General features: G+C 67.2%; 39 protein-coding genes and 1 pseudogene. 19 read left to right on the top strand and 21 right to left on the bottom strand.

Annotated features, from left to right (window positions below; all coding sequences use genetic code 11):
* The 3 genes and pseudogenes from HOV91_RS25070 to HOV91_RS25060 form a co-directional block, all read left to right on the top strand.
* Positions 1 to 323: arsenate reductase/protein-tyrosine-phosphatase family protein (locus tag HOV91_RS25070; protein ID WP_498072316.1), on the top strand; the 323-nt coding region annotated here is incomplete at its 5' end.
* Between the two features lie 32 nt (positions 324 to 355).
* Positions 356 to 766, top strand: coding sequence for an arsenate reductase ArsC (locus tag HOV91_RS25065; RefSeq protein WP_174187852.1), 411 nt, complete (start codon positions 356 to 358; stop codon positions 764 to 766).
* Positions 767 to 1,102: 336 nt separating this feature from the next.
* Positions 1,103 to 1,870, top strand: a pseudogene (locus HOV91_RS25060) (TetR/AcrR family transcriptional regulator C-terminal domain-containing protein); the annotation flags it as partial.
* A gap of 784 nt (positions 1,871 to 2,654) precedes the next feature.
* Here the strand turns inward: HOV91_RS25060 and HOV91_RS25055 are convergent.
* The 5 genes from HOV91_RS25055 to HOV91_RS25035 all read right to left on the bottom strand — a co-directional run bounded on the left by HOV91_RS25055 (position 2,655) and on the right by HOV91_RS25035 (position 7,159).
* Positions 2,655 to 3,092: a hypothetical protein gene (locus HOV91_RS25055; protein WP_174187851.1), complete on the bottom strand. Its 438-nt coding sequence runs from the start codon at positions 3,090 to 3,092 to the stop codon at positions 2,655 to 2,657.
* Positions 3,093 to 3,118: 26 nt separating this feature from the next.
* Complete coding sequence (locus tag HOV91_RS25050; RefSeq protein WP_174187850.1) at positions 3,119 to 3,871, bottom strand: hypothetical protein; 753 nt, start codon at positions 3,869 to 3,871, stop codon at positions 3,119 to 3,121.
* Positions 3,872 to 4,017: 146 nt separating this feature from the next.
* Positions 4,018 to 4,818, bottom strand: a complete 801-nt coding sequence (locus tag HOV91_RS25045) for an AAA family ATPase (protein WP_174187849.1) — start codon at positions 4,816 to 4,818, stop codon at positions 4,018 to 4,020.
* Positions 4,815 to 6,347 carry a nitric oxide reductase activation protein NorD gene (locus HOV91_RS25040; protein WP_174187858.1) on the bottom strand — a complete coding sequence of 511 codons (1,533 nt, stop codon included), beginning with the start codon at positions 6,345 to 6,347 and terminating at the stop codon, positions 4,815 to 4,817. The genes HOV91_RS25045 and HOV91_RS25040 overlap by 4 nt, the downstream gene beginning before the upstream one ends.
* 203 nt (positions 6,348 to 6,550) lie before the next feature.
* Positions 6,551 to 7,159 carry a TetR family transcriptional regulator gene (locus HOV91_RS25035; RefSeq protein ID WP_174187848.1) on the bottom strand — a complete coding sequence of 203 codons (609 nt, stop codon included), beginning with the start codon at positions 7,157 to 7,159 and terminating at the stop codon, positions 6,551 to 6,553.
* A 523-nt stretch (positions 7,160 to 7,682) separates the two neighbouring features.
* On the opposite strand from HOV91_RS25035, the gene HOV91_RS25030 reads away from it, so the two are divergent.
* Positions 7,683 to 9,848, top strand: coding sequence for an acyl-CoA dehydrogenase family protein (locus tag HOV91_RS25030; protein WP_174187847.1), 2,166 nt, complete (start codon positions 7,683 to 7,685; stop codon positions 9,846 to 9,848).
* A gap of 100 nt (positions 9,849 to 9,948) precedes the next feature.
* Here the strand turns inward: HOV91_RS25030 and HOV91_RS25025 are convergent, their stop codons facing one another.
* On the bottom strand, positions 9,949 to 11,226 hold the full coding sequence (locus tag HOV91_RS25025) for an amidohydrolase family protein (protein ID WP_438822692.1): 1,278 nt from the start codon (positions 11,224 to 11,226) through the stop codon (positions 9,949 to 9,951).
* Positions 11,227 to 11,520: 294 nt separating this feature from the next.
* On the opposite strand from HOV91_RS25025, the gene HOV91_RS25020 reads away from it, so the two are divergent.
* A complete protein-coding gene (locus HOV91_RS25020) occupies positions 11,521 to 12,429 on the top strand; it encodes a TIGR03619 family F420-dependent LLM class oxidoreductase (RefSeq protein WP_174187846.1) in 909 nt (302 codons plus the stop codon).
* A 564-nt stretch (positions 12,430 to 12,993) separates the two neighbouring features.
* Here HOV91_RS25020 and HOV91_RS25015 read toward each other — a convergent pair.
* Positions 12,994 to 13,632, bottom strand: coding sequence for a TetR/AcrR family transcriptional regulator (locus HOV91_RS25015; protein ID WP_174187845.1), 639 nt, complete (start codon positions 13,630 to 13,632; stop codon positions 12,994 to 12,996).
* A gap of 130 nt (positions 13,633 to 13,762) precedes the next feature.
* Here HOV91_RS25015 and HOV91_RS25010 point away from each other — a divergent pair, with 130 nt between their 5' ends.
* The 10 genes from HOV91_RS25010 to HOV91_RS24965 all read left to right on the top strand — a co-directional run bounded on the left by HOV91_RS25010 (position 13,763) and on the right by HOV91_RS24965 (position 25,013).
* The gene (locus HOV91_RS25010) at positions 13,763 to 14,560 is read left to right on the top strand and encodes an SDR family NAD(P)-dependent oxidoreductase (RefSeq protein WP_174187844.1); all 798 of its coding nucleotides are present in this window, start codon (positions 13,763 to 13,765) and stop codon (positions 14,558 to 14,560) included.
* A gap of 1,181 nt (positions 14,561 to 15,741) precedes the next feature.
* A complete protein-coding gene (locus HOV91_RS25005; protein ID WP_174187857.1) occupies positions 15,742 to 16,569 on the top strand; it encodes an MlaE family ABC transporter permease in 828 nt (275 codons plus the stop codon).
* On the top strand, positions 16,569 to 17,423 hold the full coding sequence (locus tag HOV91_RS25000) for an ABC transporter permease (RefSeq protein WP_174187843.1): 855 nt from the start codon (positions 16,569 to 16,571) through the stop codon (positions 17,421 to 17,423). The genes HOV91_RS25005 and HOV91_RS25000 overlap by 1 nt, the downstream gene beginning before the upstream one ends.
* 1 nt (position 17,424) lies before the next feature.
* On the top strand, positions 17,425 to 18,690 hold the full coding sequence (locus tag HOV91_RS24995) for an MlaD family protein (RefSeq protein WP_174187842.1): 1,266 nt from the start codon (positions 17,425 to 17,427) through the stop codon (positions 18,688 to 18,690).
* Positions 18,687 to 19,724 carry an MCE family protein gene (locus HOV91_RS24990; protein ID WP_174187841.1) on the top strand — a complete coding sequence of 346 codons (1,038 nt, stop codon included), beginning with the start codon at positions 18,687 to 18,689 and terminating at the stop codon, positions 19,722 to 19,724. Before HOV91_RS24995 ends, HOV91_RS24990 begins: the two co-directional genes overlap by 4 nt.
* A gap of 7 nt (positions 19,725 to 19,731) precedes the next feature.
* Entirely contained in the window at positions 19,732 to 20,787 is a 1,056-nt protein-coding gene (locus tag HOV91_RS24985; protein ID WP_174187840.1) for an MCE family protein, read from the top strand.
* Positions 20,784 to 21,890, top strand: coding sequence for an MCE family protein (locus HOV91_RS24980; protein WP_174187839.1), 1,107 nt, complete (start codon positions 20,784 to 20,786; stop codon positions 21,888 to 21,890). Before HOV91_RS24985 ends, HOV91_RS24980 begins: the two co-directional genes overlap by 4 nt.
* Positions 21,887 to 22,996, top strand: a complete 1,110-nt coding sequence (locus tag HOV91_RS24975) for an MlaD family protein (protein ID WP_174187838.1) — start codon at positions 21,887 to 21,889, stop codon at positions 22,994 to 22,996. Before HOV91_RS24980 ends, HOV91_RS24975 begins: the two co-directional genes overlap by 4 nt.
* Positions 22,993 to 24,303: an MlaD family protein gene (locus HOV91_RS24970; RefSeq protein WP_174187837.1), complete on the top strand. Its 1,311-nt coding sequence runs from the start codon at positions 22,993 to 22,995 to the stop codon at positions 24,301 to 24,303. Before HOV91_RS24975 ends, HOV91_RS24970 begins: the two co-directional genes overlap by 4 nt.
* A 38-nt stretch (positions 24,304 to 24,341) precedes the next feature.
* Complete coding sequence (locus HOV91_RS24965; RefSeq protein ID WP_174187836.1) at positions 24,342 to 25,013, top strand: Rv1363c family protein; 672 nt, start codon at positions 24,342 to 24,344, stop codon at positions 25,011 to 25,013.
* A 116-nt stretch (positions 25,014 to 25,129) separates the two neighbouring features.
* Here HOV91_RS24965 and HOV91_RS24960 read toward each other — a convergent pair whose 3' ends face one another.
* Genes HOV91_RS24960 through HOV91_RS24930 form a run of 7 tightly spaced genes read right to left on the bottom strand, consistent with a single transcriptional unit; the run spans position 25,130 to position 31,726 of the window.
* Positions 25,130 to 26,320 (bottom strand): acyl-CoA dehydrogenase family protein, encoded by a 1,191-nt coding sequence (locus HOV91_RS24960; RefSeq protein ID WP_174187835.1) that lies wholly within the window; start codon positions 26,318 to 26,320, stop codon positions 25,130 to 25,132.
* Entirely contained in the window at positions 26,317 to 27,573 is a 1,257-nt protein-coding gene (locus tag HOV91_RS24955) for a CoA transferase (RefSeq protein ID WP_174187834.1), read from the bottom strand. Before HOV91_RS24955 ends, HOV91_RS24960 begins: the two co-directional genes overlap by 4 nt.
* The gene (locus HOV91_RS24950; RefSeq protein ID WP_174187856.1) at positions 27,570 to 28,022 is read right to left on the bottom strand and encodes a MaoC family dehydratase; all 453 of its coding nucleotides are present in this window, start codon (positions 28,020 to 28,022) and stop codon (positions 27,570 to 27,572) included. Before HOV91_RS24950 ends, HOV91_RS24955 begins: the two co-directional genes overlap by 4 nt.
* Before the next feature lie 9 nt (positions 28,023 to 28,031).
* Entirely contained in the window at positions 28,032 to 29,243 is a 1,212-nt protein-coding gene (locus tag HOV91_RS24945) for an acetyl-CoA C-acetyltransferase (RefSeq protein WP_174187833.1), read from the bottom strand.
* A complete protein-coding gene (locus tag HOV91_RS24940; protein ID WP_174187832.1) occupies positions 29,236 to 30,129 on the bottom strand; it encodes an HTD2 family dehydratase in 894 nt (297 codons plus the stop codon). Before HOV91_RS24940 ends, HOV91_RS24945 begins: the two co-directional genes overlap by 8 nt.
* Positions 30,126 to 30,854: a 3-oxoacyl-ACP reductase FabG gene (gene fabG / locus HOV91_RS24935; RefSeq protein WP_174187831.1), complete on the bottom strand. Its 729-nt coding sequence runs from the start codon at positions 30,852 to 30,854 to the stop codon at positions 30,126 to 30,128. Before fabG ends, HOV91_RS24940 begins: the two co-directional genes overlap by 4 nt.
* A 29-nt stretch (positions 30,855 to 30,883) precedes the next feature.
* Entirely contained in the window at positions 30,884 to 31,726 is an 843-nt protein-coding gene (locus HOV91_RS24930; RefSeq protein ID WP_174187830.1) for a mycofactocin-coupled SDR family oxidoreductase, read from the bottom strand.
* A 321-nt stretch (positions 31,727 to 32,047) separates the two neighbouring features.
* Here HOV91_RS24930 and HOV91_RS24925 point away from each other — a divergent pair, with 321 nt between their 5' ends.
* The 3 genes from HOV91_RS24925 (at position 32,048) to HOV91_RS24915 (ending at position 36,179) form a co-directional block, all read left to right on the top strand.
* Positions 32,048 to 32,857, top strand: coding sequence for an NAD(P)-dependent oxidoreductase (locus tag HOV91_RS24925; RefSeq protein ID WP_174187829.1), 810 nt, complete (start codon positions 32,048 to 32,050; stop codon positions 32,855 to 32,857).
* Between the two features lie 114 nt (positions 32,858 to 32,971).
* Positions 32,972 to 34,420, top strand: coding sequence for a coniferyl aldehyde dehydrogenase (locus HOV91_RS24920; RefSeq protein WP_174187855.1), 1,449 nt, complete (start codon positions 32,972 to 32,974; stop codon positions 34,418 to 34,420).
* An 88-nt stretch (positions 34,421 to 34,508) separates the two neighbouring features.
* Entirely contained in the window at positions 34,509 to 36,179 is a 1,671-nt protein-coding gene (locus tag HOV91_RS24915; RefSeq protein ID WP_246350745.1) for an acyl-CoA synthetase, read from the top strand.
* A gap of 242 nt (positions 36,180 to 36,421) precedes the next feature.
* On the opposite strand, the gene HOV91_RS24910 is transcribed toward HOV91_RS24915, so the two are convergent.
* The gene (locus HOV91_RS24910; RefSeq protein ID WP_174187827.1) at positions 36,422 to 37,609 is read right to left on the bottom strand and encodes an acyl-CoA dehydrogenase family protein; all 1,188 of its coding nucleotides are present in this window, start codon (positions 37,607 to 37,609) and stop codon (positions 36,422 to 36,424) included.
* A 199-nt stretch (positions 37,610 to 37,808) separates the two neighbouring features.
* Between HOV91_RS24910 and HOV91_RS24905 the strand changes: the two genes are divergently transcribed.
* On the top strand, positions 37,809 to 38,318 hold the full coding sequence (locus HOV91_RS24905) for a DoxX family protein (protein ID WP_174187826.1): 510 nt from the start codon (positions 37,809 to 37,811) through the stop codon (positions 38,316 to 38,318).
* A gap of 175 nt (positions 38,319 to 38,493) precedes the next feature.
* Here the strand turns inward: HOV91_RS24905 and HOV91_RS24900 are convergent, their stop codons facing one another.
* The 6 genes from HOV91_RS24900 to HOV91_RS24875 all read right to left on the bottom strand — a co-directional run bounded on the left by HOV91_RS24900 (position 38,494) and on the right by HOV91_RS24875 (position 45,390).
* The gene (locus tag HOV91_RS24900; RefSeq protein ID WP_246350735.1) at positions 38,494 to 38,916 is read right to left on the bottom strand and encodes a PaaI family thioesterase; all 423 of its coding nucleotides are present in this window, start codon (positions 38,914 to 38,916) and stop codon (positions 38,494 to 38,496) included.
* A gap of 122 nt (positions 38,917 to 39,038) precedes the next feature.
* Positions 39,039 to 40,640: a class I adenylate-forming enzyme family protein gene (locus HOV91_RS24895; RefSeq protein ID WP_174187825.1), complete on the bottom strand. Its 1,602-nt coding sequence runs from the start codon at positions 40,638 to 40,640 to the stop codon at positions 39,039 to 39,041.
* Complete coding sequence (locus HOV91_RS24890; RefSeq protein WP_174187824.1) at positions 40,633 to 42,231, bottom strand: class I adenylate-forming enzyme family protein; 1,599 nt, start codon at positions 42,229 to 42,231, stop codon at positions 40,633 to 40,635. The genes HOV91_RS24895 and HOV91_RS24890 overlap by 8 nt, the downstream gene beginning before the upstream one ends.
* Positions 42,228 to 43,715: a class I adenylate-forming enzyme family protein gene (locus HOV91_RS24885; RefSeq protein WP_174187823.1), complete on the bottom strand. Its 1,488-nt coding sequence runs from the start codon at positions 43,713 to 43,715 to the stop codon at positions 42,228 to 42,230. Before HOV91_RS24885 ends, HOV91_RS24890 begins: the two co-directional genes overlap by 4 nt.
* Positions 43,715 to 44,590, bottom strand: a complete 876-nt coding sequence (locus HOV91_RS24880; protein WP_246350732.1) for an enoyl-CoA hydratase/isomerase family protein — start codon at positions 44,588 to 44,590, stop codon at positions 43,715 to 43,717. Before HOV91_RS24880 ends, HOV91_RS24885 begins: the two co-directional genes overlap by 1 nt.
* Positions 44,587 to 45,390, bottom strand: coding sequence for an enoyl-CoA hydratase/isomerase family protein (locus HOV91_RS24875; protein WP_174187822.1), 804 nt, complete (start codon positions 45,388 to 45,390; stop codon positions 44,587 to 44,589). Before HOV91_RS24875 ends, HOV91_RS24880 begins: the two co-directional genes overlap by 4 nt.
* Between the last annotated feature and the right edge of the window lie 16 nt (positions 45,391 to 45,406).

The following is a 45,406-nucleotide window of genomic DNA, read 5'->3' as shown; positions in this document are numbered from 1 at the left end:
GGGACAACGCCGTCGCGTGGTCCGGCGGCAGCGAACCCGGCAACGAAATCAACCCCGCCGCCGTGCAGGCCATGGCCGAGGTCGGTATCGACATCACCGGCGAGTTCCCCAAACCGTGGACCGAGGAGATCCTGCAGGCCGCCGACGTGATCATCACGATGGGCTGCGGGGATGCCTGCCCTCTCTACCCGGGCCGCCGGTATGAGGAATGGGACCTCGACGACCCCGCCGACCTCGACCTCGCCGCGATCCGGCCCATCCGCGAAGAGATCGAAACCCGGGTCCGCCACCTGCTGGCCGAACTCGACATCCCCACCAACTGAGCTCCCTCGCGACCGGAAAGGTTCACTCCCGTATGACAACCAAGCCCAGTGTCCTGTTCGTCTGCGTCCACAACGCCGGACGCTCTCAAATGGCCGCAGGCTTCCTCACCCAGCTGGCCGGTGACGCGATCGAGGTCCGCTCCGCCGGCAGCGCACCCGCCGAGTCGATCAACCCGGCCGCGGTCGAAGCCATGGCCGAGGTCGGTATCGATATCTCCGACCAGTCGCCCAAGATCCTCACCTTCGACGCAGTCGAAAACTCCGACGTGGTCATCACCATGGGCTGCGGCGACACCTGCCCGGTCTTCCCCGGCGTCAGCTACCGCGACTGGGTACTCGAAGACCCGGCAGGCAAAGGTGTCGAATCCGTGCGCCCGATCCGCGACGAGATCAAAACCCGCATCGAGAACCTCATCGCCGAACTGCTGCCCGCCCGCGCATAACCGCGCAAACAGCCAACCCCACCGGGACCGTCCCCGATTCGGCGCTGACGGCCTTTCTCCGTGGCGTTTGTCCATGTTGTTGATCTTGCGCCTGCCCTGCGCCGTCGGAACTTCGCGCTGACGGCCGATTCCTTTCTGCGGGTGCCGGAGGTCGGTTCCCATCCCAGCGAAGTAGGCCTCGCCGCCCAGAGCGACGCACTGTCCTGAATTCCTGTCGCGCACTGATAGTGTGCTCAGCGGTATGATTTACGGTTACCGATACGATCGCCCGTCCTGTCATCTTTGCTGAGACGGGAACGATTGCATCGCGGACACTCGACGGAGGTGGGCGCGGATATGGCACGACGGGCAGCCGCGGAGAAAAGGCCGCGGCGCGAGCGCGGTTCGCTCAATCCCGAGGACATCATCGACGGCGCGTTCGAGCTGGCGGAGCAGGTGTCGCTGGACAACCTCAGCATGCCGATGCTGGGCAAGCATCTGGACGTCGGCGTGACCAGTATCTACTGGTACTTCCGCAAGAAGGACGACCTGCTCAACGCCATGGCAGACCGGGCGCTGTACGAGCACGCGACGCTTTTCGTCCCTTTCATCAAGGCCGACGATTGGCAAGAATCGCTGCGCGCTCACGCGAGGGCGGCGCGGAAGACGTTCCTCAGCAACCCGGTGCTCTGCGATCTGGTACTGATCAGATCCGCCCTGAGCCCGGACGCCGCGCAGCTGGGAGCGCGGCAGATCGAGCACGTGATCGCCGAACTCGTCGCCGCTGGGCTGTCGCTGGAGGATGCCGTCGATCTGTACTCGGCGATCCAGCTGCATGTGCGCGGATGCATCGTGCTGCAACGGCTCTCCGACAAAAACCGGGAAACGGAGTCCGGGGCGGGCGCCTATTACGACACGCTGGCGATATCGCCGGATACCACGCCCTTGTTGGCCGAAGCGAACGCGAAAGGACTGCACAGCGGCGCACCCGACGACCGGAACTTCGAGTACGGTCTCGACCGCATCCTCGAACATGCCGCGAGCTTGGTGGGGTCTCGATCGCGCGCGGAGACGAAGAAGGCGCCCGCCAAGAAAGCGCCCGTCAAGAAAGCGCCGGCTGAGAAAGCAACGGCCAGGAAAACAGTGGCGAAGAAGGCAGTAGCGAGGAAGGCGGTAGCGAAGAAAGCAGTGGCAACGAAGCCGGCAGCCGAGAAAGCCGCGGCGACCAGGGCGGCGGCACCGAAGTCGTCGACATCGCGCCGCTCCGCCAAAGCCTCCGCGGCGAAGTAGCATCCTCGCCACCGAACCGTCAGGGACGGGGTGGTGTACTCGTCGCGTACGGCCAGCAGACTGTCCACGCCGTGGCGGGACTCGGCGGGTTCATCGGGTCAGCCATGTGGTCTCGCAGGGAAGCCGCGAGGCGACTGCGATGTGGTCGGCGAGCACGTGGAGTGAAACGTCCGGGTTGTGACTGTTGTCCCATTGTCCGAGCAGGTTCTCTGCGGCTGTCCGGCATGCGAGATAGTCGAAAACTATCGAGTTGTAGCTGAACCGTACGCATAGATCCGGCTCGCCGGGCCGGGGGGAGACGTCGTTGTGTCCGTCCACGATTCCTCACTCAGAGGGGTCTGCCTGTTCGCCTCGATAAACGCATGAGCGATCGCCTCCGCGACGGGTTGATGCCCGTGCTGACGGAACGGCTCGCCGGTCAATTCGCTGAAAAACCTACTGTAAGTCATACAGTAGTCGATGTCCACTGTCGTGCGTAAGGAACGTGCGGTCAGTCCGCAATACTGGAAGGTATTCAGTAAGCTGTTCGTCCTTTCCCTTCCCGGTCATGATCGAGCGCCTCATCGGTCCCGTCGATGTCTTCGATGGCCGCCGCCGGGGCGTTCGTTCACCGGCGGCTTCATGGGTTGCCCGTGTTCTGTGCCTGTTGGCGGGCGACGCGTTCCTCGTGGATGCGGATGAGTTCGCGGAATCCGATGCGGTCGTAGTTGGGTTTGGGCTGGACGCCCCATTCGTCCCGGGCGGTCTTCTGATGGGCCGCCTCCGGTTCGCCGCCGAACGGCGGCCCGCCGAGCGGGTAGGGGTGTTCGCATTCGACGGTGTCGTCGGAGTATCTGACCTTCATCAGCTCGCCGCAGATCTCGGTGAGTGACAGCGTCGGCCAGCCGTACCAGATGGCGAGGGCGGGTATGGTGAACGCGCCTTCGATGACCAGGGCGAACAGACAGACGAAGATGCCGCGTTTGAGCCATTTGTGCATGTTCGCGAAGGCGGGGGTGGTGCCGAGAGGCAGCGCGTCGGGGCCGGAGTTCTCGGTGGCGGACGGTTTCGTGCTCATGGTTTTCCTCAGGAAGCGGAATTTGGTCAGTCGGAGAAGATTTCGCGGTTGACCGTGTGGAGATAGGGAATGGCCAGGAAGGGCGTGATGTAGAAGATGTCGTACAGCCACCAGCCGACGACGGGCAGGACGGTGCCCTCGAAACGGATGTCGGCGTACATGGTCATGTTGACGACGTAGCCGACCCAGATGACCACGCCGAACCAGCAGGTGACCGTCAGCCACTGGTGGCCCCAACGCTTCATCTGCAGGAACGCGATCGCGGCGGCGACGCGCATCGGGAACACGGTGAAGATCAATGTGATCTCCCAGCCCTTTTCGCCGGGCGCGCTGGAGCCGCCGATCCACATTTCGTTGTAGTGCCAGAAGTAGCCGTTGTCGACGAAATTGCCCCATGCCGTGAAGAACACCCTCGTGATCAGGGTGTGGCTGGCACCGATGTCCAGGATCCAGCCGATGCTGTTGAGGAACGCGTCGAGGATGACGAGGTAGCCGATGAGCGTGACGATGATCGGCCGGACGGAAAGTCCGGCTTTCTGCGCCTGACGCTGGAGCCACAGACCGCGCAGGAAGATCGGCAATCCGATGAACCCGAGAACGAACGTGCCCATCAGGGCGGTCCCGATGGTGAGCCAGACATCGGCGTGGCGCTGGGCCGCGCGGCTCTGTTCGTCGTGTAGGTCGTAGGTGACCGGGGACTTGGGGCCGGTGGTCGGCGCCGCAACGGCACCGTTGCCGTTGGCGCCGGGGCGGCGCAGTTTGAAGGACGGCCTATTCATGCTCGGGCCTACCAATCCCGGGAGAACGACATATTCAGCTGGATCAGGAACATCGCCAGCAGGAATCCGTACATGAGTATCTGGAAGACGATCAGGGCGCGCTTGCGCTGCTTGTCTTGTTCATTCATCGCAGTTGCCTCCTACGGTCACTGCACGGGCGAGCTGTCACCGGCGAGCAGATTCGCCGCCGCGATCTCTCGCAGACCTTCATTGATGGCGCCGTCGCTGCTCAACGGCGCGAGAACACATGCGTGGGCGGCCTCGAGTTCACCGGCGCCGGCGGCGATGAGCCGCGCCGCGGCGACCAGCACCCGGGTCGAAGGGGGTTCGAAGTGGAACACCTCGTCGGCCTGGCGAATGGTGTTGGCGCACTGCACGAGTCGCCGCGCAACCGCTCGGTTGACGCCCGCTTCGGCGATCAGTACATCGATTTCGCGATCGGCTGGGAGGTAGTTCATGGCGAGCGTGACGAAGCGCTGCCGGAAGGAGGGTTTGAGCTGCTTGAGCGAACTGCGGTACGCAGGGTTGTACGAGCAGACGAGCATGAACTGCTCCGGCGCGGGCACCACCTCGTCGACGCGATCGAGGAACAGGGTGCGCCTGTGGTCGGTGAGCGAATGCAGGATGGCCAGCGAATCGTGGCGGGCCTCGACCACCTCGTCCAGGTAGCAGATCGCGCCCGATCTGACCGCCCTGGTCAGCGGGCCGTCGGTCCAGGTGACGTCGCCGCCCGTGACCATGAACCGGCCGACCAGATCAGAGCTGGTGAGGTCGTCGTGGCAGCTGATGGTGACCACGGGACTGGCCAGCAGTGTGCCCATGTGCTCGACGAAGCGTGTCTTGCCGCAGCCGGTCGGCCCGGTGAGCATCACCGGCATGCGCTGGTGGAACGCCCACTCGAACAGCTGCACCTCGTTACCGGTGGCGTAGTAGAGATCGTTCGTCATGCGGCAACCAACTCTCGGTGAATATGGGCGAGTACCCGGGGAAGCTCTTCCACCCGCCTGATTCGGCAAGAGCGACGAACTCCGAAAATTTCCGGCAGGGGATCGACGCGTGTCGGTCCGACCCCGATGTAGTAGATGGACACACCGGCCTCGTCGGCCTCTTCGAGTGCGTGGGCGACATCGGCCCATGCGTATCGGCCTTCGTATCCCTCGTCGGACATGAGGCCGTCCCCGATCACGATGAGCAGACGACGTTCGGAAGGCTGATCCAGCAGCCGTCGGGTCAGATGGCGCAGTGGTGCGCCGAGCCGGGTGTAGCCCGCGGTGAGCAGTCCCAGAGCGCTCGGATCGACGAAGCGGAAGTCGCCGAAATCCTCGAGGCAGTTCACCTCGACCCGGTGCCTGGTGTTGCCGGTGAACACGAAGATTCCATGCCGTTCGCGGGCCGCGGTCATGGCCCGGGAGAGAGCATCGGCGCATTCCAGCTCGAGCCGGAAGACGCGGCCGCCGTTGACGCCGAGCGAGGCACTGCCGTCCAACAGCAGCGCGGTGGTGACGTCGCGGGTCGCCGGGAGCGGATCACGGAAGATGCGGGGTTCGCCGGCCTCGCCCGTGCGCACGTCGATGTAGTGGCCGACGTAGCGGTCGATGTCGAGATCGGAGCCGTCCGCGAGACCGGTGCGCATCGCGCGATGGGTGCGTTGTTCGAACCATCGCCGCACATCGGGGGACACGGCGGCCGCGGGGCCGGACTTCGTCGGATGTCGGCGTTCGAGCACCGCCACGTGGTCCCGCAGGAAGGTCTTGGTCCACAGATTCCACTCCGGGTATGGGATCCCGGCCCGTTGATCGGCGCGGATCTCGATGTCCTCGTTCTCGGGTCTGCTCGGCGGCGGCAGATTGGTGGACCGGCTGCCCCCGTCACCGCCTACCGGCACCGACATCAGCCGGTAGGTGTCGCTGCGGGAGGAGGTCCACGGCATTCGGCCGTACACGCGCCGGACCGCCGCGGCCAGCGCACCGCGGGAGGGCGCGGCCAGCGGCAGGGTGCCCAGCAGCGGATGTCCGGCCAACGGCTGGCGCGACCGCGCCAGATCCATCGCGCGGTCCAACATCTCCGCGCCGCCGAGATCGGGATCGGATATCTCCAGATCGGGGATGAAGCGGCGTAGTTCCGGTAGCAGGCCGGGGAAACGCTCGGCCAACCACCCGGCGGCCACACCGCCCTCCACCAAGGACAGAGCGCCGAGTTGGCGGGGCGACAATTCGTGCAGCGCGTAGCGGGCGATGCGGTCCTTCGACGGTGAACATTGCAGTGCCACACCACATGTGAGTGTTGCCCTGGTCCAGCGCGGCTCCACTGGAGGAAACGGGACAAGCACGACGTCGCATGCGGGATTCAATCCGAAACTTCGTCGTTCGCCGGTGACCAACCGGACACCTTCGCGGCGGCGTCCGGAGAATGCCACCGCGGTCAAGGCGCAGCTGCGCTCGATCGACAGCGCGTGGGTGAGATTGCTACCCGTCATCTCGTGCTCCACGCCGCTCTCCAGCGGATCGGTCATGGTCAGAAGGTGCCGATGCTGCGCATCACCCAGTACCAGAAGGCGATGACGCCGACGATTCCGCCCCAGGCCAGGGCGAGCCGCAGGATGTCTTGCAGCATGATCATGTCTCCGTATCTTTCGGTGCGCCGATGCCCGGCATCGGTCGGTCAGGGGTGCGGCGACGCTCATCGCGGAGCCAGACTGCGCAGGAACGTCGTCAGGTAGCTGTCCAGCGCGAGGTTTCGCAGCGGCTTCGTATTCGTCGTCGCGGTCAGCAGGGCGTACAACCCCAACAGGAAGAACACAGCGCTGTGGTAGGGATCGACCTCGAGTTCGGCCTCGCCCGCCGCGCTCGCGCGCTCGAGGATCTGGACGACGAGCACGATCACCGGGTGTTCCATCCACTCGTCGGTGAGCGGTCTTGTCGGTGAGAAGTGCACCGCGAGCAGGTCTTTGAACAGCAGATTGCCCAATCGGCCCTCCATCGCCACGATCAGCTGGATCGTCTTCGCCAGCGAGGTGGCCAGATCGCGCGGTGTCGCGAGGAACCGGGTCAGCGCGCGGGCGATCCGCGCTTCCTCGCGTGCCTCCAGTTCGAGCAGGACATGTTCTTTGGTCGGGAAGTGGAAGTAGAAGGTTCCCCGGGCCACCCCGGCGGCGTCGACGATCGCCGCGACGTCGGCCTCGGCCATCCCGGTCCGCTTGAACTCGGCGACGGCGGCGTCGAGCACGCGCTGTCGGGTGTGCAGACGCTGGGCTTCGCGGCCCTGCGGCTTGTCTCGAGTTTCGCTCATGACTCGACTTCCTAAGGTAATAGGTTGACAACTGTCAACGAGAGAAGACGCGCGGAATCGGCATAGGAAGTGAAATATGTTCTGCTACAGCTGATCTATCCGAGGCTGGCGGCATGGAATCCGTTTGGTTCTTCAAGAGAATGACATATGTCATTGAAAGTCGTCAATGGAATCTAGCGTGTGGATCTGCTTGCACCCCGATGTGATGTAGGACCAACGGTAACATCAACAGTAGGGCGTATCAAGCCGGTTTCCGGCTGACGGGTGGCGCCCACCCGTCATGGCGGAGGCGGCGGGCGCTGCCGCCGCTCGGCAGGGGGTCTCCCTGAATCGGGGGTTGCCGAGAAAGATGGAAGGCAATACTGTATTTGTCTCAGTCTCTGGTTCGGTTGCGCGCGGCTCGAAAAGGGTGCTGCTCGCCGCGTTCGGTCATCGCCGCGTACGGCGGACCTGCCCGGCGGTGGATCGGTTCACGCGCGGTCGGCACCCAACGGCAATGGTTGCCGCTCGAGAGGACATGCCCATGGGTATCGCATTGACCGACGACCACCGCGAGCTGGGTGGGGTGGTGCGGGCGTTCCTGATGCGCCACCACGCGCGCGGGGCGGCGCGGGACTTGCTGGACGCCGCGGAAGAGGGTGTTCCAGGATTCTGGTCCGAGGTTGCCGCACTCGGGTGGCTGGGTGTGCACGTCGACGGGAAATACGGTGGCGCAGGCCACGGATTGCCGGAACTGGTCGTGATCGTCGAGGAATTCGGCCGCGTGGTCGCACCAGGGCCGTTCGTTCCGACCGTGATCGCCTCGGCGGTGCTGACCGCTTGCGGCGACGACGAGCAGAAGGCGAGGTGGCTTCCCGGCCTGGTCGACGGATCCGTCACGGCGGGTGTGGGATTCGGCGGTGCATGCACCGTGGGCGCCGATGGTCGTGCGAGCGGCGCGGCCGGTGTCGTACTCGGGGCGGAAACAGCGCATCTTCTGCTCTTGTTCACGGGCGAAGACGTGCTGTTGCTGCCGCGCGACCGGGAAGGGGTGTCGGTGACGGTCCCGGCGAATCTGGATCCGACTCGCCGATCCGGGCGCGTCGGGCTGAACGGGGTCGCGGTGACGGCCGGTGATCTCTTGCCGGGTGCGCGCGCCGCCGCGCTCGCGCGGGTGCGGACGATCCTCGCTGCCGAGGCGGTCGGCGGCGCGTCGGACTGCCTGGAGACCGCCGTCGCGTACGCCAAGGTACGCAAGCAGTTCGGCCGGGCCATCGCCACGTTCCAAGCGGTGAAACACCACTGTGCCAATATGCTGGTTGCCGCGGAGTCGGCGGTCGCGACCGTATGGGACGCCGCGCGGGCGGCGGGCGAGGACGAGCGGCAATTCGAGCTCGTCGCCGCGGCCGCCGCCGCCTTGGCGCTGCCCGCGTATGTCCACAATGCCGAACTCGATATCCAGGTGCACGGCGGTATCGGGTTCACCTGGGAGAACGATGCTCACCTGCATCTGCGCCGGGCGCTTGCCCTGCGTGCGCTCGGCGGCGGTGACGGACCGGCCATGGATGTCTTCGCTCTGTCGTCGGCCGGAGTGACTCGGAAGACCAGTCTCGACTTCCCCGCGGGGACCGAGGAATTGCGGTCGGTGATCCGCGCCGAAGCCGAGCGGCTGGCCGCGTTGGACGAGGACACGCGGCAGGAGGAGATGATCGCCTCCGGATACGCCATGCCGCACTGGCCGCGGCCTTGGGGGCGGGCCGCGAACGCGGTCGAGCAACTCCTCGTCGAGGAGGAATTCGCGCGTGCGGGCGTTCGCCGGCCCGACTATTCGATCACGGGCTGGGTCGTCCTCACCTTGATCCAGCACGGAACACCCTCGCAGATCGAACGATTCGTCGCGAAGGCGTTGCGACGAGAAGAGGTGTGGTGTCAGCTGTTCTCCGAACCCGACGCGGGGTCGGATGCGGCGGCGATTACGACCAAGGCCACCCGGGTAGCGGGCGGCTGGCGGATCAACGGCCAGAAGGTGTGGACCAGTGGCGCCCACTACAGCCGTCGCGGTCTGGCTACCGTACGCACGAACCCCGATGCCCCCAAGCACGCCGGTATCACCACCGTCATCATCGATATGCACGCGCCCGGAGTCGAGGTGCGCCCGCTGCGCATGCTCATCGGCGGCTCGGAATTCAACGAGGTGTTCTTCGACGATGTCTTCGTGCCCGACGAGGATGTCGTCGGCGCACCCGACGCGGGGTGGACCGTCGCGCGCGCGACGCTGGGCAACGAGCGTGTCAGCATCGGCGGAGGATCCGGCGGCATGTTTCCCGCGAGCGCGCTCCTGTCCATGGCGGCCCGGTATCCGCAGCGGCTGGCAGGCGTCGACGTCCGCGTCGGCCGGTTCCTGGCCGAGGATCACGCGCTGCGGTTGCTCGATCTGCGCAGGGCGGTTCGCCATATCGAAGGAGCGGGTCCCGGACCCGAGGGCAATCTCACCAAACTGAAGCTGGCCGAGCACGTGAGTGAGCGATCGGCGATCATGGCGGCATTGACGGGTCCCGACCTCGCCTTGGCCGAAGGCGAGGCGGCGGTGACCGGCTTGGTGGTGCTCGGTTCCCGCGCGATGGCCATCGCGGGCGGTACGTCCGAGGTCACCAGGAACCAGATCGCGGAGCGAATCCTCGGCATGCCGCGCGACCCGCTCGTCGACTAGAACGGTCCGCAGCGGCATCGGATCCGGCGGCGCACACCTCGGTTGTTCGCCGCCGGATTCGCGGTGGACAGAGGGCTGCTCCACCACCCGCAACGCTGAATCAGGCGGTCGTCTCGGCGACGGCGTGCTCGGAGTGTGCGGCGGACGAGGGGGTTTTTCCCGCGGCGGCGTCGGGATCCGGGTTGGCGATGGGCAATCCGAGGAAACGCCGTGCGTTGTCGCCCATGAAGTCATAGGTGCGCCGGACGTCCATGCCTTCGGCGTACTTCCAGTAGCCCTTCGGCTCGGCCAGACCTTCGGGATGCGGATAGTCCGAGCCGAAGAGCACCTTGTCCCAGCCGACAGTGTCGACGACGTCGGCCACGCACCCCTCCCAGAACGGGCTGACCCAGATGTTGCGGCGGAAGACGTCGTGCGGATGCTCGGGGAAGTTCTGCGGCATCTTCTTGTAGAGATCTTCGAAGTCGTGGAAAAGCGGGGAGATCCACGCGCTGCCGTTCTCGACGCTGGCGATGCGCAGTTTCGGGAAGCGGGTCAGGGTGCCGTGGCAGATGAGGCTGGTGATCATGTCGGCGATCTCGCGGTGCCCCAGCGCCATCCACCGGAACGAACTCTGAGCCATGAAGTTCGCGGTGTACGGCGGCTCCCACTTGGCGATGTAGTCGTCCAGCGGCGGGTAACTGGCGTGCAGCACGATCGGCAGGTCGGCGGCCTCGACGTCACGCCAGAACGGATCGAACTCCGGCAGCGCCGGAGAGCGCCATCCGTGCAGGCCGTAAACCGGCCCCGGTTTGACCAAGGCGACTTTCGCGCCGTTGTCGAGGATGTACTCCAATTCGCGCTGTGCCGCGTCGACCTCGGACAGGTTGATGATCGGGGTCGAGAAGACGCGGTCGGCGTAGTTGTAGGACCAATGCTCGGCCATCCACTGGTTGAGCGCGTGGATGATCGCCAGGGTGAGCTGGGGGTCCTCCGCGGCGGAGTGCTCGACGAGGCTGGCGAGAGTCGGATAGTTGAGTGCCTCGACCACGCCTTGGCGGTCGAGTTCGGCGATCCGATCGACGGGGTTGCGGGTGGCCGCGGGTGCCTCGATGGCCGGACCTTGCATCTCCCGCAGGGTCAGTCCCTCGGTGTTCTCGCCCGCGAAGAACTTCTCGTGTGCGCCCGGGGCGGCGACGCGTTCGAACGTCGGGTTCGGGATGAAGTCGGTGACCTTGTTGTTGATCACGATCCGGGTCTGCCGGCCGATCTGCGCGAACTGCACGGCGCGCGTGTGGTGCTCCGGAAGGTACTTCGTCAGCGAATCCGGGGTCTCGTACATGTGCTGGTCGGCGTCGAAGATCGGCGCGTCCCGGAACGGTGCTTCCATTCGGCTCATGATCGCACTCCTAGAAAAGCGATCTTCGCGCCGGAGCGCGATGCCCGAGTTCGGGTACTCATGAGGGCTTCGTCCGTCATCTGCTTCCTTCCACCCGGCTGTAGTGTAGTCTACTGTAGTACATACAGTATAGGAACGCCCAGCCGACTGGGGCCGGGGTCGAAGTCCGGCGTCATCGAGGTATGGCGGTAGAGCTCGACCCGTCATACGGTATTGCTTACCGTAATTTGATCGGTGCACGCTTCCGGCGGCGGCCGAACGCTGTGGCGGTCTGATCGGACCGGAGACCAATCGATGAAGTACGCGCTCGAGTACCCCAGCGAACTCCCCACCGCGCCGGACGACTTCCTGCGCCCAGCGGTGATCCAGGACGTCGTCACGCATGCCGAGGCCGCCGGGTTCTCGGCGGTGGCTTTGAGTGAGCATCCCGCGCCGTCGCGGAAGTGGCGGGACAACGGCGGGCACAACACGCTGGATCCGATCGCCGCGCTGAGTTACATCGCCGGGGTGACCGCTCGCCTGCGACTGATGACGAATCTCTATGTCCTGCCCTTTCGCAATCCATACCTGTCCGCCAAAGCGCTGAGCAGCCTGGACATCGTCTCGGGCGGTCGGCTGATCGCAGGAGTGGGAGCCGGGTACCTGCGTTCGGAATTCGGGGCGCTCGGCGTGGAGCACGGCCGGCGCGCGGAGCTGCTCGACGAAGCGCTGGGTGCGCTGCGCAGAATCTGGACCGAGCCGGGAACTCCGATAGCGGGTAAGGATTTCGCGGCGGTCGGCCCGATGTGGTTGCAGCCACCGAACCAGCAGCGCGTTCCGCTCTGGCTGGGCGGTAACGGCAAGGCGGCGATACGGAGGATCGCGGAGCACGGAGACGGCTGGATGCCGATCATCGCAGGGGCGGAAATGGCGGCGGCCATGCGCACCGAGGCGATCGAGAACGTGGACCAATTCGGTGCCGCGGTGAATCGGATGCGCCACCAGCTCGCGGCGGCGGGGCGGGATCCTGATTTCATCGATGTCCAGGTGCCGTGCCCGACCTTCGATATCGGAGATTCCGAGTCGGTGCGCCGAGCGCGGGACTTCATCGACGACGTGGAACGGCGTGGCGCCACCTGGGTGCTGCTGCATGTCGACGGGTCGAGTCCGCAGGCTGCTACCCGGTTCATCGACACCGTCGCGAAGGCGGTCATCGATCGCTAGCAACTCGGTTACGGCCGTACTGCCCCGACGGGCGCCATCGCCCAATGCGATCCAGATGCCGTCAGAATAAATCACTGTAATATCAACAGTAATATCTTCTAGATAGAGTCACCGTAGAAGGTGTAGGTCGATGATGAAATCCCACAGTAATCGGCTCGGGTCGCCCGCGGTCTCGCATCCGGCATCGACCGTGCCGCCCGGTGCGGCCGCTGGGCGGGGTGTCCGTGTCCTCGGCGAACTGGTTCACATGTCCACCCGGGATCTGCTGGACTACTTCGCGAAGTGCCCGCGTTGCGGCTACGCGGTCCAAGCGTCGGAAACGACGCGGTCCTTCTCTCGCGGCCTCGTGGAGCGCACGGTATTCCGGACGTGCGGACTGCCTTGCGGGTGGCACGATTCATCGCACGAGATCGCCGACGCCGTTCCTGCGACCTCGTGAGGCCCGAGCGGTCGAACCCCGGGCGGCTCTCCACTCCGCGGCGGCGGGCAGGAGAACTTCATGCACGACATCGCCGTCTGGTAAGCCATCCCAGATGTGCTCGCCACGGTGCGGTCGGCTCGGATTCAGGGGCCGGGTTCGAGATGCGCGGCCCTTGCTTCCAAATAGTCGTCGACGAGTTGCGTACACACCGCACGATCGGCCGATCCGACGCCGACGAGGAGGACGAACACGATCGGTCCGAGCAGCCGGGACATCGCGGATAGCGTGTCGGACGGCCGCGAGGCAGGAGCGGTCGCTGAAGCGCCGCCATGGCCGAACAACTCGTCGAAGGGCGCGACGCAGTTCTCGATGAACCGGCGTCGAAGGGATTCGCGCACAGCGCGAGACGTTCCGGCGTCGGTGTCCTCGGCGAGCCATGCGAGGGCGGTGACGTAAGCGGGGTTCCTCTCGATCGCGGCAGCGTACTGGAGCAGCAGTTCGATGAGCCGATCCCGCAGCGTGCCTTCGGCGGGGGGGACCAGTGGAGTCGGCAGTATGCGTTCCAATGTGACGGCACGAAGCTGGTCGATGTCGTGGAAATGCCGATACAGGGTGGTGCGGGCGACAGTCGACCGGCGTGTGACCGCTTCTACGGTGACCGCTCCTACTCCACCGGATCGCATCAATGACTCCGCGGCATCGAGCAGGTGTGCGCGGGAACGTTGTCTTCGCGGATCAGCCTCCGGCGAACCGGTGCGTATTGCGCTGTCCGACGATGTCATCGAAAACCTTCCCCGAGGGGTATCTTGTGTTCCTTACCGAGTCAATTACAGTATAGGACTGTTCCGGCGGGCGGCGGGTTCCACAGCCCGTCACGAAACAGCGGATCTCTCGACGTGAGGCGGATGCGGGATGGATTTGGGATTGCGTGACGCGGCGACGGTGGTCGTCGGCGGAAGCCGCGGTATGGGCCTGGCCACGGCGCGCTGCCTGGCCGAGGAAGGGGCCCGGGTCGCGGTGATCGGCCGGGCGCCCCAGGACGTCGAGCGCGCGGCCGCGGATCTGACCGGCCTCGGGAGCCCGGACGCGGTCGGGCTGGCCGCCGATGTGCGCGATCCCGCGCAGGTGGAGTCGGTGTTCGGCCGACTCGGGCAGCGCTGGGGCGGAGAGCTCAACGCGCTGATCAATACCGTCGGACCGAACGTCCAGGGCACCGTCGAGGAATTGTCCGACGATCAGTGGCGCGAGGCGGTCGACCACGGGGTGCTCTCGATCGTGCATTGCGTCAACGCCGCGCTGCCGCTGCTGCGCAGCGCGGCATGGGGGCGGATCGTGAACTTCTCCGCGCATTCGACGCAGCGCCAAAGCGTATCGCTGGTCGCGTACACCGCGGCCAAGGCCATGGTCACGAGTGTGACGAAGAATCTGTCATTGCTGCTGGCGCGGGAGGAGATCCTGGTCAACGTGGTGTCGCCCGGTACGTTCGTCACCCCGGGGCTCACCGACTGGGCGCGCTCGGTCGGCATCGACAGCGACGATCCCTACCGGCTCATGGAGGCCATAGGAACGCACTACGGGCATCCCGCGCAGATGCCGAGGGCGGGACTGCCCGAGGAGATCGGGCCGGTCGCCGCCTTCTTGGCATCCCGGCGCAACTCCTATATGACCGGCGCCAATGTCAATGTCGACGGTGGCTCCGACTTCGTCTGACGCGCAGGGGTCGGTGCGCCCAGAGGTGCGGCCCGACCCCCTCGACATCCCGTGATGTTGTCACTGGATCCGCGGTCGCTGCCCCGCGGGCGGCGCGACCGACTCGACGGAGGTGGAATCGGCCTGTCTGGCGTTCCTCGGCGCAGGCGATCATCAGCGACAGGCACAGCTGCTGCGCCGGTGTCCGCGGAAGCGGGCGCGCGCTGTCGACGAGCGTTTCCGACAGCGACTCGAAGGTCAGCGCGATGTAGTAGTCTCGGCGCTTCCGCCCGGCCGCGCATTCCGCGGTCCTGGTGCGAGATCGCCGACTGGTTGCCGGAATCGCCGGGCGTCGTCGTTGGTGCGGCACCGTGCCGGCAACGTCATCGTAGATCGAGGGCGAACCGTCGGCGGACGCTGCGCGCCCGTTTACTCTTGTGTGATTAACTGTAATGCATACAGTAGTATTGCTCGAGATCCCCGGGTGTCGCGCGGGACGGCGGGAACGCCACTGCCGGATCGGGCAGCCGGCTCGGCGGGCGGGCGCCGGGGATGACGCCGAGTGACCGCCATGAGGGGGTCGGTGAACAACAAGGTAGGTCGTAGCGTGACAGTCAGCGAAAGTGGGACGACGGAGTGCGAATGCCCGCCTCGATACACCTGTGTTCGCGACGACGACGCGATGCCTCCGATGCTCCGGCGCGAGGCTATCGCGCGATCGATGCCCTGGCGTTGCGCCGATGTCGCTGAGCGGCTCGAGGTCGTGGAGTGCCTGAAGCGTGCGTGGTCGAGCGGCCGGGGCGGGCTCATCGGAGGTATTGGCCCGAAGGCATTCGGGCCCGAGGCTCTCCCGGGGTGGGGAGGCGGCGTGGTGGCGATCGGGGGAACGCGCGCCTGACCGGGCAGTGAGAAAAAAATGAATTCCATACCGTTTACTTGACGGTCGGAGAATATTCTCCGACTCTCATCGAGAATACTCGTCGAATCCGGGACGGGTATTTTGTCGTGCCGCTAAAAAATATGTGTACGCCAATTCGAAGCAATTCTTCGACCTCTATTGACTCCACCTTCGGGCGCCCCGCACAATTTGTATGAGAAACAGTGTTACTCGAATGGAGACGCTCGAATCGATGGTCAACGGTTTCGGTCCGGCAGCCGGCAAACGCCGGGAACGGCCTGCGGTGGGTTCGGTGCAGGACACCATGCCTGCCACGCGGGAAGTGGCGGCGTGGTTCCGCGGTTATCTCGGTCGGCATCCCGGAGTGGCTCTCGACACCGTCGGCGGACAGTTCGTGCTCGGCGTGCGGACCGTGCAATTCCTGCTGATCGACCTCGTGACCGGGCGGCTGGCTTTCCGCGAAACTCTGACCCAGGGGGCGTTCATGGCCTCGGCGGCCGTCCTGCCGACGATCTTCGTCGCGCTGCCGATCGGCGTCACGCTGTCCATTCAGTTCGGGCTGCTGGCCGGACAGGTCGGCGCCACCTCGCTGGCGGGCGCGGCCAGTGGTCTGGCGGTGATCAGACAGGGCGCGCCGATGGTCGCGGCCCTGCTGATGGCCTCCGCGGTCGGCTCGGCCATCTGTGCCGACCTGGGCTCGCGCAAAATCCGCGAAGAGCTGGACGCCATGGAGATCATGGGGGTCTCGGTGATCCGGCGCCTGGTGGTTCCCCGATTCGCCGCCGCGATCGTGATCGGTGTGTCGTTGACCGGCGTGGTGTGCTTCGTCGGATTCATCGCAGGCTACGCCTTCAACGTCTTCGCCCAGGGCGGCGCGCCCGGGAGTTTCGTCGCGACCTTCGCCTCGTTCGCCACGGTGGGGGACCTGGTCCTGACCCTGATCAAAGCCGTCGTCTACGGCGCGATCGTCGCGGTGGTCGCCTGTCACAAAGGATTGACCACCAAAGGAGGACCCGCCGGTGTCGCGAACTCGGTGAATTCGACGGTCGTCTCCTCCATCCTGCTGCTGATGATCGTCAATGTCTTGTTCACCCAGCTTTTCATGATGCTGTTTCCCAGGCAGGGGCTGTAATGGCGGCCACGTATCACCCGTTCGGCACCAGGGCGGTGATCAAGTACTCGAAGCCGGTGGGTGTCGCGTTCATGCGACTCGGGCATATGTTCACCTTCTTCGTGCGGGCGGTCGTCTCGATTCCGGTGATGCTTCGTCACTATCGCGCGGAATTCATGCGAACATTGTCCGATATCGCATGGGGAAATGGCTCGATCGTGGTCGGCGGAGGTACCGCGGGCGTCATCATCGTGCTCGGCGCGGCGGGTGGTGCGATAGTCGGACTGGAGGGTTACAACGCCCTGCATCTCCTCGGGATGGAACCAGCGATCGGACTGGTCGCCTCGACCGCGTCGACCCGGGAGTTGGCCCCCATCATGGCGTCGCTGGCATTCGCTGCGCAGGCGGGTTGCCGGTTCACCGCGCAGCTCGGCGCGATGGGGATCTCGGAGGAGATCGACGCGATGGAGTCGATGGCGATCCGGGCCATCCCCTATCTGGTCAGTACGAAGCTGCTGGCCTCCGTGGTGGCGATCGTTCCGCTGTACCTGGTCTGTCTCGCGGTCGACTATCTGGCGGTCGAACTCGTGGTCGGCGCATCGGGCGGCCTGTCGGTCGGCACCTACCACCACTATTTCCAGCTCGTCCTCAATGGCCCGGACATCGTCTACTCGCTCGTGAAGGCGATCGTCTTCGTGGTGCTTACGACGACCATTCAGTGCTACTACGGGTTCTACGCCGCGGGCGGGCCACAGGGGGTCGGCATCGCGGCGGGCCGCGCCATGCGCGCCGCGATTTCGGTGATGATCGTCGTCAATCTATTGCTGACCGTTGCTCTCTGGGGCATCGGGGCCAGCGCGCGGCTGGGAGGGTGAGATGTCGGTGCTGTTCGACAAAGACGGTCGCGGGCCCTCGGTTCCGGCCTTGTTGCTGCGCGGAGTGCTGCTGGTCGCGCTCGTCGCGGGTGGCGTCACGGTGGTGGTCATGAAATCGACGGGCGCTTTCGATGCCAAGGCGGAGGTCGTCGCCCTGCTCGAGCAGGTGGGTGACGGCCTGCCGCCGGAATCGGACGTGAAGTTCCGTGGCGTCCTGGTGGGGACGGTCGGGGAGGTGACGCCTGCGGTGCACGGCGGGCGCAGCCGGGTCCGGCTGCAAATGGAACCGCGGTTCCTGGCGAGCATTCCGGAGTCGGTGACCGCGCGGGTGGTGCCCAGCAATATCTTTGCGGTGTCCTCGGTGCAGCTGGTGGACAACGGCCCGGGACGGTCGTTGCGGGCCGGTGCGGAGATCGCGCAGGACACCAGCCTGTCGACCGTGCAGTTGCAGACCGCGCTGACCAAGCTGCGTGACATCGTCGCCGCCACGGCCCGGATCGGGACGAGCGGAACCGTGGGTGTGCTCGCCGCGGTCGCCAAGGCCACCGACCGGCGTGGCACCGATATCGTCCAAGCCGGCGCTCAGCTCGAACGCATCACCGGGGAGCTGTCCGCGCAGATCGCGCCGCCGGGGCAGCCCTCGACCGTGTCCGCGCTGACCGAATCGGTGCGGGGCCTGGCCGCGGCTGCGCCGGACCTTCTCGATGCCCTGCACCATGCCGTCGTCCCCATGCACACGGTGGTGGAGAAGGACGCCGAGTTACGCGACTTGCTCGCGGCGGGCACCGGCACGTTGTCGACTGTCGGCGGCGGGCTGGACAGGCATGTCGACGAGGTGGTCACCGCGACGGATCAGCTGACCCCGGTGCTGGACGTATTCGCCGCGGGCAGTTCGAGTTTCGGTCCCATCGTGGGACGGATCAAAAAGTTGTCCGACGTATGGTTCGCCGAATTCTGGAACGAGGAGACGCAGAGCGGAACCGGCAAATTCCAGATCAGGCTCACCCCCGACACTGCATACACCCGTGCCGACTGCCCCCGTTACGGCAACCTCGAGGGTCCCAGTTGCCAGACAGCGCCGCTGACAGCCACCGTGCCCGCGCTGCCCGCGTCGCTCGACCCGCGTTCGATACCGAAGCCCGTGCTCACCCCGGAAATGCAACAACTCATCGGCAGGGTGCTGGGCGGCGACGCCAACGCCGCGGAACAGGTTCTGGCCCAGCTGCTCACCACCGGAATACCTGGAACAGGAGGTGCCCCGCGATGAAGTTCCGTCGCTCGGTGGCCGGACTCAGCGTCTTCCTCGTCGTCGCGTCCGCGCTGATCGGGATGACCTTCGTGACGTTGCACCGCGGTGTCGACGGTTCGACCGAGTCGTATTCCGCCATCTTCACCGACGTCACGGGGTTGCGGGTCGGCGACGACGTGCGGATGGCCGGTGTGCGCGTCGGCCGCGTCGACGCCGTCGAACTCGACGGAACCCGTGCCAAGGTGCGCTTTCGCGTGCAGGACACACAGCGGCTCTACGGTGACACGAAGGCCGTCATCACATATCAGAATGTCATCGGCCAGCGCTACCTGGGCCTGTCCCGCGGCGACACCGGGCAGCCCACCGAACTGGCGCGTGGCGCGGAGATCCCCGTGGAGCGCACCGAGCCGTCGTTCGATCTATCCGCGCTACTGAACGGTTTCGAACCGCTGTTCGGCGGGCTCGATCCGCACCAGGTCGACAATGTGACGGGCGCGCTGGTGCGAGCCCTCCAAGGCGACGGGGCTTCGCTGACGATGCTCATCGAGCAGATGTCCACGCTGGCGCAGTCGCTGGCGGGCCCGGACCAGGTACTCGGCGAGGTCATCACCAACTTGAACCAGGTGGTGCAGAACCTGGCGGTGCGGCGGGGTGAACTCGGCACCTTGCTGAGCCGGACCCGGGCGATCGTCGACGGGCTGGCTCGGCACCGTGCGGAACTGCTGACGACGCTGACCGACGTGTCGGGCGTGGCGGACCGGATGGCGACCGTTGTGGCCGAGGACCGGCCGGCACTGGAGCGGCTGATGCACCGGGAGCCGGGTTTCACACGGCATTTCGAGGACAACAAGGACCAGTTCGCCTATCTCGGGTTCAACCTGCCCGCCCTGCTGAAAGGCATTGCCCGGGTCGGCCAGGAAGGTGCGAATCTGAACGTCTATCTGTGCAATCTCAATTTCACGGTGATCCCGGCTCTGTCGGATCTGATCCCGGCGATCATCAGGATGGCCTCGCCGTCCGGAACCGTTCAGCAATCGCCGATCTGTAGGTGAGGCAGCCATGACATCATCGACCTACGTCGGCCGCCTGGTCCGCGTGATCCGGCGGCCGCTCGAAGCGCATGATCCGCGCGTACTGGGAGTCACCGCGCTGACCGTGCTGATCGCGGTTCTCGCCGCCGCGGTGGGCTTCAATTCCCTGGGCATCGGCCAGCGCACCTACCAAGCCGAATTCGCCCAAGCGGCGGGGCTGCGCGTCGGTGACGGCGTCACCGTCGCCGGCGTCCCGGTCGGTTCGGTCACCGATCAGGAACTGGCGGGCGACCGGGTCGTGGTCACCATGCGCATCGCCGACGATGTGGCGCTCGGCGGCGAAACCACGGCGGCGATCAAACTGACCACTTTGCTCGGCGCGCGCTACGTCGAAGTGCGGCCCGCGGGTGCGGGCAAGCTTTCCGACCGGAGAATCCCGTTGTCGCACACCGCCGTACCCTATGATCTCCAGCAGGCGCTCGAGAACGCCACCACCACTTTCGAGCAGGTCGACGCCGCGCAGATCGGCCGATCCCTCGACGCATTGGCCACCCAACTCGACGGCGTCCCCGCCGTCCTGCCGGGCATGCTGGCCAATGTTCGGGCGCTGGCGAGCATCCTCGGAAGCCGACGCGACGAACTCGGCGCACTGCTGGCCGGAGTGCGTCAACTGACTTCGATGGTCACCGCTCAGGAAGCCGACGTCTCGGCCATCCTCACCGTCGGACGAGATCTGCTGAACGACATAGCCGCTCGTAGGCAGGTGATCGAGATGCTGATGTCGGCGACCACGCGGCTGGTCGATCAGGTCCGCGGCATCGTGGTCGACGATCGGCCGAAGCTCGACGACCTGCTGCGTGGACTCAACGGCCTGCTCGGCAGTCTCGCCCGCCACGACGATCTGCTGCGCAACACCTTGGAGATCCTGCCCGTCACGGTTCGCAACCTGACCAACGCGTCGGGGAACGGGAACTCCGTGGACTTCAACTCTCCCGCCGGTGTGCTGGTGGATTCGTGGATGTGCGCGTTGAGCGGGCGCGCCGAGCAGGCCGACCTGCCGAAGTACTTCGGAGATTGCCGATGAGAACGATATTCAGGGTGGTGCGCGCCGTGGCGGTCCTCGGGGTCTGCGCGGTCGTGGGCTGCGCGAGCGCTCCGCTGAACCGCGGTCCGGCCGACATCACGGTGGTGGCCCAGTTCGACAGTGCCGCGGGCCTGTACGTCGGCAACGCCGTCGCCGTCCTGGGGATGCCGGTCGGCGAGGTGACCGGCATCGCGCCGAAGGGCGCGTACGTCGAAGTGACCATGCGCGTCGACGGCGATGCGAAGATCCCGGCGAACGCCACCGCGGTGACATTGTCCACCTCGGTGCTGACCGACCGGCACGTCGAATTCACGCCCGTGTACCGGGGCGGGGACACCTTACGTGACGGCGCCCGGCTCGGGCCGGACCATACGAGGACACCGGTCGGCGTGGACCGGCTGATCGCGATGGCCGACCGTATGTCCGGCGAACTGGAGGGACAACAGCCCGGTGACGGCCCGATCGCACGGCTGCTCGCCGTCGCCTCCTCGGCCACCGGCGGTAACGGCGAACAATTGCGCGCCACCATGGACGAGTTGTCGCGGGCGCTGCGGCTCGGCGACGACGCGGGGGCCGGGACGCGGGACGCCGTGACCCAGATCGTGAACGAATTATCCGTGCTGGTCGCCGCCGCCGCGCGCGGTGATCAGGTCATCCGCGAATTCGGTGCCGCGTCGGGACAACTGGGTGATCTGCTCGCGCAACTCGATATCGGCTCCGGGACGACCGGCGCGCAGATCACCGCTGTCCTGCGCCAGGCCGACGACCTGCTGACGGCCAACCGGGAGGCGCTGCGATCCGCGGTCTCCGATACGGGCACCGTCATGAAATCCCTCGCGGACTACCGCGACCAGCTGGCCGAATTCCTGGACCTGGCACCGATGCTGCTGGCCAATGGCTACAACGCGGTCGATCAACAGGCGGGCGGTGCCAGGATCCACGCGCTGCTCGACCGGGTCGTCTTCGACGGTCAGATGGTCAAGGAGGTGTGCAACATCCTGGGTCTTCGTCAACTGGGTTGCAGCACAGGAACATTGCAGGACTTCGGACCGGATTTCGGGATCACCGACATGTTGGAAGCGATGAGTAGGTTGCCTCGATGAGAACCAGGTATTCGGTGCTGACGACCGCGACGTTCGCGGCGGCCGTACTGGTGACGACATCGGGATGTTCGGTAGGACTCGGTGATCTGCCGCTGTCGGCGCCCGGCTCGGGCGAGTCCGGCTACACCATCAGAGCGAGTTTCGCGAACGCGCTCAACCTCCCGGAGAAGGCGAAGGTCCGGCTGGCGGGAGCCGACGTCGGCGAAGTGGCGGACATGAGCGTCGCCGATTACACGGCTCTGGTGACGCTGCGTATCCGAGCGGACGTCGCCCTGCCGGTCGGTACGCGGGCGCAGTTGCGCACCGCGACCCCGCTCGGTGACGTCTACGTGGCACTCGACGCGCCGGCCGATGTCTCGCCCGCGACCGCGTCCATGCGTGACGGCGACACCATTCCGGTCCAGTCGACGTCGGCGGCGGCGACCGTCGAGGAACTGCTGACCACGGCGTCGCTGCTGGTCAACGGGGGCGCCATCCGGAATCTGACCAGCGTCGTCAACGGGCTGGGGCGGTCGGTCGGCGATCGCGGCGACCACGTCGGGGCCCTGCTGGACCAGTCGACCGAGCTGGTCACGGCTCTGGCCGCCAGGTCCGACGACATTCGCGTCGCGCTGGCCGAAACCAACAGGCTGGTCGCCGAATTGGCGGCCCAACGCGGCGTGATCGACGACTTCGTCCGTGTCGCCGGTCCGGCGGCGGCGACCATCGAGGGCAGTGCGCAACAGGCGCTCGCGCTCATCCGGCAGGTCGACGAGATCAGCGCCCAACTGGCGAAGTTCCCGGTGTTGCGCGGTGGTGAGATCGGCGGGCTCATCGCGAACCTGGACCGGATCTCCGCGGGGCTCAACGACGCCGTCTTGAATCCGGGCGCGAGCCTCGCCGCGCTGAACGCTCTGCTGCCCTCGGTCGTCAAGCTTACGAGCGGCACGTCCGCGCACGGCAACGTCGACCTGGAGGACTTCGCGGTGGGCGCCTTGCCCGACCCGTTCCACGAGGCCGATCCCGGGAGCCGGGTACCCGATGCGAGCGATTGGCAGGCATTGGTCGGTTCGCTCACCTACACCCTGCTCACGCTGCGCGAGCGCGTCCTGGGACCGGGACGATGAGCGCGGGCCGGAGCCGCGTCGTCGCGTTCGCGGCCGTGGCCGCGGACGCGCCGGCGCGGCTGCTGCTCGGCGTAGTGCGCGGCGGACGGCCGCATCGGCTCGCGCTGTCGGCGGTGGCGCTGGGCGTCACCGCGGTGGTCGGAGCGACGTATCTGGTCTTCGGAGCGCTCGGCGTCGATCCGACGGCGGCGACCATCACGGTGCGGGTGCATCTCGCGCAGTCCGGCGGGCTGCTGCCCGGCCAAGACGTGACGTTGCGCGGAGTGCCGATAGGCGAGGTGAGGTCGATCGAGTTCGAACCGGGCGGAGTGATCGCGGTGGCGAGCATCGACGCCGAGGTGCGGGTGCCCGACGACGGCACGGTCGATGTGATCAGCCTGTCGACGGCGGGGGAGCAGTTCCTGGATTTCCGGCCCACCCGGTCGACCGGGCCGTTCCTGGTCGACGGTGCGGAGATCGCACCGGAACGGACCTCGACGCCGACGCCGCTGTGGCAGATGCTCGGCGCTCTCGATTCCACTCTGGCGCAGATAGATCCGGCCCGGCTCGCCTCGGTGGTCGACGAACTGGGCGTGGGGCCGGAGGGGCCGCAGAAACTGAAGGACATCCTCGACGGCGGGATCTTCTTGGTCGCCACGCTGGATTCCGTGCTCCCGCAGACGGTCGGACTGGTGCGCGACAGCAAGACGGTGCTGTCGACCCTCGGCACAGGGTCGGAGGGTCTGACTCGATTCTCGGCCGACGCGGCGAAGTTCATGCGCGGAGTGGAGGCGAAGACCGGAGGTTTCGCCGACCTGCTCGGTGCGACGCCGGGAACCCTCACCGCCTTGGACGCGGTGCTGGCGGACAACTCCGCGGCGGTCGTCGGCATGCTGACGAACCTTTCGACCGTCGCCCAGCTGACGAATACACGCGTTCCGGCCATGCGAGAGTTCTTCTTTCCGACCCAGCGCGCCGGATCGACTCTCGACGCGTTGGCGATGGTGATGCACGATGGCGGCCTCTGGGGATTGGTCAGCCTGTATCCGCGATACACCTGCGTCTACGACCTGCCGCGCAAGCCGCCGTCGGTCGGTGACTACGCCGAACCCTACCTCTACACCTACTGCCCGGACGACAACCCGTCGATCCTGGTCCGCGGCGCGCACAACGCGCCTCGGCCGCCGGGGGAGCGCATTCCCGGCCCACCACCGCCGGGTGAACCCGCCGATCGGACGGCCACACCCACTCCGGTGGGCCCGTTCTCGCTGCCCATGCCGTTGCCGCTGGTCGGCTCCGGGCAACCGATTCCCGCTCCACCCAGGTGAACGACCCAGCCCACTTTCGTCGACCCGAGGAAACTGTGATGACTCAGAAGACCGACCGCGCAACCACCGACGAGCACGCCACCGAGAAGGACGAGCCGTCGACGGAAGTACCACCGGCGGCTTCCGCGGACGAGACGGTGACCGCGCCCGCCGACGAGGCGACGGATCCACCTGCCGAGCCCGAATTCGTGATGCCGTCCAAGTGGGCGATCCGCCGCATGGTTCTCGCGCTGATCTGGCGCAAGATCCGTATCCCGCTGCTCGTGCTGGTCGCCGTGGCGGCCGTGGTGCTCGCGGTGATCTTCGGGTGGCAGTTGAAGCAGGAGAAGGACACCGACGACGCCGCGGCGGCGGGCCTCGCGGCGGCCCGTGCCTACGCCGTGACATTGACCAGCGTCGATTCCACGAACCTCGACCGCGACTTCACCGCGGTGCTCGACGGGGCGACCGGGGAGTTCAGGGACATGTACACGCGCTCCAGCGGACAGCTGCGTCAGCTGTTGCTGGACAACAAGGCCACCGGCAAGGGGACGGTGCTCGACGCGGCCGTGAAATCGGTGACCTCGACGAAGGTGGAAGTGCTGCTGTTCATCGATCAGACGGTGTCCAACACGGCATCGGCCGATCCCCGGGTGGATCGCAGCCGCGTCATGATGACGATGGAGCTGGTCGACGGCCGCTGGCTGGCGAGCCGGGTGTCCATCCCCTGACCTGTTCCGCGATGCAGTCCGCGTGGGGGCGGAAACGGACCCCCGGACCTGCTCGTCGAGACCATCGCCGGGCGCCGCTGTGGCGGCGCCCATGAAGGCGGCTCCCGCACCCCGTATCAGAGTCGGTAGTCCCGCAGGACCCCTTTCTCGATGATTCGCTTCTGGATCTCGCTGGTCCCTTCGCCGATGAGCATGAACGGCGCTTCGCGCATGAGACGTTCGATCTCGTATTCGGTGGAGTATCCGTATCCGCCGTGGATGCGGAAACTGGCCTGGGTGACCTCGTTGCAGAATTCGCTGGCCAGGTACTTCGCCATGCCCGCGGCGACATCGTTGCGCTGACCGGAATCCTTCAGACGGGCCGCGTTGACCATCATGAGGTGGGCCGCCTCGACCTTGGTGGCCATCTCGGCCAGCGAGAACCCGATGGCCTGATGTTCGACGATGGGCTTGCCGAACGCCGTGCGCTGCTGGGCGTAGCGCGCGCCCAGTTCGAAAGCGCGCAAGGCGATCCCGCAGGCCCGCGCCGCGACGTTGACGCGGCCGACTTCGATGCCGTCCATCATCTGCTTGAAGCCTTGACCGGGCGCGCCGCCGAGGACGGCGTCCGCGGTGACGACGTGGTTGTCGAGCAGCATCTCGGTGGTGTCGATGCCCTTGTAGCCCATTTTGGGGATCTTGCCCGGAATCGTCAGGCCGGGCGCGACCTCGCCGAAGCCCGCGGGCTTCTCGAGCAGGAAGGTGGTGAGGTTGTCGTGCGGACGTTCGCGGCCTTCGTCGGTGCGTACCAGCACGGCGACCACCGTCGCCGTCGAGCCGTTGGTCAGCCACATCTTCCGGCCGTCGAGCGTGTAGGCGCCCGACTCGTCGCGCACGGCCCTGGTGCGGATGGCGGCCACGTCCGAGCCCAGTTCGGGCTCGGACATGGAGAACGCGCCGCGCACCTCGCCGGTCGCCATCCGCGGCAGGAAATGCCGCTTCTGCTCCGGGGTGCCGTGCTGGGCGAGCAGGTAGGCGACGATGAAGTGGGTGTTGATGACACCGGAGACGCTCATCCAGCCGCGCGCCAGTTCCTCGACGCACAGGGCGTAGGTCAGCAGGGATTCACCGAGGCCGCCGTAGTCCTCGGAGATCATGAGCCCGAACAGGCCCATTTCCGCCATGCGATCGACGATGGCCTGCGGATAGGTGTCGGTGTGCTCGAGCTCCTGAGCGACCGGAATGATCTCCTTGTCCACGAAGGCGCGCACCGTGGAGAGGATTTCGGCCTGAACCTCGGTCAGGCCGTGGGTTTGTCCGAGTTTCATCGAGGAATCCGTTCGGTCGAGTCGGTGCCTATGGTTCCCGCGCCCCGCAAGCCGGCGATGGCTTCATCGGTCATGGCGAGTTCGTCGCGCAGGATGGCTTCGGTGTGCTCGCCGAGCCGGGGCGCGATGCGGGCGGGAATATGGCCGCCGTCGACCGAGATCGGTGCACCGGGGGCAAGGTGGTCGCCGAGGTCGGGCTGCCGCAGCACCGTGAACATCGGGTTCTCGGTGACCCGGGGGTCCGTGGTGAGTTCGGCGAAGGTGCGGTAGCGGTCCCAAAGCACCGAGGTCGTGCCGAGCGCGTCGGCGATATCGGCGGCGGAATGTTCGCGGAACCAGGTGGTGAACAGGGCGGTGAGCACGTCGCGATGCCGGAACCGGTCGCCTTCGTCGGCGAAGTCCGCTCCGAGCGCCGCGGCCAGTGCCGTCACCGCGGCGGTCGTGCCGGTGATCTGCGCCAGGTCGCGGAAATGCCGTCCGGTCAAGGTGACGACCATGAAGGAAACACCGTCGGCGCTGGTGAAGTGCTGGCCGTATTGGCCGTAGATGGCGTTGCCGAGGCGCGGTCGTTCCCGTCCGCACAGCGCGGCCTCGGCGAGAAATCCGAGGTTGCCCGCCGTGGCCAGCGCGACATCGTCCAACGGGACGACGAGGCGACTGCCCTGGCCGGTGGCTTCGCGGTGGCGCACTGCCGCGGTGATCGCCAGAGCGGCGTACAGCCCGCAGGTGACATCCCAGACCGGCACTACGTGATTGACCGGCCCTTCGTACTCCGAAGGCCCGGTGACCAGCGGAAATCCGGTCGCGGCGTTCACGGTGTAGTCGACCGCGGTCGAGCCGTCCGCGCGGCCGGGAATCTCGAGATGGATCAGGTCCGGGCGCAGCCGCGCCAGTGCGTCGTAGCCATGCCACTCCCGGCCCACCGCGTTGGTGAGCAGAATGCCGCCGCCCGGCCCACTCTCGGCGATCAGCCGGGCGACGAGCTCCTGCCCGGCCGGTGAACGCAGATCGGTGACCAGTGAGCGCTTGCCCTTGTTCAACCCGGCCCAATAGATGCTCGCGCCGTGATCGGTGAGCGGCCATCGATGGCGGTCGGCCGCACCGCCGATCGGATCGATACGGATCACCTCCGCACCGAGTTGGGCCAGGGTCATGCCGGCCAGGGGCGCCGCGACGAAACTGGATATCTCGACGACGCGCAGCCCCGCCAAGGGGCGCGCGGCCGACGGCGCCGGCCCCGCTTCGGCGGTCACAGCATCACCACCGTGAGGGTCTCGGCCACCAGGACCGGCTTGTCCTGCCCCTCGTTCTCGATGACCCACCGGACGGTGAGCAGCCCACGCGAGGTCTCGACACGCAGGTCGACCGGCGTCGCCGAGGCCCGCACCCTGGTACCGACCCGGACGGCGGAAGGGAATCGGACCTTGTTGCTGCCGTAGTTGACTCGGGCTGTGCCGAAGTCGATGGCGTAGAGGTCGCGGCCGAGGAACGGGATCATCGACAGGGTCAGGTAGCCGTGCGCGATGGTCGCGCCGTAGGGGCCCTCGGCGGCGCGCCCGGGATCCACGTGGATCCACTGGTCGTCACCGGTGCAGTCGGCGAACGCGTCCACGCGGTCCTGGTCGATCGTGAACCACGGTCCCGGACCGACCGTTTCGCCGATCGCGGCCGACAGATCGTCGAGGGAGCTGAAGGTGCGCATGGCCATGGTTCACGCCACTCTCTCGAAGATGGCGGCCAAGCCTTGGCCCCCGCCGATGCACATCGTCTCCAGGCCGTAGCGCACCTCGCGGCGGTGCATCTCCCTTGCGAGGGTGGCCAGCATCCGGCCGCCGGTGGCGCCCACCGGATGACCGAGGGAAATACCCGAGCCGTGCACGTTGGTGCGGTCGAGATCCCCTACGCCGAATTTCCATTCCCGCATGACCGCGAGCGCTTGAGCGGCGAACGCCTCGTTCAATTCGATCAGATCGATCTCGGCCAATGCGAGTCCCGCGTGGCGGAGCGCGGCATCGGTGGCCGGGACCGGCCCGATGCCCATGATGTCCGGCCGCACACCCGCCACGGCCCACGACTTCAGCGTGACCAGCGGTGTGAGGCCGAGTTGTTCTGCTTTCTCCCGGGTGGTCACCAGGCACATGGACGCGGCGTCGTTCTGTCCGCTGGAGTTGCCCGCGGTGACCGTCGACTCCGGATCGATCTTCACCCGCACCGGTTTCAGCGCCGCCAGCGATTCGAGGGTGGTGTCGGCGCGGGGATGCTCGTCGGTGTCCACCACCGAATCGCCTTCGCGGGAGGAGACCGTGACCGGGATGATCTGCTCGGCGCTCGCTCCGCCGCGCGCGGCCGCGACCGCTCGCTGATGCGAGGTCAGCGCGAGCCGATCCTGTTCCTCGCGGGGGATCGCATAGGTCCGCCGCAGGTTCTCCGCGGTTTCCAGCATGCCGCCGGGTACCGGGTGATGCTTCCCGCCCGCGGTCTCGCGTCCGCGGGCCAGTGCGTCGTGGACGCGAACACCGCCGCGCGCACCGCCCCATCGCATGTCGAGCGAGTAGAACGGGGTGTTGGTCATGCTCTCCACGCCACCGGCGATCACCACCTCGCTCGCGCCGCTGTTGACCTGCATGACCGCTTGGATGACGGCCTGCAACCCCGATCCGCAGCGTCGGTCGATCTGCATGCCGCCGACCGTCACCGGAAGCCCGGCGTCGAGAGCGACGACACGGCCGATCGCGGGGGCTTCGCTGCTCGGATAGCAGTGGCCGAGGACCACGTCATCGACGATCTCGATGTTGATTCCGGTGCGCTCGAGCAAGCCGCGCAGGGCGATGACTCCCAGGTCGACGGCGCTGAGCAAGGCGAAAGCTCCGCCGTAGCGCCCGATAGGGGTGCGGACAGGTTCGCAGATCACTGCTTCACGCATGGGCTCGGCCTCCGTCAACGGTGAAATCGGCAATCAGGACAGTGTGTTCGACGGGTCGGGGTGTGTTGTCACCGGACGCAACGGCGAGCGCGAGTTCGGCGTCGGGATCGTCGCGGCGGCGGATGCGGGCGGGTTCGGCGCAGAACAGGGGAGCCAGGTTGCGGTGGCGCAGGCGTACGGGAGCCGGATCGGGGCGCTCCCATCGAATGGCCTCGGCCAGCGCCAGCGTCATGAGCGGCCCGTGCACCACCAGACCCGGATACCCTTCCACTCCGGTCGCGTAGGGCCAGTCGTAGTGAATGCGATGGGGGTTGGCCGTGGCAGCGCTGAACCGCATCAGCACGGTGGGGTCGGTGCGCAGCTCCCAGTCCCATTCCGCCCGCCGCAGCAGCGGCGAACCCAGCGTTTCCGCAGCGAAAGGCGGTGTGCGGTTGGAGGACTCCGGCTTCGCCGCGTCACGATAGATCAGGTTCTGTCGTTCCACCACGGCGAGAGTGCCGCGTTCGGTGTAGAGGCGAATCTCGACGTCGACCACCACCAGCGGGCCCGTGCGCCCGGTCTTGGGCGTCACCGACACCACGCGCGCCTCGCGTCGCACCGTCGAGCCGATGGCCACCGTTTCGTGCAGGCGGACCTCGCCACCGGCGAACATGCGCCGCGGCAGATCCACCGGTGGCAGGAACGACCCGCGAGCGGGATGCCCGTCGGGGCCGATCGAGGACGACAGGGGCCAGCGGGCCAGCGCCGCCCAGTGCCACAACGGCGGCAGCGGATCACCGGCGCCGACCGGTCGCGCGCCCGAATCCAGGACCGCGCTCAGCGCGGCGACCGGGGCCGGATCGACGAATTCCGCGGTGACAACGGTATGTGGCTCCCAGTCGGTCACATGAACCGCCCGCCGGTTACCTCCAGCGTGGTGCCGGTCATATAGGACGACAGGTCCGAAGCCAGGAACAGCGCGACGTTCGCGACCTCCTCCGGTTCGCCGGCCCGCGACATCGGGATTTCCGACATTTTCTGGTCCCAGACGTGTTCGGGCATCGCGGTGGTCATGGGGGAGCGGATCAAGCCGGGCTGAATGGCATTCACCCGGACGCCGTATCGGGCCGTCTCCTTGGCCGCGGCCTTCGTCAGTCCGATGATCCCCGCCTTCGCGGCCGAATAGTTGGTCTGTCCGGCCATGCCGACCTTGCCCGACAGCGAGGAGATGTTGACGATGCTTCCCCGCCCCTGCTCGCGCATGATCGCCGACGCGAGCCTCGTACCGTGCCAGGTGCCCTTCAGGTGCACCGAGACGACCTGGTCGAAATCCTCCTCGGTCATCTTGCGCATGGAGGCGTCGCGGGTGATGCCCGCGTTGTTGACCATGATGTCCGCCGAGCCGAACTCGGTCAGCGCGGTGTCCAGCAAGGCCGCGACGTCCTCGGCGCGGGTCACGTCGCAGCGGACGGCCCGTACGCCGTCCGAGCCGAGGGCTTCGCGGGCCGGATCGGGGTTCAGATCACCCACGACCACGCGCGCGCCCTCGTGGAGGAAGGTCGACGCGATGGCGAGACCGATTCCTTGCGCCCCGCCGGTGACAACCGCGACACGGCCCTGGAGAAGTGACATGGCATAGATCCTTTCCGCACGGCCTGCGTTCAGTACTGAGTGGCGCCCAGGTCCACCGAGATCTGGGTCGCGGTGATGTAGCGGGACTCGTCATCGGCGAGCCAGCTCACCGCGGCGGCGACATCCTCGGCCGTGGCCACCCAGTCGGGCAGGAACGGGGTATTCATCTGTCCCAGTTGCGGATTGGATTTCAGCGCGTGCCCGAGCGCGGCGACCATGTCGCCACTGCCCATGGGCGTGTTCACCGCACCCGGGTGGAGGCTGTTGACCCGGATCCGGTGCTTGCCGAGTTCGGCGGCCAGAGCCCGGGCCATGCCCGTCACCGCGTGCTTGCTGGCCGTGTAGTGCACCATGAACGGCTGCATCTTCACGCCCGCGGCAGAGCCGATCAGGATGATCGAGCCGCCGCGGCCCCCATCGATGATGTGCTGAGCTCCGGCGACCACCGTGTTCCAGGTACCGGTGACATTCACGTCCATGACGTCGCGGAACGACTCGGAGGTGATCTCGTTCCACACCTGCGGGATGCAGATGCCCGCGTTGGCGACGATGATGTCGAGACGCCCCAGCGCGCCGACGCCCTCGTCCACGGCCTCGCGCAGTCCGTCCAGATCCCGGGTGTCGACGGTGGCGGCGGCGATCCTGCGGCCGGTGGCTTCGACCAGGCGTACCGTCTCGTCGAGATCCTGCGGCGTCGCCGAATCGTAGGGGACAGCCGCGGGCAGCGGGCCCGCGATGTCCACGGCGATGATGTCGGCGCCCTCGCTCGCCAGGCGCACCGCGTGAGCGCGGCCCTGTCCGCGCGCCGCGCCAGTGATCAATGCCACCTTGTCGGTGTGTCGGCCGGTCACGTGGTCTCCTCGTGCTGTCATTGGGCGAGTATCGCCGGTCGGTGGAAAGAAGTGCTGATCCAGGCGGATCCGGGCCGCCGGAATTATCTATCGTATGTAATATCGTAAACACAACGGTATAGCCGCGTGCCGTAACTGTATTGGGCTGGGTGAGCGCGGCACAAGGTCTCCGTGAGATCGGGTTCGCGGTGGCGGTTCGGTCTGTGGATCGACGTCCCGTATACGGCTGCGCGGCCGGCGGTAGAACTGTTACAGTTGCGCTTACTGGATGATTGTCCATTCGGGTTGGCCGCGTCGTCGCGCGGTGGCGGACCGGGTTCGGTGCGAGTGAGGAGTGCGCGGATGTCGCAGGTCGTCGGGTTCGTAGGGGCGGGCCAGATGGGCGAGCCGATGGTGGTTCGACTGGTAGCGGCGGGCCATCGGACCATCGTGTACGCCCGGCGGGAACCGGTGCGGGAACGCCTGCGGGCCGCCGGAGCGGAAGTCGTGGATTCCGTGCGTGAGGCGGCCTCGTCCAGCGACGTGATCATCGCGTGCTTGTTCTCCGATCAGCAGTTGGCGGAGGTGTTGAGCGGGAGCGGCGGGGTGCTCGCGACGGCGCGGCCCGACGCGGTGGTGGTATCGCATACCACCGGAGCGGTCTCGACGATCAAGAGCCTGGCCGCCGAGCGCCCGGACGGCCCCGTTCTGCTCGACGGACCGGTCAGTGGGTCGGCCGAGGACATCGCGAACGGCAGGCTGACGGTATTGCTCGGCGGGCCGTCCGAAGCGGTCGAAGCGGTGCGTCCGGTGCTGGCCGCCTACGCTAGCACCGTCATCGCGACGGGTGCGCTGGGCAGTGCACTGGGCGTGAAGCTGGTGAACAACGCGCTGTTCGCCGCCAACGCGCAATTGGTGGCCGTGGCCGCCGAGGTGGGCAGGCAATTGGGCATCGAGGACGGTCAGCTGCTGGACGCGCTGTCGGTGGCGAGCGGCAACAGCTTCGCGGCCGACTCGATCCGGCGTACCGGTGGTTTCGCGAAATTCGAGAAACGCGCCGCGCCGTTCCTGCGCAAGGACGTCGCCGCCTGCTTGACCGCCACCGCCGATCTCGGCATCGACCTCGGCGCGCTGGGCGCCGCGATCACCGCCGGTCCGTTCGACTTGACCTGACTTCGCATCGGAGAGATCCCGACCATGGACATCACGACCACCGAAGAGCCTGTCCAGGACGCCGCGCGGAGGAGACCGAACGGTGAGGTCACCGACCCGGCCGAGCTGACCGCCATCCTGGACCTGCAACGGCGAGCGTTCCTGCGCGAGGGACCGCCCTCGGCGGCGGTGCGCCGCGATCGGATCGACCGGCTGCTGGCCATGGTCCTGGACAACATCGACGATTTCGCCGACGCGATGTCGCGTGATTTCGGCACTCGCTCGCGGACCGGGACGCTGTTCGCGGAGATCCTGGGAATGCTCACCGCGTTCGAGCACACGCGCTCGCACGTCGCGCGGTGGATGCGCCCGGTGCGGGCGAGCCGGCTCTCGCGCCTGTACGGCATCCGCACCGAAGTGCATCCCTCGCCCCTCGGGGTGGTCGGCATCATCGGTCCGTGGAATTTCCCGCTCCAGTTGGTCGTGGTGCCTGCGGCTTCGGCGTTCGCCGCGGGCAACCGAGTCATGATCAAGATGTCCGAGATCACCGCGCATACCGCGGAACTGACCCGTTCGCTGGCCGCGCGGTATTTCGATCCGTCCGAGCTGGCCGTCGTGACCGGGGGACCGGATGTCGGCGCCGCCTTCACCCGTCTGCCGCTCGACCACCTCTTCTTCACCGGATCGACGGGTGTGGGGCGCCTGGTGCAGCGGGCCGCGGCCGAGAACCTGGTCCCGGTGACACTGGAACTCGGGGGAAAGAATCCGGTGGTGGTCGCGCCGGACGCAGACCTCGACCGTGCGGCGAACCGGATCGCCCGCGCCAGGATGGTCAACGGCGGACAAGTGTGCGTCTGCCCCGACTACGTCTTCGTACCCGCTGACCGCGTCGATCGCTTCGCGGACGCGCTCAGTGCCCAACTGCGCGACATGTTCCCCTCGATACTGACCAACGACGACTACACCGCCTCGGTGGACGCGGCCAACTACGAGCGGGTGCTCGCGCTGGTAGAAGACGCACGGGCCCGAGGAGCACGGGTGCAAACGCTCGCACCGGAGGGGGAGACGCTGCCCGACCCCGTCGCGCGCAAGATCGCGCCGACCCTGGTCCGTGACGTCGGCGACGACATGCGCATCGCCTCTGAGGAGATCTTCGGTCCGGTCCTGCTGATCCGTCCGTACTCGAGCCTCGACGAGGTCATCGACTACGTCAACGCCCGACCGTCACCCTTGGTCGCGTACTGGTACGGTCCGGACCGGGCGGATTTCCGCAGGTTCGTCGACCGAACCCGCAGCGGGGGAATCGCGCGCAACGAATTCGCGATTCACATGTTCTCCGAGAAGGCGCCGTTCGGCGGTGTCGGCAACAGTGGAATGGGCGCCTACCACGGGAAAACCGGTTTCGATACCTTCAGTCATCTGCGCACTGTCGCGGGGACCGACCTGCCGGTGGCGATCACCAGCATCGCCGCGCCGCCGTTCGATCGCAGGACCGCGAAATTCATCGATCTGGCGCTGCGGGCCGCGCGCTGGCGTACCCGCCGCCGCGTGCGCGGACGTCTGCCGAGGGGCGATGCCGCCTGAGGCGTCCGCCCCGGCCCCGAGTCCTCCTCGCTTCCCCGCCAAACCCCGACGCGTGCGCTGGCGCGCGGCCGACAAACTAGGAGTCACGTTGTCCCCTTCCGCGACCGGGTCCGATTCGGCGCAATTCACTCTCGTGGGCGCCGCCGACGCCGCCGCGGCGGCGCTCCCGGATCGGGATCTCCTCATCCAGGGCGATCGACGGCACACCTACGCGCAGGTCGCCGAGCGGTCCGAGCGACTCGCCGCCTACCTGCACGCGCAGGGGCTCGGCTGTCACACGGAGCGCTCGGAGCTCGCGGGGCACGAGGTCGGCCAGGATCTGCTCGGCATATACGCCTACAACGGCAACGAGTACGTCGAGAGCATGGTGGGAGCGTTCCGCGCCCGCGTCGCGCCTTTCAACGTCAACTACCGCTACGTGAAGAGCGAGCTGCAGCATCTGCTGGCGGACGCGGGCGCGACAGCGCTCGTCTACCACGCGACGTTCGCGCCGAGAGTGGCCGAGATTCGCTCCGAACTGCCCCAGCTGCGGGTGCTGATCCAGATCGCCGACGACTCGGGCAACGAATTGCTCGACGGCGCCGTCGATTACGAGACGGTCCTCGCCTCCACCGAACCGGTGCCGCCGCCGGTGACACCCTCGCCCGACGACCTCTATGTGTTGTACACCGGCGGCACCACGGGGATGCCGAAGGGCGTGTTGTGGCGCCAGCACGACATCTACATGGCCGCCTGCGGGGGCCGTGACGTGAACAGCGGCACCGCGGTGAACTCCTATGCGGAGATCGGCGCCCGCGCGGCCGCGAATCCCGGCGTCAAACTTCTGCTCCTGCCGCCGCTGATCCACGGCGCGGCCCAGTGGGCGGTGCTGACCGCCATGACGACCGGTCAGTCGATCGTGTTCTCCCCCGTGGTGGACCGGATCGACGGCGCGGAGATCGCGCGGACGATCGAGCGCGAGCGGGCGGCGATCGCGATCGTGGTGGGCGATGCCATGGCTCGGCCATTGCTCGCCGCGGTGGAATCGAAGATCGCCGACGTCTCGTCGCTGGCCGCGCTCGCCAACGGCGGCGCGGTGCTCACGCCGAAGGTCAAGCGACAGTGGATCGAGGCGGTGCCCGGCCTGGTGGTGCTGGACGGCGTCGGGTCGTCGGAAACGGGAACCCAGCTGCATCACGTCTCGGCCGCAGGGTTCGTCTCGACGGGCACCTTCACGGCGGGTCTGGATACCCGAGTCGTCGCCGAGGACTTCAGCGCGGTACTCGAGCCCGGTCACGAGGGTCTCGGCTGGCTCGCGAAACGCCAGTACACGCCCCTCGGGTACAAGGGTGACCCCGCCAAGACCGCGGCGACCTTCCCCGTCATCGACGGTGTGCGATACGTGCTTCCCGGCGATCGTGCGCGTCACCTCGAGAACGGGACCATCGAGCTGCTCGGCCGCGACGCCGTCACGATCAATTCCGGCGGCGAGAAGATCTTCGCCGAGGAGGTCGAAATGGCGATCGCGTCCCATCCCGCTGTCGCCGACGTGCTGGTGGTCGGCCGTCCGAGCGAGCGCTGGGGGCAAGAGGTGGTCGCGGTCGTCGAACTCGTCGAAGGCGCTGCCGCCGATGCCGACGACCTGGTCGAGCATGCCGGGCAATCCATCGCCCGCTACAAGCTGCCCAAGGCGGTCGTCTTCCGCCCTGCCATCAGCCGCAGTCCGGCCGGTAAGGCCGATTATCGGTGGGCCCGTGAACAGGCCGTCGCCGAACGCTGATCCGGAGAGAACCCTCGGGCGGCGGAGATTTCCGGTAGCCGTCGTCCGAGGGCATAATTTCCGATTCGACGCCGTTCGTGGACTCGGCGACCCTGGGCACTGTTTGTCGCGACCCGGACAGATCGCACCTCGGACATCGCAGACAGCGACCGGGGCATGGGACCCAACGGCTTCCCGTGCCCGGAGGCCCACCCGGACGACGTAGCCGCGCAACCGTGGCGCGGCACGCCCTGTCGATCCCGCTACTTCGCCGCTCGCTCGGCGTTCCGCACCAAGCCGCCTCCGATGATCAACCGCTGGATTTCGCTGGTGCCCTCGTACAGGCGCAACAGCCGGACGTCCCGGTAGATCCGCTCCACGGCGACATCGCGCATGTATCCCGTGCCGCCGTGCACTTGGACGGCCGAATCCGCGACCCGCCCGGCCATTTCGGTGCAGTACAGCTTGGCCACCGACGGCGCGATCCGCCGGTCTTCGCCGGCCACCCATGCGCGCGCGGCGTCGCGCACCAGTGCGCGGCCGGCCATCACCCCGGTCTGCATATCCGCCAGGTGCGCCTGCACCAGTTGGAACCGCCCGATGGGCGTGCCGCCCTGGGTAGCCGTCGCGGCGTAGGCGACGGACTCGTCGAGGGCGCGTTGGGCAGTGCCGACGGCGAGTGCCGCGATATGCACGCGCCCCCGGGCCAGCGACGTCATGGCGGCGCGATATCCGATGTCCTCGTTACCGCCCACGAGCGCTTCCGCGCCGACCCGGACGTCGCGGAAGTACACCTCGGCGGTCCACGCTCCCTCTTGGCCCATCTTTCGGTCCTTCGGGCCGATTTCGACGCCGGGGCTGTCGGCAGGGACCAGGAACACCGAGATGCCCGCGCCGTTCTCGTCGGCCGGACGGGTGCGTGCGAAGACGACGAAAAGATCGGCGACCGGCGCGTTGGTGATGAAACGTTTCTCGCCGTTGATGGTCCAGTCCGCACCCGACCTGGCCGCCGTGGTGCGCAGCGCGGCGGGATCGGACCCGGCGCCCGACTCGGTGAGTGCGAACGAGGCCACGACGGCTCCCGAGGCGATGCGCTCGAGCCATCGGGACTTCTGCTCCTCGGTGCCGAATCCGACCAGCACCTGGCCCGCGATGCCGTTGTTCGTGCCGAACAGGGAGCGCAACGCGAGCGTGGTGTACCCGAGTTCCATGGCCAATTCGACGTCCTGGGCGAGATCGAGGCCGAGCCCGCCCCACTCCTGGGGGATGGCGTAGCCGTACAGGCCCATGGCCTTGGCCTGCTGGACGATCTCCTCCGGCATGCGGTTGTGCTCGGCGATCTCCCGCTCGCGCTTCATGACGATATTTCGCACGAAATCCTTGGTCTGGGCGAGTATTTCACGAAAATCCTCCGCGGTGACCACACCGGCTCCGGTGGACGCGCTCGTCATGGCAGGGCCTCCTCGTGCACGGCGATCCGGCGCCGTTGTGCTCGTTGTATCGCATGGACGTTCGCGCGTCTCACGTGCGTTCGCTTGACCACGCGCTCGGAATGTCTAACATTACTGTAATGCTAGCGGTATGTAATACGGGAATTGCTTCGACACTGGTGTGCGTCGCGCGGACCTCGCTGGATCGGGCAGGGTGCCGATGACTGCGTACGACGCCGGTGTGCTGATTCTACGAGTGTGCCTCGGGCTCACCATGGCCGCGCACGGCTACAACAAATTCTTCGCGGGCGGGCGGATACCCGGCACGGCGGCATGGTTCGACAGCATCGGGATGAAGCCGGGCATCGTGCACGCGCGTCTCGCGGCGGGCAGCGAGATCGGTGTGGGCATCGCACTGGCCCTCGGGCTGCTCACCCCGGTCGCCGCCGCGGGTTTCGTCGCGCTCATGCTGGTGGCCGCCTGGACCGTGCACAGATCCAACGGATTCTTCATCGTCCGCGAAGGGTGGGAATACAACCTGGTGCTCGCGGTCGCTGCGGTGAGCGTGGCCACTCTCGGTCCGGGGCAGGTCAGCATCGACGAACTGATCCTCGGCGCGGACCGAGTGGACGGCTGGTGGGGCTTCGGCATCGCTGCCGGACTCGGCCTCGTGGCCGGCGCCGGTCAGCTCGCGCTGTTCTACCGGCCACCCGCGCCCGGCGAGTCCTGAACGGACGGGGACATGGAATGCCGAGCGAAGCGCGTGACGAGAGCCGCGGCGTTCCCGATCGCAGGCTCGGGCAGGTGTCGTTCGCCGCGGTGCAACCGCGCCGCGGAATGCCCGCGCCGTCGGAGAATGACGGCGGCCCGACCATTCTGGATCGGGCCGCCATGGTCTGCTCCGGTCAGGACTTCGCCGACGCCGAGCCGTCCGTCGCGAAATTCACGGTCGCGAAGTTGACCGTGGCGAGCGCGGCCAGTGTGTCGTCCGGTCCGCCGAACACTTCTACCTGCACCACGATCGATCGTTTGCCCGCGTGCACGATCCTGCTCACCGCACGCGCCACTCCGCTGGTGATCGGGCGGAAGTACCGCACGCTGAGGTCCGAGGTGACCACACCCGTGTCGGGCGGGCGGGTCTCCAGGGCCAGGGTGCCCGCCGCGATGTCGGCGAGCGTCGCGATCAGCCCGCCCTGGAGTCCGCCGGAGGTGTTGACCACGTGGGGCGCGACGGGAAGTTCCCAGACCAGCGCCCCCTCGGGATCGGATTCCTTACGGAATCCGATGTGGTCGAGGAGTCCGCTGATCTCTCGAAGGGATGTCATCATGTCCGCTCACTTCGCCGCCGCGTATCGACGTCCGCCGGAATCCGATACGTAACCATTACTGTATTACTTTCAGTATATGTGGGCGCTCGGCGTTCGCCCAGGTGTTGCGACTCACATCCGCGTCACCCGTTCGTGGCTTCGGCCGGATATCCCTTGCGGCACAACAACTCACGTAGAGCGACGATGTCTACCTTCCCGGTCGAGCCACGGGGGACGCTCTCGTCGGAGTCGAGCAACAGCCAGACGGTCGGGATCTTGAACGAACTGAGCGACTCCCGCACCGCGGCGCGCAGGCTTCGCGCCGAAGCCGATCCGGGGCATACGACCGCGGCCGCCACCTGCGCACCGTGGCCGAGGTCGACATCGGTGACGAAGGCGCCGGCCACCCCGTCGACACCACGCAGGGCCTTCTCCACCTCGCTCGGGTACACCGTCGCTCCGCTGATCTTGACCATGTCGTCGGATCGACCGTGGTAGAACAGGAATCCAGCGTCATCGAGCCGCCCGAGGTCTCCGGTGCGGTAGTAGCCGTCGACCGTCAGCAGATCCTCGCGGGTTCTCCGGCAGATCCCGCGCAGTAGATGCGGTCCGCGCAGCTGGATCTCACCGATCGACCCGGCGGGCACGGGTGTGCCGTCCGCCGGGTCGGTGATGCGTACCTGCATCCCGTCGAACGGCCGGCCGCAGCTGCCCGCCGCGGAGTCGGGCATATCGGTGTCGGCGGGGAAGCCGCAATACGGCCCGAAGGATTCGGTCATGCCGAAGAGGTTCGCGCGAGCGCCGGGCCGCGCGCGATGCGCGGCGGGCAGGAGCGCGTCCAGACTGCCCGGCCGCAGCGCCGAGAGATCGGCGTCGGCAGTCTCCGCCCGGCGCGCCAAGGCTTCGGCCTGGTCGGGCCAGCCGCGGAACAAGGTGACGCGTTCGCGCTCCAGCAATCGGAGCGTGGTCTCCGGGCGCGGTAGCTCTTCGGTGACCAGTGTCGCTCCCGCCAGCAGCGCCGACAGCACGCCGCCGCCGAAACCCCCGACCCAGAAGAAGGGCATCGGCAAGTACAACCGGGTGTCACCGTCGATGCAGCGGGCGTGCAGGCCGGATCGGACCGCGCCGAACGCACTGCCGTGCGAGTGGACCACTCCCTTGGGGGTGCCGCGACTGCCCGAGGTGAACATGATGACCAGCGGATCGGCGGCCGTTACGGTACGGGCCGAGCGCACAGCGACCTCCGCCGCGTCCCCGTCGGCGGGGAGAGTTGTCGTCTGCTCGACGGTCCAGATCAGTCGCAGCGCGGGCAGCTCGGGATGCTGGATCGGCACACCGGGGACAGCGGGTAGATCGAGGGCGCGGTGCAGCCCGTCGTGGTAGCGGTGCCCGCGGAATTCCTCGGTCGCGATCAGGTATTCCACCGCGGCGACCCGCAGTTGCGCGATCAGTTCCGGCGTCTTCAGCAGTGTGCTCAGCGGCACAAGGACCGCGCCGACTCGGGTGAGTGCCACGGCGATCCGCACCCACTCGGTCCCGTTCGGCAGGATCAGGCCGACTCGGGTTCCTTTGCCGATGCCCGCCTCCACGAAGGATGCCGCCAGCCGCTTCGTCGTGGTGTCCAGGTCGGCATAGGTCATGCGATCGGCCGGATCGATCACCGCGGGCTTCGGCCCGTCGTGCACGGCGCGCAGGCGTACCAGTTCGTCGACGGTGCGCGCGGTCGTCGCGACTTCTTCAGGCATCGAACAGCTTTCTGAGTCGTTGGACATCGACCTTGCCGCTGGAGAGCAGCGGAATGCCGGCAGCGGGTACGGAGACGAATCGCTTGGGTATCTTGTACGCCGACAACTCGCTCTTCAGTCGCTCCCGCAGATCGGCGTCGTCGACCGCGGTCCCGTTCGCCGTCACGAGCACGGCGGCGACCACCTGACCGCGGTCCGGATCGGGAAGCCCGATCACGTGCGCGACCGCATCGGTGATCTTGGTGATGGCCTTCTCGACTTCGGTGGGCGAGACGTTCGCGCCGGCGGTCTTGATCATCGATCCCCGCCGGCCGAGGTAGTAGACGAATCCGTCGTCGTCGACGCGTACGAGGTCGCCGGTGTGGAACCAGCCGTCGGGGTCGAAACATTCCTCGCGGCTGCGTTTGTAGTAACCCTGCATGACGTACGGCCCGCGAATGCACAGCTCACCGACCTCTCCATCGGCCACCCGGCCGCCCGAGCCGGGGTCGATGACGCGGATCTCGAAGCCGGGAGCCGGTTTCCCGAACGACCCGCGCCGGTGTTCGGGCTGGTCGCTCTCGTCCGCGCTGAGCAGCACGACGCTGCCCGCCTCGGTCATGCCGAGCATGTTGTGGCGCAGCTCGGGATCGCTGGGCCGCAGTTCCTCGGGCATGATCGGGTACAGGTTGCCTCGGCGCATACTGGATAGATCGCGTCCCGCGAAACTCGGGTGCCCGGCGAGATGCGCGACCCCCGCGGCGAATCCGTTGGTTACGGTCGGCTTCTCGCGCTCGAGCAGATCGAGGGTCGCCTCCGGATCGGCATTCGAGCAGACCAGCGTCGCACCGGCCACCAGGGTCGCGAGCAGGCCGAAGGCGAATCCGCCGATCCAGAAGAACGGCGAGTTGCAGAACAACACATCCGACTCGGTCAGGCCGCGGATGCCGTTGAGATTGCGCTGATGGGCCAGCAGCGCGCCGTGGGTGTGCACGACGCCTTTGGGAGCGTTCGTGGTGCCGGAGGTGTAGACGATGGCGAGCGGATCGGCAGCGTCGACATCGCCGTCCATCGCCTCGAGCAGCCTTTCGTCGACCGCATTCGCCAGCTGGTCCAGACCGGCGATGTCCCGGACCCGGCGGCGGGCGTCGTCGCCGTAACTGATCGCGAGGTGGCGCAGTTGGGGTACGTCACCGCACAGCAGGCGTCCGCCCGCACCGAACTTCGAGGCGCTGAGCACCTCGGTGAGCCGATCGACGTAATCGTGCGCGCGAAAATTCGCGGTGGCCAGCAGGATCCGGACATCGGCGTCGACGAGCTGCTGATGGATCTCCCGTGCCGTCGCGAAGGTCGAGAAGGGCACGACCACAGCGCCGATCCGCGCCGCCGCGAGCGCTCCGACGACGAAGTCGCCTCCGTTGGGATAGAGCAGACCGACGTGCGTGCCTTTGCCCGCGCCGAGGGCGATGAGCCCGCGCGCCAGCCGTGCCGAGCGCCGCTGGGCGGAGCCGTAGTCGAGGCGCTCGTCGTCGCAGATGAGCAGCGGCTGTTCGGGACGGGCCCTGGCCTGCTCACGCAGTATCCGTGCGACGGTGAGTGCGTCGGTGGTCATGGTCGCCCCGTCGCCGATGCGGTGGTGACCCCGAAGTGACGCCGGATTGCGGACAGGTCCGCCTTGCCCGACGGGGTGCGGGGGATCGCGTCGACCAGGGCGATTTCGGTGGGGATCTCGTAACGGGCCAGACGGGTGCCCAGGTACTCGACCAGTTCGTCGACGTCGGCGCGGCGGTCCGCGCGCAGTTCCACCATCGCGACCGGTGTCTCGCCGAGACGCTCGTCGGGCCGGGCGACGACGGCGGCGCCGCGGACCGCGGGATGCTCCTCGATGGCGGCGCGCACGTCGTCGGGCATGATCTTGAATCCGCCCCGGATGATGGCCTGGTCGGCGCGGCCCAGAATCCACAGGAAACCGTCGGCGTCGATCCGGGCGATGTCGGTGGTGCGGATCCAGTCCGCGTCCGGCCCCAGCTGACCGGGTTTGACCTCGAGCAGGCCGGGCTGGTCCGCGCCGAGTACCGTGCCGTCGTCGCCGACCACGCGCAGGCGCGCGCCTCCGCTCGCGCGGCCGACACTGCCGCGCTTGGCGTTCCAGAACCGTTGGTGGTCGGGAAGCGTCCAGCCCGCGACGCCGCCGCCGAATTCGGTCGCGGCATAGGACGTCAGGACCGGGATACCGAACTTCTCTTGGAAAGCGTCGGCGTCGGCGGCCGAGAGCGGAGCGGTGCCCGAGGTGACCACTCGGACGCTGTCGAGGTCCTCCTTGCCCAGGTCCGAATGCAGCACCATCCGCAGGGCCGCGGGCACCAGTGACACCGCGCCCGGCCGATACGTGCGTACGGCGGCCGCCCAGCGCTCGAGTTCGAATCGTGGCAGGAAGACGAACGGCCTGGCTTCGGTGACGCATTGCAGGATTCGGAAGACGCCACCGATGTGGACCAAAGGCGCATTGACGATCGCGACGCCGCGGCGGGGGACGGCCGGAGCGGACGCATGCTCGGGATCCGCGCCCATCACGCTGCGCGCCAACATGTCGTAGGTGATGTCGACCCGCTTGGGCGGGCCGGTGGTCCCGCTGGTCAGCATACGGACGGCTACCCCGGGCATCGGTGTGCCCGCGTCGCCGTCCCGCACCGCACCGCGAGGAACCGGCGCCGAGTCCAGGTCCGTGATCGCAAGTGTCGCGGTGCCGGGCGCGACCAGGGAAGCCAGATCCTCGGGCCCGCCGATGATCATCGGAAGACGCAGCGCGGCGATATCGGATCGGGTGCGGTCATCACCGCGGGCGGGGTTGATCACGACGACGCTGCCACCGCTGAGCAGCACGCCCAGGAATGCCGCCACGTGCTCGGGGCGATTGCGCAGCAGGATGCCGACCTGGCGCGGCGTCGCCACCTGCGCGTGAATCCGGCGCGCGGTCGCGCCGAGTTCGCCCCAGCTGTGCCAGTTCCCGTCGAATTCGACAGCACGGGAATCGGGGGAGAGATCGAGGACATGGGCGATGCGCCGGCTCAGCGGATGGTCATAGGTGTCGGTCATCAACGGATCCTCGGTTCGGTCGGAACAGCTCGGCGCTGTGGGTCGTCCGCCGCGGCCGCCAGTTCCGCCTTGGCGATCGGATTGCCCAGGCGGGTATAGATGAGGCCGTGGTCGAGCGCGGCCCGGTACGGCTTGTCCAGCGATTCCCAGATCGCTTTCACGGTGCCCTGCGTGGCCGAGGGCGGTTTGGCCGCGATGATGGCGGCGATGGCGTGCGCGCGTGCCCAGAGTTGTTCGAGTGCGACGACTTCCGACACCAGGCCGATACGCAGCGCGGTCTCGGCACACACGCGTTCGTCGTTGCCCATCAGCGCGATACGCAGCGTCTCTCCGAGTCCGACCCGGCGCATGAGCCCGATCGGCTCGAGCGCGCAGACGAGTCCGGCCGAGACGTGGGAGTCGAAGAAGGTGGCTTCCTCCGAGCAGATCACCACATCCGACTCGTTGACGAAGTAGAACGCTCCGGCGGTGCACATCCCGTGGACCGCGCACACTACCGGCTTCCACATCTTCTGCCACTTCGGGCTCAACGCTTCGCCGGGATCCTCGTGGTGCCAGATCCCGGCGGGCTGACCGTAGGGAACCTTGATATCGAGTCCCGCGCTGAAGGCGCGGGGACCCGCAGCACGCAGGACGACCGCGTTGACCGAGTCGTCGAGCCTGATCCGGTGCCAGGCGTCGCGCACCTCTTCGCACATGGTGCGATCGAACGCGTTGAGCCGCTCCGGACGGTTCAGGGTGAGGGTGGCGACTCGGTCCGTCGCGTCGACGTCGAGCAGGATGGTGCGGTACCCGGTGTCCGTCACGGCGACGGTGCGCGTCGGCGTTTCCGGGTTCGCCGGCGCTTCGGGATTCATCGGCGCTTCGGGGTTCATCGGCACTGCCAATCGGGGGTCCGCTTCTCGACGAACGCCTTGGGGCCCTCGAGCGCGTCCTCGGTGCGGGTGACTCGTTCGCGGAACGACTCGGCCAGCATCTCGGCCTCGTGCAGTGGCAGGTCCAGACCCTTGACGATGGCCAGCCTGGTGCCGCGAACCGCGAGCGGCGCGTTGGAATTGAGGATGTCGCCGATCTCATTGGCTCGCTCGAGCAGGCGCTCGTGCTCGACCACTTCGGTGACCATGCCCAGTTCATAAGCGCGCTGGGCGCTCATCCGCTCGTGCTTGCCCAGCAACGCCATGCGCAGGGCCACCGACCGCGGCAGCACCCGGGCCAGGCGGACGACTTCCCGGCCCGCGACGAGCCCGATGCTGACGTGCGGGTCGAAGAAGGTCGCGCGCTCGGAGGCGATGACGATATCGCCGGTCGTCACCCAGTCCAGACCCGCGCCGCAACAGATTCCGTTGATGGCGGCCAGGATCGGTTTGGTCATGCTGCGAAAGGGAGGCGTGCCCTCTTGGGGAGCCTCCCACTGCTCATAGGTCGACAGGTACGGCCGCTCGTTGACCACCTTTCCGTCACCGGGAATCGCCTTGACATCAGCACCGGTGCAGAATGCGCGACCGGTTCCGGTGACGATGAGCAACCAGACCTTGTCGTCGTTCTCGGCCTCGTCGTAGGCGGCGCGCAACTCGGTGATCATGTGCGGGCTGAGCGCGTTGAGAGCATCGGGGCGGTTCAGCGTGATCGTGGCCGTATGCCCGTCGACCTCGTAGCCGATGGTGTCGAACGGCATGCTTGTCCTCCTGGGC

The organism is Nocardia barduliensis (assembly GCF_013315795.1).
GTDB lineage: Bacteria > Actinomycetota > Actinomycetes > Mycobacteriales > Mycobacteriaceae > Nocardia > Nocardia barduliensis.
Note: the sequence above shows the minus strand (reverse complement) of the source record. Positions and strands in the feature narration are given on the sequence as shown.

Excerpts from the sequence above, each read along its gene's own strand:
- HOV91_RS25065 (WP_174187852.1), top strand. The coding sequence starts at position 356 with ATGACAACCAAGCCCAGTGTCCTGTTCGTCTGCGTCCACAACGCCGGA.
- HOV91_RS25055 (WP_174187851.1), bottom strand. The coding sequence starts at position 3,092 with ATGAGCACGAAACCGTCCGCCACCGAGAACTCCGGCCCCGACGCGCTG.
- HOV91_RS25050 (WP_174187850.1), bottom strand. The coding sequence starts at position 3,871 with ATGAATAGGCCGTCCTTCAAACTGCGCCGCCCCGGCGCCAACGGCAAC.
- HOV91_RS25045 (WP_174187849.1), bottom strand. The coding sequence starts at position 4,818 with ATGACGAACGATCTCTACTACGCCACCGGTAACGAGGTGCAGCTGTTC.
- HOV91_RS25040 (WP_174187858.1), bottom strand. The coding sequence starts at position 6,347 with ATGACGGGTAGCAATCTCACCCACGCGCTGTCGATCGAGCGCAGCTGC.
- HOV91_RS25035 (WP_174187848.1), bottom strand. The coding sequence starts at position 7,159 with ATGAGCGAAACTCGAGACAAGCCGCAGGGCCGCGAAGCCCAGCGTCTG.
- HOV91_RS25030 (WP_174187847.1), top strand. The coding sequence starts at position 7,683 with ATGGGTATCGCATTGACCGACGACCACCGCGAGCTGGGTGGGGTGGTG.
- HOV91_RS25025 (WP_438822692.1), bottom strand. The coding sequence starts at position 11,226 with ATGAGCCGAATGGAAGCACCGTTCCGGGACGCGCCGATCTTCGACGCC.
- HOV91_RS25020 (WP_174187846.1), top strand. The coding sequence starts at position 11,521 with ATGAAGTACGCGCTCGAGTACCCCAGCGAACTCCCCACCGCGCCGGAC.
- HOV91_RS25015 (WP_174187845.1), bottom strand. The coding sequence starts at position 13,632 with ATGACATCGTCGGACAGCGCAATACGCACCGGTTCGCCGGAGGCTGAT.
- HOV91_RS25010 (WP_174187844.1), top strand. The coding sequence starts at position 13,763 with ATGGATTTGGGATTGCGTGACGCGGCGACGGTGGTCGTCGGCGGAAGC.
- HOV91_RS25005 (WP_174187857.1), top strand. The coding sequence starts at position 15,742 with ATGCCTGCCACGCGGGAAGTGGCGGCGTGGTTCCGCGGTTATCTCGGT.
- HOV91_RS25000 (WP_174187843.1), top strand. The coding sequence starts at position 16,569 with ATGGCGGCCACGTATCACCCGTTCGGCACCAGGGCGGTGATCAAGTAC.
- HOV91_RS24995 (WP_174187842.1), top strand. The coding sequence starts at position 17,425 with ATGTCGGTGCTGTTCGACAAAGACGGTCGCGGGCCCTCGGTTCCGGCC.
- HOV91_RS24990 (WP_174187841.1), top strand. The coding sequence starts at position 18,687 with ATGAAGTTCCGTCGCTCGGTGGCCGGACTCAGCGTCTTCCTCGTCGTC.
- HOV91_RS24985 (WP_174187840.1), top strand. The coding sequence starts at position 19,732 with ATGACATCATCGACCTACGTCGGCCGCCTGGTCCGCGTGATCCGGCGG.
- HOV91_RS24980 (WP_174187839.1), top strand. The coding sequence starts at position 20,784 with ATGAGAACGATATTCAGGGTGGTGCGCGCCGTGGCGGTCCTCGGGGTC.
- HOV91_RS24975 (WP_174187838.1), top strand. The coding sequence starts at position 21,887 with ATGAGAACCAGGTATTCGGTGCTGACGACCGCGACGTTCGCGGCGGCC.
- HOV91_RS24970 (WP_174187837.1), top strand. The coding sequence starts at position 22,993 with ATGAGCGCGGGCCGGAGCCGCGTCGTCGCGTTCGCGGCCGTGGCCGCG.
- HOV91_RS24965 (WP_174187836.1), top strand. The coding sequence starts at position 24,342 with ATGACTCAGAAGACCGACCGCGCAACCACCGACGAGCACGCCACCGAG.
- HOV91_RS24960 (WP_174187835.1), bottom strand. The coding sequence starts at position 26,320 with ATGAAACTCGGACAAACCCACGGCCTGACCGAGGTTCAGGCCGAAATC.
- HOV91_RS24950 (WP_174187856.1), bottom strand. The coding sequence starts at position 28,022 with ATGCGCACCTTCAGCTCCCTCGACGATCTGTCGGCCGCGATCGGCGAA.
- HOV91_RS24945 (WP_174187833.1), bottom strand. The coding sequence starts at position 29,243 with ATGCGTGAAGCAGTGATCTGCGAACCTGTCCGCACCCCTATCGGGCGC.
- fabG (WP_174187831.1), bottom strand. The coding sequence starts at position 30,854 with ATGTCACTTCTCCAGGGCCGTGTCGCGGTTGTCACCGGCGGGGCGCAA.
- HOV91_RS24930 (WP_174187830.1), bottom strand. The coding sequence starts at position 31,726 with ATGACAGCACGAGGAGACCACGTGACCGGCCGACACACCGACAAGGTG.
- HOV91_RS24925 (WP_174187829.1), top strand. The coding sequence starts at position 32,048 with ATGTCGCAGGTCGTCGGGTTCGTAGGGGCGGGCCAGATGGGCGAGCCG.
- HOV91_RS24910 (WP_174187827.1), bottom strand. The coding sequence starts at position 37,609 with ATGACGAGCGCGTCCACCGGAGCCGGTGTGGTCACCGCGGAGGATTTT.
- HOV91_RS24905 (WP_174187826.1), top strand. The coding sequence starts at position 37,809 with ATGACTGCGTACGACGCCGGTGTGCTGATTCTACGAGTGTGCCTCGGG.
- HOV91_RS24900 (WP_246350735.1), bottom strand. The coding sequence starts at position 38,916 with ATGATGACATCCCTTCGAGAGATCAGCGGACTCCTCGACCACATCGGA.
- HOV91_RS24895 (WP_174187825.1), bottom strand. The coding sequence starts at position 40,640 with ATGCCTGAAGAAGTCGCGACGACCGCGCGCACCGTCGACGAACTGGTA.
- HOV91_RS24890 (WP_174187824.1), bottom strand. The coding sequence starts at position 42,231 with ATGACCACCGACGCACTCACCGTCGCACGGATACTGCGTGAGCAGGCC.
- HOV91_RS24885 (WP_174187823.1), bottom strand. The coding sequence starts at position 43,715 with ATGACCGACACCTATGACCATCCGCTGAGCCGGCGCATCGCCCATGTC.
- HOV91_RS24880 (WP_246350732.1), bottom strand. The coding sequence starts at position 44,590 with ATGAACCCCGAAGCGCCGATGAATCCCGAAGCGCCGGCGAACCCGGAA.
- HOV91_RS24875 (WP_174187822.1), bottom strand. The coding sequence starts at position 45,390 with ATGCCGTTCGACACCATCGGCTACGAGGTCGACGGGCATACGGCCACG.